This is a genomic window from Pandoraea sp. XY-2, assembly GCF_004193915.1.
GTDB classification, from domain to species: domain Bacteria; phylum Pseudomonadota; class Gammaproteobacteria; order Burkholderiales; family Burkholderiaceae; genus Pandoraea; species Pandoraea cepalis.
Genome location: NZ_CP030849.1, coordinates 4,779,781 through 4,837,451, shown reverse-complemented (window position 1 = coordinate 4,837,451; position 57,671 = coordinate 4,779,781). Strand labels below are relative to the sequence as shown.

General features: G+C 62.3%; 45 protein-coding genes, 1 tRNA gene and 3 pseudogenes (2 of these 49 only partly in view). 44 read left to right on the top strand and 5 right to left on the bottom strand.

Annotation, left to right across the window (positions count from 1 at the left end; all coding sequences use genetic code 11):
• The 20 genes from DRB87_RS21975 to wecC form a co-directional block, all read left to right on the top strand.
• Positions 1–711: the 3' portion of a ShlB/FhaC/HecB family hemolysin secretion/activation protein gene (locus DRB87_RS21975; protein ID WP_130027515.1), read on the top strand. 1,053 nt of this gene lie to the left of the window's left edge; 711 of the gene's 1,764 nt are visible here — the last part of the coding sequence; its start codon lies beyond the left edge, outside the window; the stop codon is at positions 709–711.
• A 392-nt stretch (positions 712–1,103) separates the two neighbouring features.
• On the top strand, positions 1,104–1,451 hold the full coding sequence (locus tag DRB87_RS21970) for a metalloregulator ArsR/SmtB family transcription factor (protein ID WP_130027514.1): 348 nt from the start codon (positions 1,104–1,106) through the stop codon (positions 1,449–1,451).
• 157 nt (positions 1,452–1,608) lie between these two features.
• A complete protein-coding gene (gene soxC / locus DRB87_RS21965; protein ID WP_130027513.1) occupies positions 1,609–2,976 on the top strand; it encodes a sulfite dehydrogenase in 1,368 nt (455 codons plus the stop codon).
• A complete protein-coding gene (locus DRB87_RS21960) occupies positions 2,960–4,195 on the top strand; it encodes a c-type cytochrome (RefSeq protein WP_130027512.1) in 1,236 nt (411 codons plus the stop codon). Before soxC ends, DRB87_RS21960 begins: the two co-directional genes overlap by 17 nt.
• An 85-nt stretch (positions 4,196–4,280) precedes the next feature.
• Positions 4,281–4,610, top strand: coding sequence for a c-type cytochrome (locus DRB87_RS21955; protein ID WP_017233577.1), 330 nt, complete (start codon positions 4,281–4,283; stop codon positions 4,608–4,610).
• Between the two features lie 136 nt (positions 4,611–4,746).
• Positions 4,747–5,214 carry a thiosulfate oxidation carrier protein SoxY gene (gene soxY / locus DRB87_RS21950; RefSeq protein WP_130027511.1) on the top strand — a complete coding sequence of 156 codons (468 nt, stop codon included), beginning with the start codon at positions 4,747–4,749 and terminating at the stop codon, positions 5,212–5,214.
• A gap of 31 nt (positions 5,215–5,245) precedes the next feature.
• Complete coding sequence (gene soxZ, locus DRB87_RS21945) at positions 5,246–5,557, top strand: thiosulfate oxidation carrier complex protein SoxZ (protein ID WP_017233575.1); 312 nt, start codon at positions 5,246–5,248, stop codon at positions 5,555–5,557.
• Positions 5,558–5,812: 255 nt separating this feature from the next.
• Positions 5,813–6,598: a sulfur oxidation c-type cytochrome SoxA gene (soxA, locus tag DRB87_RS21940; RefSeq protein WP_370364043.1), complete on the top strand. Its 786-nt coding sequence runs from the start codon at positions 5,813–5,815 to the stop codon at positions 6,596–6,598.
• A 19-nt stretch (positions 6,599–6,617) separates the two neighbouring features.
• On the top strand, positions 6,618–7,268 hold the full coding sequence (gene soxX, locus DRB87_RS21935) for a sulfur oxidation c-type cytochrome SoxX (protein ID WP_130027510.1): 651 nt from the start codon (positions 6,618–6,620) through the stop codon (positions 7,266–7,268).
• 359 nt (positions 7,269–7,627) lie between these two features.
• Positions 7,628–8,074: a TlpA disulfide reductase family protein gene (locus DRB87_RS21930; RefSeq protein ID WP_165385459.1), complete on the top strand. Its 447-nt coding sequence runs from the start codon at positions 7,628–7,630 to the stop codon at positions 8,072–8,074.
• A gap of 441 nt (positions 8,075–8,515) precedes the next feature.
• On the top strand, positions 8,516–10,225 hold the full coding sequence (soxB, locus tag DRB87_RS21925; protein WP_130027509.1) for a thiosulfohydrolase SoxB: 1,710 nt from the start codon (positions 8,516–8,518) through the stop codon (positions 10,223–10,225).
• A gap of 124 nt (positions 10,226–10,349) precedes the next feature.
• A tRNA-Ala gene (locus DRB87_RS21920) sits at positions 10,350–10,425 on the top strand.
• A 300-nt stretch (positions 10,426–10,725) separates the two neighbouring features.
• On the top strand, positions 10,726–11,997 hold the full coding sequence (locus tag DRB87_RS21915; RefSeq protein WP_130027508.1) for an oligosaccharide flippase family protein: 1,272 nt from the start codon (positions 10,726–10,728) through the stop codon (positions 11,995–11,997).
• Positions 11,997–13,382 (top strand): O-antigen polymerase, encoded by a 1,386-nt coding sequence (locus DRB87_RS21910; protein ID WP_130027507.1) that lies wholly within the window; start codon positions 11,997–11,999, stop codon positions 13,380–13,382. The genes DRB87_RS21915 and DRB87_RS21910 overlap by 1 nt, the downstream gene beginning before the upstream one ends.
• On the top strand, positions 13,379–14,203 hold the full coding sequence (locus DRB87_RS21905; protein WP_130027506.1) for a glycosyltransferase family 2 protein: 825 nt from the start codon (positions 13,379–13,381) through the stop codon (positions 14,201–14,203). Before DRB87_RS21910 ends, DRB87_RS21905 begins: the two co-directional genes overlap by 4 nt.
• A gap of 88 nt (positions 14,204–14,291) precedes the next feature.
• On the top strand, positions 14,292–15,392 hold the full coding sequence (locus DRB87_RS21900; protein ID WP_240756106.1) for an N-acetyl sugar amidotransferase: 1,101 nt from the start codon (positions 14,292–14,294) through the stop codon (positions 15,390–15,392).
• Complete coding sequence (gene hisH, locus DRB87_RS21895) at positions 15,389–16,003, top strand: imidazole glycerol phosphate synthase subunit HisH (RefSeq protein WP_130027504.1); 615 nt, start codon at positions 15,389–15,391, stop codon at positions 16,001–16,003. Before DRB87_RS21900 ends, hisH begins: the two co-directional genes overlap by 4 nt.
• Positions 16,004–16,005: 2 nt before the next feature.
• Positions 16,006–16,758, top strand: coding sequence for an AglZ/HisF2 family acetamidino modification protein (locus DRB87_RS21890; protein ID WP_130027503.1), 753 nt, complete (start codon positions 16,006–16,008; stop codon positions 16,756–16,758).
• A gap of 168 nt (positions 16,759–16,926) precedes the next feature.
• A complete protein-coding gene (gene wecB, locus DRB87_RS21885) occupies positions 16,927–18,069 on the top strand; it encodes a non-hydrolyzing UDP-N-acetylglucosamine 2-epimerase (protein WP_130027502.1) in 1,143 nt (380 codons plus the stop codon).
• Between the two features lie 2 nt (positions 18,070–18,071).
• Positions 18,072–19,292: a UDP-N-acetyl-D-mannosamine dehydrogenase gene (wecC, locus tag DRB87_RS21880; protein ID WP_206100044.1), complete on the top strand. Its 1,221-nt coding sequence runs from the start codon at positions 18,072–18,074 to the stop codon at positions 19,290–19,292.
• A 275-nt stretch (positions 19,293–19,567) separates the two neighbouring features.
• Here the strand turns inward: wecC and DRB87_RS21875 are convergent, their stop codons facing one another.
• Positions 19,568–20,788: an acyltransferase gene (locus DRB87_RS21875; protein WP_130027501.1), complete on the bottom strand. Its 1,221-nt coding sequence runs from the start codon at positions 20,786–20,788 to the stop codon at positions 19,568–19,570.
• A 546-nt stretch (positions 20,789–21,334) separates the two neighbouring features.
• On the opposite strand from DRB87_RS21875, the gene DRB87_RS21870 reads away from it, so the two are divergent.
• From DRB87_RS21870 to DRB87_RS21840, 7 genes are read left to right on the top strand one after another with little or no spacing between them, the layout of a single operon-like run.
• The gene (locus tag DRB87_RS21870) at positions 21,335–23,473 is read left to right on the top strand and encodes a bi-domain-containing oxidoreductase (protein ID WP_130027500.1); all 2,139 of its coding nucleotides are present in this window, start codon (positions 21,335–21,337) and stop codon (positions 23,471–23,473) included.
• Between the two features lie 3 nt (positions 23,474–23,476).
• Positions 23,477–25,393, top strand: coding sequence for a heparinase II/III-family protein (locus tag DRB87_RS21865; protein WP_130027499.1), 1,917 nt, complete (start codon positions 23,477–23,479; stop codon positions 25,391–25,393).
• 1 nt (position 25,394) lies between these two features.
• Positions 25,395–26,618 carry a glycosyltransferase family 4 protein gene (locus DRB87_RS21860; protein ID WP_130027498.1) on the top strand — a complete coding sequence of 408 codons (1,224 nt, stop codon included), beginning with the start codon at positions 25,395–25,397 and terminating at the stop codon, positions 26,616–26,618.
• Entirely contained in the window at positions 26,611–27,213 is a 603-nt protein-coding gene (locus DRB87_RS21855; RefSeq protein WP_130027497.1) for a sugar transferase, read from the top strand. Before DRB87_RS21860 ends, DRB87_RS21855 begins: the two co-directional genes overlap by 8 nt.
• Complete coding sequence (locus DRB87_RS21850) at positions 27,210–27,839, top strand: acetyltransferase (protein ID WP_130027496.1); 630 nt, start codon at positions 27,210–27,212, stop codon at positions 27,837–27,839. The genes DRB87_RS21855 and DRB87_RS21850 overlap by 4 nt, the downstream gene beginning before the upstream one ends.
• Before the next feature lie 4 nt (positions 27,840–27,843).
• Complete coding sequence (locus DRB87_RS21845) at positions 27,844–29,022, top strand: DegT/DnrJ/EryC1/StrS aminotransferase family protein (RefSeq protein WP_130027495.1); 1,179 nt, start codon at positions 27,844–27,846, stop codon at positions 29,020–29,022.
• A 2-nt stretch (positions 29,023–29,024) separates the two neighbouring features.
• Entirely contained in the window at positions 29,025–30,956 is a 1,932-nt protein-coding gene (locus DRB87_RS21840) for a nucleoside-diphosphate sugar epimerase/dehydratase (protein WP_130027494.1), read from the top strand.
• 93 nt (positions 30,957–31,049) lie between these two features.
• On the opposite strand, the gene DRB87_RS21835 is transcribed toward DRB87_RS21840, so the two are convergent.
• Positions 31,050–32,999 carry an acyltransferase family protein gene (locus DRB87_RS21835; protein WP_165385387.1) on the bottom strand — a complete coding sequence of 650 codons (1,950 nt, stop codon included), beginning with the start codon at positions 32,997–32,999 and terminating at the stop codon, positions 31,050–31,052.
• A gap of 494 nt (positions 33,000–33,493) precedes the next feature.
• Here DRB87_RS21835 and DRB87_RS21830 point away from each other — a divergent pair.
• From DRB87_RS21830 to DRB87_RS21810, 5 genes and pseudogenes are all read left to right on the top strand, one after another.
• Positions 33,494–34,615: pseudogene (locus DRB87_RS21830) on the top strand (c-type cytochrome); the annotation flags it as partial.
• An 805-nt stretch (positions 34,616–35,420) separates the two neighbouring features.
• Positions 35,421–37,259 (top strand): cytochrome c oxidase subunit I, encoded by a 1,839-nt coding sequence (gene ctaD, locus DRB87_RS21825; RefSeq protein WP_130027492.1) that lies wholly within the window; start codon positions 35,421–35,423, stop codon positions 37,257–37,259.
• The gene (locus tag DRB87_RS21820) at positions 37,256–37,777 is read left to right on the top strand and encodes a cytochrome oxidase subunit III (RefSeq protein WP_130027491.1); all 522 of its coding nucleotides are present in this window, start codon (positions 37,256–37,258) and stop codon (positions 37,775–37,777) included. Before ctaD ends, DRB87_RS21820 begins: the two co-directional genes overlap by 4 nt.
• A 135-nt stretch (positions 37,778–37,912) precedes the next feature.
• On the top strand, positions 37,913–38,605 hold the full coding sequence (locus DRB87_RS21815) for a heme-copper oxidase subunit III family protein (RefSeq protein WP_130027490.1): 693 nt from the start codon (positions 37,913–37,915) through the stop codon (positions 38,603–38,605).
• 8 nt (positions 38,606–38,613) lie between these two features.
• On the top strand, positions 38,614–38,979 hold the full coding sequence (locus DRB87_RS21810) for a cytochrome C oxidase subunit IV family protein (protein WP_130027489.1): 366 nt from the start codon (positions 38,614–38,616) through the stop codon (positions 38,977–38,979).
• 27 nt (positions 38,980–39,006) lie between these two features.
• Here DRB87_RS21810 and DRB87_RS21805 read toward each other — a convergent pair whose 3' ends face one another.
• Positions 39,007–39,939 (bottom strand): LysR family transcriptional regulator, encoded by a 933-nt coding sequence (locus DRB87_RS21805; protein WP_130027488.1) that lies wholly within the window; start codon positions 39,937–39,939, stop codon positions 39,007–39,009.
• Between the two features lie 277 nt (positions 39,940–40,216).
• On the opposite strand from DRB87_RS21805, the gene DRB87_RS21800 reads away from it, so the two are divergent.
• The 10 genes and pseudogenes from DRB87_RS21800 (at position 40,217) to DRB87_RS21755 (ending at position 51,486) form a co-directional block, all read left to right on the top strand.
• Positions 40,217–40,990 (top strand): putative hydro-lyase, encoded by a 774-nt coding sequence (locus DRB87_RS21800; RefSeq protein WP_130028012.1) that lies wholly within the window; start codon positions 40,217–40,219, stop codon positions 40,988–40,990.
• A gap of 267 nt (positions 40,991–41,257) precedes the next feature.
• A complete protein-coding gene (locus DRB87_RS21795) occupies positions 41,258–42,589 on the top strand; it encodes an MFS transporter (RefSeq protein ID WP_130027487.1) in 1,332 nt (443 codons plus the stop codon).
• Between the two features lie 277 nt (positions 42,590–42,866).
• Positions 42,867–46,465 (top strand): annotated as a pseudogene (locus tag DRB87_RS21790) (hydantoinase B/oxoprolinase family protein).
• Positions 46,466–46,619: 154 nt separating this feature from the next.
• Positions 46,620–47,021 carry a hypothetical protein gene (locus DRB87_RS21785; RefSeq protein ID WP_130027486.1) on the top strand — a complete coding sequence of 134 codons (402 nt, stop codon included), beginning with the start codon at positions 46,620–46,622 and terminating at the stop codon, positions 47,019–47,021.
• Positions 47,022–47,034: 13 nt separating this feature from the next.
• Positions 47,035–47,559: a hypothetical protein gene (locus DRB87_RS21780; RefSeq protein WP_130027485.1), complete on the top strand. Its 525-nt coding sequence runs from the start codon at positions 47,035–47,037 to the stop codon at positions 47,557–47,559.
• A 94-nt stretch (positions 47,560–47,653) separates the two neighbouring features.
• A complete protein-coding gene (locus tag DRB87_RS21775) occupies positions 47,654–48,280 on the top strand; it encodes a hypothetical protein (protein WP_130027484.1) in 627 nt (208 codons plus the stop codon).
• Positions 48,277–48,792: a tetratricopeptide repeat protein gene (locus DRB87_RS21770; RefSeq protein ID WP_130027483.1), complete on the top strand. Its 516-nt coding sequence runs from the start codon at positions 48,277–48,279 to the stop codon at positions 48,790–48,792. The genes DRB87_RS21775 and DRB87_RS21770 overlap by 4 nt, the downstream gene beginning before the upstream one ends.
• Positions 48,789–50,318, top strand: a complete 1,530-nt coding sequence (gene sctE, locus DRB87_RS21765; protein ID WP_130027482.1) for a type III secretion system translocon subunit SctE — start codon at positions 48,789–48,791, stop codon at positions 50,316–50,318. The genes DRB87_RS21770 and sctE overlap by 4 nt, the downstream gene beginning before the upstream one ends.
• 60 nt (positions 50,319–50,378) lie before the next feature.
• Positions 50,379–51,053 (top strand): hypothetical protein, encoded by a 675-nt coding sequence (locus DRB87_RS21760; RefSeq protein WP_130027481.1) that lies wholly within the window; start codon positions 50,379–50,381, stop codon positions 51,051–51,053.
• Positions 51,054–51,057: 4 nt separating this feature from the next.
• On the top strand, positions 51,058–51,486 hold the full coding sequence (locus DRB87_RS21755) for a hypothetical protein (RefSeq protein ID WP_017233535.1): 429 nt from the start codon (positions 51,058–51,060) through the stop codon (positions 51,484–51,486).
• A 6-nt stretch (positions 51,487–51,492) separates the two neighbouring features.
• Here DRB87_RS21755 and DRB87_RS21750 read toward each other — a convergent pair whose 3' ends face one another.
• Positions 51,493–52,968, bottom strand: a complete 1,476-nt coding sequence (locus DRB87_RS21750; protein ID WP_130027480.1) for an SLC13 family permease — start codon at positions 52,966–52,968, stop codon at positions 51,493–51,495.
• A gap of 239 nt (positions 52,969–53,207) precedes the next feature.
• Between DRB87_RS21750 and DRB87_RS21745 the strand changes: the two genes are divergently transcribed.
• A complete protein-coding gene (locus tag DRB87_RS21745) occupies positions 53,208–53,537 on the top strand; it encodes a GIY-YIG nuclease family protein (protein WP_240756105.1) in 330 nt (109 codons plus the stop codon).
• Here the strand turns inward: DRB87_RS21745 and DRB87_RS21740 are convergent.
• The gene (locus DRB87_RS21740) at positions 53,509–54,663 is read right to left on the bottom strand and encodes a serine hydrolase (RefSeq protein WP_130027479.1); all 1,155 of its coding nucleotides are present in this window, start codon (positions 54,661–54,663) and stop codon (positions 53,509–53,511) included. The genes DRB87_RS21745 and DRB87_RS21740 overlap by 29 nt on opposite strands.
• A 530-nt stretch (positions 54,664–55,193) precedes the next feature.
• On the opposite strand from DRB87_RS21740, the pseudogene mprF reads away from it, so the two are divergent.
• A pseudogene (gene mprF, locus DRB87_RS21735) lies at positions 55,194–57,671 on the top strand (bifunctional lysylphosphatidylglycerol flippase/synthetase MprF) (it continues 245 nt past the right edge of the window).

Here is a 57,671-nt window from a genome sequence, read left to right as displayed (position 1 = left end):
ACGGTCAGCGGCGGCATGTACGGCGTGAATTCGCGCGATCGCTACGAAGTGCCGAATTCGCCGAACAACATCAATTCACAGACCAACGTGCGGGCCGCGCAGGTCCAGCTCTCGTACAACGAGGTCACAGAGAAGCAGACCCGCAGCGCCACGCTCGGTGTGTTCAAGGGCTTTACCGGGATGGGGGCGAGTCAGTCGTACACGACGCAGCCGGCGGGCGTCGCGCAAATACTCGGTCCCTACGATCTCGGCTTCTGGCGCTTCACGCTCGACGCCAAGCAGGGGCTCGTGCTGCCGTGGGAGTTTGGTGTTGTCGTCGCTGCGGGCGCGCAATACAGCGCCAACACGCTGCCGACGTCCGAGCAGGCGACGTTCGGCGGTCAGCGCTTCGGCCTCGGCTATCCGGCGGGTGAAGTCGCCGGAGACAGGGGCTGGGGGGCGTCGATCGAACTCAACCGGATGTTCCGCACCGACTTCCGCTTCCTCAAGACGATTCAGCCGTACCTGATGCTCGATACGGCGCGCGTCTATCTGAGTTCGGGACAGTTGTTCCACAACCAGCTTGCCTCCGTCGGCCTGGGCGTCCGGGTTTCCGACAGCAAGTACTACTCGCTCGACCTGTCGGTCGCCAAGCCGATGGCCGACGCACCGACCAACTCGCCGAGCCGTCCGCTGCGGTTCAATGCGAACTGGTCATATCAATTCGAGTGAGACGGGATGGCGATTCGTCGCCGTTGCGCCATCGCCCGCGGACGACGTCCGCAAAATGTGGTGCCCTGGCACGCTGTCTCCCGCCACTTTCTTATCGGGTTTTTCCCTGATGCTCCAATCCGCCGGGTCGTCGCGCATGCGGCTGTACCTGGCGGTACGTTCGGCGTTGCGTGTCGCGCAAACGCATACGAGGTGGGGCGCTATATCCATGGATATATACGGCAACGCGTCTGATCGGCGCCAAATGCAGGTCCTCCGCGACGAGGCAACGGTCTCCAACGTGCTGCAGTGCAGCTTGCGTCCGATGCTTATTGTTTTGATTATCCGTATATGCGTCATTAGGCATATACGAAACTCCTTGTGCCAGCATACGAACTCAAAGACTGACCGTCATGGAAGAACTCGATCGCGTATTCGAAAAGGTGTCGCACTACTTCAGCCTGCTCTCCGAGCCGACCCGGTTACGGATTCTGCATGCGCTGTGCGGTGGCGAGCGCTCGGTGAGCGAGGTGGTGACGCAGGTGGGCTCGTCGCAGACGAACGTATCGCGGCATCTCGGGGCGATGTATCAGGCGGGCGTGTTGGCGCGCCGTCGCGATGGGAATCAGGTGTATTACACGATCGCGGATACCGGGGTGGTCGAGATCTGCCGCGCAGTGTGCGTGCAGGTCGCCGGCCGACTCGAGGAGGAGGCGCTGCCGGAGCGTGCCGTCGATGGCTTTATGCCACGCGTGAACTGACGCATGCCGCAGGCGCTTGTGGGGGCGTAGCACCGCAGTATGGCAACACCCGTAGGTCAGCGCGGCAATCAGACCGCGCGAATATTGTGAAACGCAAGCGGTAATCCGCCCGTGTCCTCGCGACGCGGGCGGACGCCACAAAACGCGAGGAGACAGGGTGAGCAAGACCAGCGATAGCACATCGCGAGCCGGCCGTTTGCGCCGGGCTCCGGAGAACTTCGTCGACAGCACGCTCGCCGACGACATCGCTCGCGACGGGTTGAGTCCCACCCGACGCAGCTTTCTGCAGCGCAGCTTCCTGGCTGCCGGTGCCGCGCTCGCTGGCGGCACGGCCTTTGCCGCCGACGCGCCCAAGGCTGCCGGGGATCCGATGATTCTCGAACCGCGTCCGTGGGCCACATCGCTGGGCCAGCCGGTCGCGGCGCGTCCGTACGGCATGCCGTCGAAATTCGAGGCGAACCTACAGCGCCGGCAGTCGCCAGGGCTGACGCAGACCGCGCAGGCATCGGTGGCATTCACGCCGCTGCAGGGCCTGTTCGGCATCATCACGCCCAGTGGGCTGCACTTCGAGCGCCATCATCAGGGCTGGCAGGAGATCGATCCAACGCAGCATCGTCTGATGGTGCATGGCCTCGTGCGCGAAGCGAAGGTGTACACGATGGACGACATCATGCGCCTGCCGTCCGTGTCGCGCATGCACTTCATCGAATGCGGTGCGAACACCGGCATGGAATGGGGCAATGCGGCCGTGCCGACCGTCCAGTACACGCACGGCATGCTGTCTTGCTGCGAGTTCACGGGGGTGCCGCTGTCGGTGCTGCTCGACGAGGTGGGCGCCGATACCAAGCGCGGCCAATACGTGCTCGCCGAAGGCGGCGACGGTTCCGGTATGACCCGCACGATCTCGATGGAGGCGGCACTCTCCGACGTGCTCGTCGCCTGGGGCATGAACGGCGAAATGCTGCGTCCGGAAAACGGCTATCCGCTGCGGCTGGTCGTGCCGGGCGTGCAGGGTGTGTCGTGGGTGAAATGGCTGCGTCGCATCAAGATTGGTGACGCGCCATGGAATACCAAGGATGAAACGAGCCATTACGTCGACTTGATGCCGGACGGCCAGCATCGCCAGTACACATCGATCCAGGAGTGCAAGTCGGTCATCACGTCGCCCTCCGGTGGACAGGCGCTGCTCGATCGCGGCTATTTCAACGTGACCGGACTTGCGTGGTCGGGCCGGGGCCGCATCAAACGGGTCGACGTGTCGACCGATGGCGGCAAGACCTGGCGCGTGGCACGGCTCGAATCGCCCGTGCTGCCGAAGTGCCTCACGCGCTTCAATTTCGACTGGCAATGGGACGGCTCGCCGGCGCTCCTGCAAAGCCGGGCCATGGACGAGACGGGCTTCGTGCAACCGCGCTATCGGCAACTGCGCGAAGTGCGCGGCACGAAGTCGATCTATCACAACAACGCGATCCAGACGTGGCAAGTGGCGGCGAACGGGGAGGTGACCAATGTCCACGTCGATTGAACGCAAGTTGCAGCGCCCCTTGCGCCGGCGCGCGCAGTCGGTGGTGCTGGCCGGACTGTGGGTGGCCGCATTGACGCTCGCGGGTTTAACGGTCGCGGCCTGGTTCTCGGCCCCGGCGCAGGCGGCGTCGGCCAACGCGTCCGGCAGTGCGAAGACGGCGGCGTCGGCGCCGGGCCAGACGCCCATCAAGGCACCGGCCGGGATCGGGCGCGACGCCACGCCGGCCGAATTGAGCGCGTGGGACATCGATGTGCGTCCTGACTTCAAGGGTTTGCCCAAGGGGCAGGGATCTGTCGCGGACGGCCAAAAGGTGTACGACGCCCGCTGTGCGTCGTGTCACGGTACGTTCGGCGAGAGCAACGAGGTGTTCAACCCGCTGGTGGGTGGCACCACGGCCGATGACATCAAAACGGGGCACGTGGCGTCGCTGCGCGCGAACAATCAGCCGGTGCGCACCACCTTCATGAAGGTCGATACGATCTCGACGATCTGGGATTACATCCGTCGCGCCATGCCGTGGAACGCGCCGCGCTCGCTCAAGCCCGACGAGGTGTACGCGGTCACCGCCTATCTCCTGAATCTCGCGGAGATCGTGCCGTCGGACTTCGTGCTGTCGGACAAGACCATTGGCGACGTGCAGAAACTGATGCCCAATCGCAACGGGATGACGCGTGCGCACGGCATGTGGCGCGTGGGCGACAAACCGGATACTCATAACAAGGCCTGTATGCAGGATTGTCCCGAGGCTGGTATCGTGACGTCCGCACTCCCTGCGTACGCCCGCGACGCACATGGGGATCTGGCCGCGCAAAACCGGATCATCGGTCCGGTGCGCGGTGTCGATACGAAGCTGCCGCCGCTGTCGGGCACTGCCGCGCAAAACGCGTCGGTGCGCAAGACGGCGGCCCTCGCCACGCTCGGCATGGCGAGTTCGGACGCGCCGGCCCACTCCGCCGCTGTGACGTCATCGGCAGCAACGCTTGCGGACAAGAATGGTTGTCTGGCGTGTCACGGCGTGACCGACAAGAAGATCGGACCCGCCTTCTCGGAGGTCGCCACCAAGTACCATGGGCAGCCGGATGCGGCTGAAAAACTGGTGGCGAAGATACGTGCCGGCGGCGCCGGCAATTGGGGCAGCATGCCAATGCCGCCGCAATCGCAGGTCGCCGAAGCCGATATCCGTACGATGGTCGACTGGATTCTCCGTGGTGCACATTGAGCGGGCAGGAGGTTCGACGGACGCACCGAGGGGCTCTCGGGCCGCCGCAGGACCTCCGTCCCCTACACAAATCGAAGGAGATACGATGAAAAAGATGCTGATCGCCGCGGCCATGCTGGCCGGCACCTCGCTGGCCCATGCCGGTGTCGATGTCGCAGCGGCGACCAAGCTCGCGGGTGCCAACGCTTGTATGGGTTGCCACGCCGTCGACAAGAAGCTGGTGGGCCCGGCCTATCAGGAAGTGGCCGCCAAGTACAAGGGTGACAAGGACGCGGTGGCCAAGCTGGTCAAGAAGGTGAAGGGCGGTGGTTCGGGTGTCTGGGGTCCGATCCCGATGCCGGCGCACCCGAACCTGTCGGATGCCGACGCCAAGATCCTCGTTGAGTGGGTTCTGGCCGGCGCCCCGGCGAAGTAACACCGGGGCAGGGGGCTCGCCGGCGGGCTACTCGGCAGGATCGGGTGGCGGGTCAGGTGAGCGAACGGCGGCCGGTGCGTGGCGGATCGATGGTCCGCCACGCACCGGCGGCCCTCAGAGAAGGAAACACACAGAGATGAACCAACAGCGACGCGACATGCTGCGGTTTTCCGCGGTAATGGGACTGGCGGTAGCCGCCGGGCTGATCAAGCCCGAAGAGGCGCGCGCGGCAGAGGCGCATTGGAACAAGGCGGCGTTCTCGACCCGGAGCGTGGCCGACACGGTCAAGGCCCTGGGCGGCACGGGCACCAGCCCGAGCGATCTGGTCGTGCTGACCGCGCCTGACATCGCCGAGAACGGTGCGGTGGTGCCGGTGGCGGTGGCGAGCAAGGCGCCGAATACGCAGATGATCGCGATCTTGATCGAGAAGAATCCGAATACGCTTGCGGCGTCGTTCGATATTCCCGACGGTACCGAGCCGGCGGTGACCACGCGCGTGAAGATGGGCCAGACCTCGAAGGTCTATGCGCTCGTCAAGGCGGACAACAAGTACCTCGTGGCCGAGAAGGAAATCAAGGTCACGCTGGGCGGCTGCGGCGGTTAAGCGACGCATCGTAGAACAGAGGAGCCACAACATGGGTAATCCGATGCGCATTCGCGCAACCGAGGCCGGCGGTGTCGTCGAGGTCAAGGTGCTGATGAGTCACATCATGGAAACCGGCCAGCGCAAGGACGCTTCCGGTAATATCGTCCCGGCACACTTCATCCAGAACGTCACGGTGACTTGCAACGGGAAGACGGTACTGTCGGCCGAATGGGGTCCGGCGGTGTCGAAAGATCCGTTCATGGCGTTCAAGTTCAAGGGCGCCAAGAAGGGCGACAAGGTCACGGTCATGTGGGTCGACAACAAGGGCGATTCGCGGACCGACGAGACGGCCATCGCCTGACGGGCGGACGTCGGCAGACGTGCGGCGGCGAGTCATAGGCGCTGCCACGCGGATCCGGCCGGGTGGGACGGCGTGACGAGAAATCCGCGCCGTGCAGTGTGCAAGCACGAGCGCTCTCGGGAGATTCCCCGTTGCGCGGACCAACCCCACGAAGAGGAGATCGAGATGAACGAGGCGCAACATAGCGCACGGGCGAGCCAACGAATGAGCACGGCAGGAGACGCAGCGTGGCTGCGACGGACTGTGCTTGGCGGCATGCTCGTCATCGCGGGCGTCAGTGCCCCCGCATTCGCTGCAGAAAGCTCGACGGCGGACGCCATCGCGCAATACCGCGAGATGCTCGCCGACGGCAATCCGGCGGAACTCGTCGAAATGCGAGGCGAGGAACTCTGGAAAACGCCACGCGGCCCGAACAACGTGTCGATGGCGCAGTGCGACCTGGGTCTTGGTGCGGGTGTCGTCAAGAACGCCTACGCGCAACTACCGCGCTACTTCCCCGACACGAAGCGCGTACTCGATGCCGAGTCACGCATCGTCGAGTGCATGGTGCATCTGCAGGGCTTCAAGCGCGCGGACGTCATCAAGCAGCCGTTCTCCAAGGAAGGGCAGGACCCGACCGACCTCGAAGCGCTCACCGCCTATGTGGCGGGTCAGTCACGTGGCGCGCTCATTCACGTGTCGCAGGCGCGCAAGGAGGAGAAGGAAGCCTACGCGCGCGGTCAGAAGATCTTCTATTACCGTTCCGGTCCGTACGATTTCTCGTGCGCGTCGTGTCACGGGGCGGATGACAAGCGTATCCGGCTTCAGGATCTGCCGAATCTGACCAAGCCTGCGGCGGCGCGACAGGCGTTTGCGACGTGGCCGGGCTATCGCGTCTCGCAAGGCGCGCTGCGCACGATGCAGTGGCGGATGAACGACTGTTTCCGCCAGCAGCGCATGCCGGTGCTGAATTACGGCTCGCAGGCGTCCATTGACCTGATTACCTTTCTCGGCGTGATGGCCAATGGCGGCAAGATGGACGCCCCTGGCCTGAAGCGCTGACCGATTGCGAGGCACACCCATGAAATCATTCGCATTGCGCGCGACGGGCGTCGCGCTGGCAGCGGCCGGGGCACTCGTCGTCGGCACGGCCTTTGCGCAGGACGAGAGTCCGAAGCTGGTGAGCGGCACGACCGATGCGGCCGTTGTGCAGGAGTTGCGCGATTCGTTCCGCGCCTCGGGCATCGCGCAGCTTGACCGCATCGATCAGAGCGAGTTGCAGAAGCTGTGCACGCAGTACGCGACCAAGCCGATGCCGGCGAAGGTGGCCGAGCGTCTGCAAAAAGCCGAGATGACGAAGGTCAAGGCACCGGCCGACGGCCAATATCTCGGCGACTGGAAGGAAGGCGAGAAGGTTGCCCAGAACGGCCGTGGCCTGCAGTTCACCGACAAGGCCGATACCGTCAATGGCGGCAACTGCTACGCGTGCCACCAGTTGACCAAGAGCGAAATCTCGTTCGGCAACATCGGACCGTCGCTGTATCACTACGGCAAGCTGCGGGGTGACTCGACCGAAGTGGTCAAGTACACATGGGCGAAGGTCTATGACTCGCATAGCTACACGGCCTGCTCGAACATGCCGCGATTTGGCGCAGCGGGCATCCTGACGGAGAAGCAATTGAAGGACGTCATGGCGCTTCTGCTCGACCCCGCGTCTCCCGTCAACCAGTAAGCCACCGCCGTTCCGGCTCGCGGCCCGAGATCGTTGCGATCGACGGCCGCCGCCGGCTTCCGGAGTGCCGCATGACATCCCTGGAATATTCGAATCAAACCGCTGATCGTCGCCGACCGTCGCGATGGTCTTGCTCGCGTGCGGGGTGGCGAAGCGGGTGTTTGCTTGCGTCTGGCGTGGGCTCGCCAGTTGCGCGAATGCGCTTGTGGCAAGTGGCTGTTCACATGATGCTGAGTGGAATGGACGCCGTATTTAATGCCTGTACGGGGCGTGGATCGCGCCGTGCTGCGCGACGACGCGACATTGGCGTGCTCGGGCGTTTGGACGCAACGATTGGCACGGTGTTCGTCGTGGGAGCGATGGCTCTTGGCACACCGGCGCACGCGCTTGAGGTCGGCGACACGGTCACGCTGCCGTCGCTCACGTTGCTCGATGGCAAGACGCTGCCGGCGAGCGCGTTCAAGGACCGTACGGTCATCGTCGAGTACTGGGCATCGTGGTGCCCGTTCTGTGCGCAGCAGAATCCGCATGTGCAGAAGCTGTACGAGGCCACCCGCGGCAAGCCGATCCAGATCGTCACGTTATCGATCGACAAGAAGCCGCAGGAAGCCATCGACTATCTCAAGACGCATGGCTATACGTTTCCGGCGGGTATGGAAACGGACGCCTGGCGGGCGGTGCTGGGTAAGCGTCGCGGGTTGCCGGAGCTGTATGTGATCGGCCGCAACGGCAAAGTGCTGCGCAAGGAGGTGGGCGAGATGTTTGGCGAGGACGTGGCGGCGCTGGCGGATTACGCGGGAAAGTGACCAGATGACCAAGTGACACGGTGACCACGTGACAAGGTGACAAGGTGACAAGGTGACAAGGTGACAAGGTGACAAGGTGACAAGGTGCCAGGGTGCCAGGGTGCCAGGGTGCCGGGGTGCCAGGGTGCCAGGGTGCCCAAGGTGCCCAAGGTGCCCAAGGTGCCCAAGTGCCCCGGTGGTTGGGTGATTGGGTAACCCGGTTACACGAGGACTCAGGGTTTGAATCAGTGATTTGGCGACTCGGTGAATCGATAACTCGGTGGTCGGGGGCTCGGTGAGTCGGCGGGACGAGACGGAAGATGATCGTTACCGAATCGTCCCGGGCCGCTTACCGCGGCATCGCGTCGATGGTTTGCTGGCGCGGTACGCGCTGGCGGGTATGGCTACATTGGCTAACGATAAAGCAGGCGCGCCGCACGACGTGTGCGTTACGGAGACGAAATGAATCGACGCGAGTTCATGCAGGTGTTGGCTGTGGCGGCAGCCGGCGGAATGGCACTTTCGCATCACGAGACGGCGGCCGCCGCAGGGGCGTCGTCGTTCTATGATCTGCCGAAGTTCGGCAATGTGCATCTGCTGCACTTTACCGACTGCCATGCGCAGTTGTTGCCGATGTATTTCCGCGAGCCGAGCGTCAATCTGGGGATTGGCGACCAGGCGAACAAGCCGCCGCATCTGGTGGGCGAGGCGTTTTTGAAGGCGTACGGCCTGCGTCCCGGCACACCCGACGCGTATGCGTTCACGTATCTCGACTTCGCGGCGGCGGCGCGCACGTACGGCAAGGTGGGCGGGTTCGCGCATCTTGCGACGCTGGTCAAGCGCATGAAGGCGTCGCGTCCTGGCGCGCTGCTGCTGGACGGCGGCGATACGTGGCAAGGTTCTGCCACATCGATGTGGACGAAGGGCCAGGACATGGTCGACGCCACGCTGGCGCTTGGCGTCGACGTGATGACGGCGCACTGGGAATTCACGTATGGTGCTGACCGTGTGAAGTCGGTGGTCGAGGAGCAGCTCAAGGGCAAGATCGACTTCGTCGCGCAGAACGTGCAGACGAACGATTTTGGGGATCCGGTTTTCGCCCCGTACACGATCAAGACGATGAACGGGGTGCCGGTGGCGATCATCGGGCAGGCGTTCCCGTACACACCGATTGCGAACCCACGTTACTTCGTGCCGGACTGGACGTTTGGCATTCAGGAGGAGCGTCTGCAGTCGATGGTCGACGAGGTGCGCGGCAAGGGCGCGCAGGTTGTGGTCTTGTTGTCGCACAACGGGATGGACGTGGATCTGAAGCTGGCGTCGCGGGTGCGGGGTATCGATGCAATTCTGGGCGGTCATACGCACGACGGGGTGCCGAAGCCTGTCATCGTGGAAAACGCTGGCGGCAAGACGCTTGTGACGAATGCCGGGTCGAACGGCAAGTTCCTGGCAGTGCTGGACTTCGATGTGAAGGGCGGCAAGCCGGTGGACTTCCGTTACAAACTGTTGCCAATTTTTGCCAATCTGCTTCCGGCCGACGCGCCGATGCAGGCGCTGATCGAACGCGTGCGTGCGCCGTTCGCGGCGAAGCTGGCGGAACCGCTGGCGGTGACGGAGGGCGTGTTGTATCGGCGGGGGAACTTCAACGGGACCTTCGATCAACTGCTGCTCGATGCGGTGATGGCGGAGAAGGATGCCGAGATTGGCTTCTCGCCGGGTTTCCGTTGGGGGACTTCGCTGCTTCCGGGGCAAACGATCACGATGGAGCAGTTGCTCGATCAGACGGCGATCACTTACCCGTACACGACACTCACTCCGATGACTGGCGAGACGATCAAGACGGTGCTCGAGGATGTAGCCGACAACCTGTTCAACCCCGATCCGTACTACCAGCAGGGCGGGGACATGGTGCGCGTGGGCGGCATGGACTACACGATCGACCCGACGGCCCCGATGGGGCAGCGGATTATGGAAATGCGTCTGAACGGGAAACTGATCGAGGCGGGGAAGACGTACAAGGTGGCCGGCTGGGCGCCGGTGGCGGAGGGGGCCCAGGGCGAACCGGTGTGGGATGTGGTGGCGCGGCATCTGCGCGCGCAGAAGACGGTGGTGGCGAAAGCGCCGAAAGTCCCGTCCATCAAGGGGATGAAGGGGAATTTTGGGGCGGCTTGAGGGAGAAGGGTACTGCTGCAGAAGCGCGTATCCCGATGAAAATGCGGAAAATTTGCCAATTCCCGAGCAATTTGCTCGGTTCCTCGCCGCCCCGAGAAAAGTCGCTATAATTGTGGCTTCGTGTGGGGCGGTAGCTCAGCTGGGAGAGCGTCGCGTTCGCAATGCGAAGGTCGGGAGTTCGATCCTCCTCCGCTCCACCAATCTTCTTCATCCTTCCATCACCGCGTTCTGCGGATTTTTTGCGGGTGCATTTTGGGAAGATGTTGGGATGTGATGAGCTAAATCTAATATTCAGATTTCACTTCGGTTGGTGAGGCGCTCGTCCCGCAATACCTGGTGGAATAGGGCATCCAAAAGAACATTAATCATAAGATTCCTTTGTGATGGTGGCATTTTCGGCACATTTTGGGTTGTGGTGGTGTGCTAATATGCGTCGACTCACAAGCGGCCGGATGGAGCGGTTCCGAGGCAAGGTTCCGTGCCCGCAAGACTGAAAGAAAATGTTCAAGCATGCCAAAAACCTGATGGCCTTGGCGGCGATTCAGGGATCGAATGCCGCACTTCCGTTGTTGGTCTTCCCATTTGCTCTTGGGGTTCTCGGCGCCAAGCACTACGCTGATCTGGTGTTTACGGAGGCGATCTCCGTCATCACGATTGCCGTGGTGCTATATAGCTTTGAGATTGATGGCGTTGCGCAGGTTGCTGGGCTGAAGCACGAAAACGATTCCGAGCGCATTTCCCGCGTTTTCAGCCGCATTTTCATCATGCGGCTGATTTTGTTCGCCGTCATCGCGCCGTTGTTCGTGTCCGGTCTGGCGTTATACCGTCACGAACTGCTGGTTTCCGCGCTTTGGTGGATGCTGGTGCCTCTCAGCTATGCGCTTGCGCCGACCTGGCTGTATCAGGGGTTGCAGATGAACCTGCCGCCTGCGATCCTCACGTTCTCCACGCGAGCCGTCGCCGTTGGGCTCATCTTCTGGCTACTCAAAACGCCTGACGACTATCTTCTGGTGCCTAAGGTGATGGGCGGCATGTATCTGGTCGGTGCGGTGTTAATGGTCGCGTTTGCCGTGTTCGGTCTGGGCATACGGCTGGTTCCCGTTTCGTATTCGGAGATGCGTGACATGCTTGTGTCCGGAAAGGAGATCTTCGTCGGGAATGTGGGCGTGGCGTTGTACAGGGACTCAAATGTCCTGCTGCTTGGGCTGCTCGGGTACCAGGGGGCGGCGCTTGCGGCGTATTCGCTCGCCGAAAAACTGGTGAAAGCCGTGCAAGCCGGGGTTCGACCGCTGAATCAATTGTTTTTCCCGCGCGCCGTGCTCGTATCCCGCGCGGCGCAAGCGCCGGACCCCGCCACGTGGCGGCGACTATTCGCGCTGACATGGCCTCAGGGCGTTGCCTTGATCGGAGGATGGTGTGCGCTCAGCTTCGTGTTGCCGCTGCTGAGTGACCATGTCCCGGCCCTGCGCAACATCAAAGACGGGCGTACCGTCGTCCTGTTTATCTCGATCATGAGCTTTGCCACGCTATTTGGCGTCGCAAACTTCATGTTCGGCAGTGCCGGGCTGAATATCCTCGGCCAGCGCAAATATTTGCTGCATGCCATTCTGACGGCCGGTTGTACTAGCGTCGTCACTACGCTGGTGCTGGGGCATTTCTATGGCGCCATCGGCGCAGCCGTGAGCTTGACACTCTCGGAGGGTATGTTGTTCTTGCTGATCGTGGGCCGGTATTTCGGGTTGCAAATTCGAAAGCAAAAAGCGCATTCGTAATGGAGAAGTTCGTCGCAGTCGTCTTCAGTTTGATGATTTTGCTGCAGGCATGGGGCTTGGGCGTGTATGCTGGCTCGTGGATCGTGCCGGGTACGATTTTTGGACTGTTCTGGTTCCTGTATACGTTTGTGCCGCTTGTCGGGCTCTGGAACGTGCCTGTCGACGCCACCGCCATTCTCTATATCCTCGTCTGCTGCATCGCTTTCTCGCTGAGTGCCGTGCCGTTCCAATGGCGCAGTGCCTTTCGCATCAAGGCCGTTATCGGGCGGTCGTTCGACTACGGTAGCCCGTTCATCCGGACCTGCTTTTATGCCGGCAGCACCCTGACGATCTTCTGTCTGATCGTGGACCTGTTCATTCAGGGCGTGACGGTATCGGCAGTGCTCTCCAACCCATTGGAAGTCGCTCAGCAGATGATGGTCCGACGTTACCTCGGGCAGGTGACGCCGAACATTTTCGGACAGCTCAGTTTCGTGCTTCAGTATCCGAGCGCCATTTTGGGCGGCTTCGTCTTCTCGTCGATGAGCTTGGGCGGCAGGAAGCGGCTTGTCCTGCTGTTGACCTTTCTCCCGTCGATCATGGCCATGTTACTGCAAGGAGCCAAAGGCGCGCTATTCCTCGTGCTGGTGTTGTTCTGGGGCGCACACCTGATCTACAAAGTGAACGAAGGTCAGCTCAAAGTGTTCACCTGGCGCGACGTGCGCCGCTCGGTGCCGTATGCCGGTGTCGTTGTTGTCTTTGTCACGATTTCGTTTCTTTCCCGCATTCTTGATGCGTCAGGAACGCCTGACGGCGCGCAGCAGCAGATCGTCCGGCTATTCGCCTCATACGCCGCAGCGCATATCTATGCGTTCTCCGACTGGTTCTCGGAACTGCTCGGCGGCAGCCAAGCGTTGTTTTATTCGGATGGCCTGGGACGCTATGGATTCTATACGTTCACTGCGCTGGCGAAGCTGTTCGGTAACGATACGAAAGTTCCCGATGGAGTGTATGAGGAGTACTTCAAATACGGAGATATGTTTCAGACGAACATCTACACGATGTTCCGTGGTCTGATCGATGACTTTGGGCTGGGCGGATCGGTGCTCGCTATGTTCGCGGCAGGCATTGTCATTCATTTCGCGTATTACCTGTTTTTGCGAATGCGGCGGCCAGCGCTGTCGACTTCGATCTTTATTCACTCGATTGGGTTCTTCTACACGTCCTTCATCATCAGTTTGTTTATCTGGAACAGCATTTACGCCAGCCTGATGCTGACGGCTGCCGTGCTATGGGTAAACGGATGGTTTTTCAGCCGAAGGTCTGAGCGGCAGGGCCCGCAGATCGGTACGCGCGACGGGGTGAAACGTGCGACGGCGATAGGTTATCGAGAAGGTGATAAATGAAATTAGGGTATGTCTGCACAAACTACAATAACAGTGCATTTACACGAACGGCGGTTGAAACTCTCCTGAAGATAGCCGGGCACGAGTTTCACATTGTGGTCGTGGATAACGCGTCGGATAGCCAGAATGTTGGGCTCTTGCGCGATATCCAACGCGATTTTCCTGACGTAGACGTCATCTACAGTCAGGAAAACATGGGCTACTTCAAAGGACTCAACGCGGGTATTGCGCGAGTGCGCGAACTCAGCCCGGGCTTGGGGTGGATGGCCATCGGGAATAACGATCTGGAATTCCCCGCCGAATTTGCCGATCGCCTCGAGCGCAACGCCGAGCGTCTCGGCAAGCATCTGGTCATCTCGCCGGACGTGCTCACCCTGAATGGCGAGCACCAAAATCCGCATGTCATCTCGACCATTAGTCCTGTTAGGGAGCTGTTTTACGATCTGTATTACAGCAACTACTACCTTGGCATGGCGATTCTGAAGGCTGCGTCAATGTTGCCATCGCTGTCGGATCGGCACGACGAACGAGAGTGGCAAACGGCTCGCCCCATCTATCAAGGGCATGGTTCCTGCTATATTCTTACGCCTGCGTTTTTTGAGCGTTTCTCCGAACTGTGGGCGCCGACATTCATGATGTCGGAAGAATATTTTCTCAGTAAGCAATTAAGCGACGTTGGCGAGCAGGTCTATTACGACCCGTGTGTGCAGGTAGTTCACCATTGGCATGCGTCGCTGGCCAAGCTGCCGGGACGTCGCCGTTGGGAAATGGCTCGTGATGCACACCGCGAATACCGAAAATATGTGAAAGTGCTTCGCTGAATGATAGCGCTGGGCAGAAAGAATATTTACTAATTCGATTAGTCAAGGTTGATCTATGCGGCAGTATCAGGTTTGTACGAATTGCGTGATGGACACGACAGACTCGCTGATCGCGTTTGACGAGAACGGCGTGTGCGATCACTGCCGGGGCTTCAAGGCGGACGTATTGCCGCATTGGCACCCGAACGACGCAGGTAAGGCGATGTTCGCCAAAATGGTGGAAGAGGTGAAAGCGGCCGGCAAGGGCAAGCCGTTCGATTGCATCATGGGTATGAGCGGCGGTCTGGATAGCTCGTATTTGTTGCATCTGGCCGTAAGCGAATTCGGTCTGCGTCCGCTAGTGTTCCACGTCGATGGCGGCTGGAATACGGATATCGCCGTGAACAACATTCAGGTGATCGTCGACAAGCTCGGCCTGGATCTTTACACGGAAGTGATCAACTGGGAGGAAATGAAGGACTTCCAGTTGGCATTCTTCAAGGCTGGCGTTCCGCACCTGGACATTCCGCAGGATCACGCCTTCATCGCAACACTCTATCACTTCGCGAACAAACACAATATCAAGCACATTCTGAATGGCGGTAATTACGCGACGGAATGTGTGCGCAATCCGAAGGAGTGGCTGTATTACGGCACGGATATGGCGCAGCTCAACGATATTCACCGCAAGTTCGGAGCGCGCGAGCTAAAGACGTATCCGTTCAGCAGCATTCTTTTCCATAAGGTATATCTGCGCTATATCAAGGGCGTGCAGGTACTCAAGCCGCTGAACTACCTGCCGTACACAAAGGAACTCGCCTCGACCACGCTGGCGCAGACGTACGGCTGGCGTCCGTATCCCCAAAAGCACTTCGAATCGCGTTTCACGCGTTTCTACGAAGGCTATTGGCTGCCGACCCGTTTCGGCTACGATACGCGCAAGGTACAGTATTCGAGCTTGATCCTGACCGGGCAGATGACCCGCGAGGAGGCGCTCGAAAAGCTGAAGAAACCGGCCTACGATTCGGCCACGATCGATGAAGACTTCGAGTACATCGCGACGAAGCTCGGTATCAGCGTCGACGAACTGCGTCGTTATCACGAGATGCCGAAGAAGACCTATAAGGACTACAAGAATCAGGAGTGGATGTTCGACCTGGGCGCCAAGGTGCTCAAGGCCATCGGCGTCGACCGGGCGGTGAAGCGATGATTGCCATCATCGATTACGGCTCGGGCAACGTGGGTGCGATTGCCAACATTTACAAACAGTTGAAGATTCCCCATGTAATCACGGGCGATCTGGAGCAACTGGCGCAAGCCGAGCGTTACATTCTGCCGGGCGTGGGGCATTTCGATACCACGATGGGCTACCTGCACGAGTCGGGCATGGTCGACATGCTCAACGAACAGGTGCTCGTGAAGGGCAAGAAGGTGTTGGGCATCTGCGTCGGCATGCAGATCCTTGCGGACTCCAGCGAAGAGGGTACGCGTTCGGGCCTGGGGTGGATTCCCGGGCGTGTGCGCAAGATCGACGCGTCGACGCTTCCGGCTGCGCCGCGCCTGCCCCACATGGGCTGGAACTCGCTCAAGCCGCGCCGCGAGCATCCGATTTTCGAGGGAATCGACTTCGACCGTGGTTTTTACTTCCTGCACAGCTACTGGTTTGGCGCGGCAAATGAGGAAGATGTACTGGGCACGGTGGACTATGGCCGCGAACTGACCTGCTCGGTCACCCGCAACAACGTTTTCGGGATGCAGTTTCACCCGGAAAAGAGCCATGCGAACGGTGTCGCCATCTTTCGCAATTTCGCAGGACTGTAAACATGCTGCGCTCCCGAATCATCCCGTGCCTTTTGATGCATGACGGCGGTCTCGTCAAAACGCGGCAGTTCAAAGATCCCAAGTACGTCGGCGACCCGCTCAATGCCGTCAAGATCTTCAACGAGAAGGAAGTCGATGAATTGATGTTCGTCGACATCGACGCGACAGCACAAGGCCGTGAGCCGAACCTCAATCTGCTGCGCAGTCTCGCAGTCGAGTCGCGCATGCCGCTGTGCTATGGCGGTGGCGTGACGAATGCGAAGCAGGCGGCCAAGATCGTCGCTCTCGGCTTCGAGAAGGTGTCGATCAGCGCGGCGGCGCTGGCGCGCCCGGCGCTGATCCGTGAAGTCGCCGAAGCTGTGGGTGGCCAAAGCGTGGTCATCACCCTCGACGTGCGCAAGAACAAGATGTTCTCCGGCTACACGGTGTTCACGCGTAACGGGAAAGAGAAACATAAAGTCAACGTGCTCGAATTCTGTCAGCAGGCTGCCGAGTACGGTGCCGGGGAAATCGTCATCAACGCGATCGATCGCGACGGTGAGATGGAAGGCTATGACTTACCGCTCGCTGAGAGCGTGCGCGCCGCGACCAGCTTGCCCATGACGATGCTGGGCGGCGCAGGTAATACGCAGCACATGCAGGAGCTGATCGACAAGGTGGGAATCGTGGGCGCCGCCGCCGGCAGCATGTTCGTATTCAAGGGGCCGTACCGCGCGGTGTTGATCAACTATGCGAAGCCCGCGCGACTGGCTTGACCGTCTTTGCCCGCAGTGCATATCCCCTGCACGCCGGGCAAGCCGCACGCCGGCGACGTCCTGGGTCAGCCATCCGCAGGCGGCCCCATCATATGAAAGAACACTATGTCCCCGGAGCCGGCGATTCAGCGTCGGAACCCGGGACATTGGAAATACCGGAGTGACTCCATGTCCGCCAAGAAGATCATGCTCGTGTTCGGTACGCGACCGGAGGCCATCAAGATGGCCCCGCTGTACCACGCACTCAAGGCGCAGCCCGACGCGTTCGAGACGACTGTCTGTGTGACCGCACAGCATCGGCAAATGCTGGATCAGGTGCTCAAGGTGTTCGGTATCACGCCCGACATCGATCTGAACGTCATGCGCGACGGGCAGGATCTGTACGACGTGACCTCGTCGGTGCTGCTGGGCATGCGTGCTGTGCTGCGCGAACATAAGCCCGACGTGTTGCTGGTCCATGGCGATACCACAACGACCGTGGCCTCCGCGATTGCCGGATTCTATGGCGGTGTGCCGGTCGGGCACGTAGAAGCCGGATTGCGCACCGGCGATATCTCCGCGCCGTTCCCGGAAGAATTCAATCGTCAGACGGTCGGCCGAGTGGCCCGCTGGCATTTTGCGCCGACTCGCACGAGTGAGGCGAATCTGCTCGCAGAGAAAGTCGATCCCGCCCAAATCGCGGTTACCGGCAACACCGTCATCGACGCCTTGCTCTGGGTGCTGGGCCGTATCGACGCCGACCCGCAACGTCGCGACGCACTGAAAGCCGATCTGGACAGTCAGTTGCCGTTCGACTGGGCGCGCGAGCGCTTCGTGCTGATCACAGGGCATCGGCGCGAGAATTTCGGCACGGGCTTCCTGCAAATTTGTGAGGCACTGAAGGATCTCGCCGGCCAGTATCCGAGCGTGCGCTTCGTCTATCCGGTGCACCTGAACCCGAATGTGCGCGCACCGGTGAATAATATTCTGGAAGACCTTGCCAACGTGCATCTTATCGAGCCGCTCGACTACGAGCCGTTCGTGTATCTGCTCAAGCACAGCGCCGTCGTGTTGACCGACAGCGGCGGTATTCAGGAAGAAGCGCCGAGTCTGGGTAAGCCCGTGCTGGTGATGCGAGACGTGACTGAACGCCCGGAGGCGGTCGAAGCCGGCACGGTCAGGCTCGTTGGCGCGAATCGGGACTCGATCATCTCCAACATGCGCGAGCTGCTCGACAACGAAGCGATCTATGCCGCAATGGCCCGGGCACACAACCCATATGGCGACGGCAAGGCCTGCGAACGAATCATCGAAATTCTGAGGACTATCTAAAAATGGTGAAAAAGACGGTTTGCGTCGTTGGCCTGGGTTACATCGGACTGCCGACGGCGGCGCTTCTCGCGAGCAACGGTTACGAAGTCGTGGGTGTGGACATCAACGCCCACGCGGTGGAAACGATCAATCGCGGCGAGATTCACATCGTCGAGCCGGATCTCGATACCTACGTTCGCGCGGCGGTGACGGCCGGTCGCCTGAAAGCCTTCACGTCGCCGCAACCGGCCGACGTCTACATGATCTGCGTGCCTACGCCGTTCCGTGAAGGGGAAGGCATTCCGCAGCCGAACATCGATTATGTGCTGAGTGCGACGCGCAGCATCGCACCCTTGCTCAAGGCAGGCGACGTGGTGATTCTCGAGTCGACCTCGCCGGTCGGTACGACACAGGCCATGGCGGATACGCTGCGCGAAGCGGGCGTCGACGTGAGCGGCATTCACATGGCGTACTGCCCCGAGCGTGTGTTGCCGGGCAAGATCATGACCGAGCTGGTCGAAAACGACCGCGTCGTCGGTGGATTGGAGCCGCAGGCGACCAAGGTGGTGGGCGACTTCTACCGTGCGTTCGTGCGTGGCGCGGTGCTCGACACCGACGCCAAGACGGCCGAAATGTGCAAGCTCACGGAGAACAGCTTCCGCGACGTGAACATCGCGTTTGCGAACGAGTTGTCGTTGGTGTGTGCTAAGGAGCGCATCAACGTCTGGCAGCTTATTGCACTGGCGAATCGTCACCCGCGCGTGAACATTCTCCAGCCAGGTGTTGGCGTAGGCGGTCACTGCATAGCAGTCGATCCCTGGTTCATCGTAGCTCGTAACCCCGAGGAAACGCGAATCATTCGTTCGGCACGCGAAGTGAATAACTTCAAGACGATATGGGCCATCGATCAAATCAAAATTGCCGTAGCTGACGCTTCTGCACGTCTCGGCAGTAAACCGAAGATTGCACTGCTTGGATTGGCATTCAAGCCCGACATCGACGATCTGCGCGAGTCACCGGCTGTTCACGTAGCGACGGCCCTTCAAGCGCAAAACTATGACGTGGTTGCCGTCGAGCCGAACATCGAATCGCATGATCAGTTCGCATTGAAGTCACTTGAAGACGCGCTAGACCAGGCCGACGTCTTCGCCGTGCTGGTCAAGCACCGTCAGTTTATGACCAAGGATGTCAACGCATCGCTCGCAAAGGCCGGTGCCCTGGACTTTTGCGGTATTTTTGCCTGACGGCAGTCGCTGCTGCGGTGCTTTGTGCGAAAAGCAAAAGCGCCGCATGGATGGCAACTGGTCGACATCACCTCGGTTTTCATCGGCCACGTCCACAAGCTGATTTTGATCGATCTCGGGGCGGCGTGTTTCTGCGGCGCTCGGTTTGAACGCGAAACAGACGGGGCGTAGGACGACAGCGTTTCCGTCATTACACCTAAGGAAATGCCCGCGATTTGTCGATCTCCACGGAGACGCATGGCCGAATTACGGTGCTCGCTATCCAGTCAGCGAAATCATTTCCGCGGTTCGGCACATTCAAGGCCATTGAGCCTTTGCGGCAACGACTTAGAGAACCGCTTTCCAAAACGGATGCACGGTCTTTCTATGAAATGAAACGCGGCAGCGGCAAGGCAGACCAAGGTGAGCGTGATTGCGAGTACGGTGACCCAGAATTGGATGGGGCCTTTCGTGGTGAAGATGCCGAGGATCCGAGGGGTGAGGAAAACCGTGATCACAAGACCTTGCAGGAGGTAAATCCCATAGCTGATGATGCCCAGCCTAATGGCACACATCGACTTCAGCAATCCGAAAAGGCTTGTCCCGCTGGAGACAAGAATAAAGAATGCCCCAAGGGATGCAATAGAGGCCCAATCATATGCCGACGAGTTGTGTAGCAACGTATGGGCGAGCAGAAAAATCGCCACGACGGATTTCAGTGCGCTGTCACCAACCATTTTGGGAAAGCGCCTCGTCAAGCTCGCTGCAAGCATGCCGACGACAAACATCGTGACGAGGTAGCGCGTGACGGGGGCCGGATGATCAAGATGGATGAACGCGTCGGGCAGAATGAGAATAACCCACATGCAGACCGGCACAAATGCTAATAACGAGCGCTTGGCCGCGGCGATTGCCAGGAAAGGAAGGGAGAAGTAGAACATCCACTCAAAATACAGCGTCCACGTGACACTTGCTGTAATCGTATTCGTGTACGCATAACCATTTACCATCGGACGCGCTGCGACAAGAGCGGGTAAAAGCCATTGCAGTAGTTGACTCAATAACTCGGCTAGCGGGACTGCCAACTGAAAGTTGGTCTTCCAGCTCACGATAAGCAGCATGGACGCAATGGTTACCCAGTAAAGGGGCGCGATGCGAAAGATTCGATTGCAATAGAGGGATAACCAGTCGACGCGCCCTTCTTGGTCAAGAATTTTTCCCCAGAAGAGAAACGCCGTAATCATAAAAAACATGGCTACGCCCGCTTCCCCGATGATCGAGTAGTACGAAGATGGCGGAAGCTTCCATTCGCCAGTCTGATGGAAGCCATAACTGATAACGCTATGGTGGATCACCACAGCGAGCGCAAGAAAACCTCGCAAGCCATCAACCGTCACGTAGCGCTGGCCCGCTCTTGACGAAGAATCGTCAAGAAAGCGCCAGAGCGATTTGGGGCGGACTAAGGCTAGGCAGGCGGCGACGATTACAGCGCTGGGCCAGATCGAATACAGGTCCATGTGGTCGGCTAGGGAAAAGCGCAGATTATGCCACTACATACTACGTCGGACGCAAAGTTCCTTGTGCAACGAAGGCCTGCCCGGCAGTGTTTCCCGATAATCCTCAATGAGCCAAATATCGGAAGCTCGGAAGGGGCACGAAATGGCCCGTGAGGGTAGAATTCGGCCATGCTATTGGTTTGTAGCCAAGTTTATGTTTTTTGTTCGAAACTCCAACTGCTCAACGGAACGGCAATCGCAATTGGTTCTTATGGCGTGGGCCGAATGCATATATACGGGAGGCGTTGGTTATCCCGTACATCGCGACGATTGCCTAACGCGAGCCGCTGCTATTTACGGACGATGGCAACGTGCTGGATAGGCCGGCCATCAAAAATACGTTAGTCAGGCGGGGTGCATGAGCGGAAGCACGAACCGTCCGCTCATGGCTTGTAATGCCTCTTGACTTCGGGCTCGTGGATGCCGCGCAGCCCGCGCTATGATCATGTGCGCGACTCGATCTCGTCAGCGATGAAACGATTTGAAGCATATTAGATATTTCAACCCATGAAGCAGATTCTTCAGAACATGAGCAACGGCGAAACCACCATCGTGGAAGCGCCGGCACCCAAAGCCCAGCCGGGAACGTTGATCATTCGTTCGACGCACAGCCTGATCTCTGCGGGAACGGAGCGAATGCTGGTCGACTTCGGCAAGGCATCGATGTTCGACAAAGCGCGCCAGCAACCCGAGAAGGTCAAGATGGTGCTCGACAAAGTGCGCACCGAAGGTCTCCTGACGACCATCGATGCGGTCAAGAGCAAGCTCGATCAGCCGCTGCCGCTCGGCTACTGCAACGCCGGCGTCGTGCTCGAAGTGGGCGCAGGCGTGGAAGGTTTCGCCGTGGGCGATCGTGTGATCTCGAACGGTCCGCATGCCGATCTGGTGCGCGTGCCGAAGCACTTGTGCGCGAAAATTCCCGATGGCGTGGACAACGAGTCGGCCGCGTTCACGGTGCTCGCCTCCATTGGCCTGCAGGGGATTCGGCTGGCGGCGCCGACGCTCGGCGAGAGTGTGGTCGTGGTGGGGTTGGGTCTGATTGGCCTGGCAACCGCACAGCTGCTGCTGGCAAATGGCTGCCGCGTGCTGGGTATCGACTTCGATGAAAGCAAGCTGGCACTCGCCCGTCGCTACGGTATCCAGACGTGCAATCCTGCACTGGGTCAGGATCCGGTGGCCGTGGCCGCTGCATTCTCGCTCGGTAATGGTGTCGATGCTGTCATCGTGACGGCGTCGACCAAGTCGAGCGATCCGATCAGTCAGGCCGCACGCATGTGCCGCAAGCGTGGCCGCATCGTGTTGGTCGGTGTGACCGGCCTCGAATTGAATCGCTCGGAGTTCTACGAGAAGGAACTGTCGTTTCAGGTGTCGTGCTCCTACGGCCCGGGTCGTTACGATCCCGACTACGAGCAGGGCGGCAACGACTACCCGCTCGGCTTTGTGCGCTGGACCGAGCAACGCAACTTCGATGCCGTGCTTGCCATGATGGCTGCCGGGCGTCTGGATGTCGGCTCGCTCATCTCGCACCGTTATGCGTTCGATCAGGCCATTGACGCCTATCGAACCCTTAGCGAAGACAAGTCCGCACTTGGCATCGTGCTGCAATACCCCGAGGTGGCCGAGACCGATCTGCGTGTGAAGAAGGTGGCGCTCAAGCCGTCGGCCGGCGCCAACGTCGTGGCGGCGGGAGGCAAGGCGGTGCTCGGTGTCGTCGGTGCCGGCAACTACGCGTCGCGTGTGCTGCTGCCAGCCTTCAAGAAGGCCGGCGCACAATTTGGCACGATCGTGACGAGCGGTGGCGTCTCCGGCGTACATCACGGCAAGAAATTAGGTTTCGACAGCGCGTCGACCGAACTTTCCGACGTGATGACGGCGCCCGATGTGAATACGGTCGTCATCGCTACGCGTCACGACACCCACGCAAAATTCGTTGCTGATGCGCTACGTGGCGGTAAGCACGTGTTCGTCGAGAAGCCGTTGGCGCTTACGCTTGAACAACTCGAAGGCGTCGATGCAGCCTATACGGCGGCGCAGGCCGCAGGCAACGCCAGGCTTCTGATGGTTGGTTTCAACCGCCGTTTCTCCCCGCTCGTCGTGACGATGAAGAAGGCGCTCGATGCGATTCGACAGCCCAAGGTATTCGTCTATACCGTCAATGCAGGCGCGATTCCTACCAATCACTGGACGCAGGACATGGCGGTGGGCGGCGGACGCATCATCGGCGAAGCATGCCACTTTATCGATTTGCTGCGTCACCTCGCGGGCGCACCGATCGTGGATGCATCGATTCGTTGCATCGGTGGTGAGGGCGATGTCGTGAGCGACAAGGCCAGCATTACCCTGACGTTCGCCGACGGCTCGCTCGGCACGATTCATTATCTTGCCAATGGCGGCAAAGCGTTCCCGAAGGAGCGACTCGAAGTCTTTGCGGGCGACGGCGTGATGCAACTCGACAACTATCGCGCGCTGCGCGGTTTCGATGCGTCGATCAAGAACGTGAAGCTGTGGCGTCAGGACAAGGGGCAGGATGCTTGCGCTGCGGCCTTCCTCAACGCCGTAGAGAAAGGCCAGCCGTCGCCGATTTCGTACGACGAATTGCTAGAAGTGGCACGCGTGACCATTCAGCTCGGACAGGCGGCCGGCTGACCGATGATCGGGCGACGCCTCTCCCAAGCACGCACATTGCTGCGACTCGGTGCACCGAACATTGCCCGGGTCGCATGGTATCGCCTGCTCGGACGCATCGGACACTACCGTCGTGTCATGCCGGGCGGTGGTCGGCCGCGCGGGCCGTTCTTCTCTTTCGTCGCGATGGGCGAGGTCAACACAGCGAGCAAGAGCGAGTCGGTGCCAACGGCGGGCAGGGACATCATCGTCGCGCGTGCGCAAGCGATTCTTGATGGTCGGCTTATCGCCTACGGCAACGAGACCCGGGAGACCGGATTCCCGCCCGACTGGCACTGGAACCCTGCCACTGGCAAGGGTGCGGCCGATCAGCGCGAAACGCATTGGTCCGACATCGACGAGTTTCGGTTGCAGGCCGGCGACATCAAGGACATTTGGGAAGCCTCGCGTTTCGATGGCCTTGTCACCCTCACGCAAGCGTGGCTGCTGACGCGCGACTCACGCTTTTCGGAGGCCGTCGAGAAATGGTTATCCGACTGGTGTGAAAATAACCCAGTGAATCAGGGGGTGAATTGGAAGTGCGCGCAGGAGACCGGTATTCGCCTCATGCATGTAATCGTCGTGGCCGACTTGCTGCGGCGCTACGCCAATGTGATGCCCGCTGCCGGTTACTGGGACTTCGTCAACACCCACGCGGCGCGCATTGCCCCGACGATGCTGTATGCCGTCGCGCAGGAGAACAACCACGCGACCTCGGAAGCGGCGGCGCTCTACATGGCAGCGCTGGAGGTGCGTCAGGGGACTGGCGTCGCCCCGGCCATTCGTCAGGCAGCCGACCACTGGTATCGCCTGGGCCGCCACTGGTTGGCCGGGAGGGCACAGCGTCTGATTCTGCCCGACGGAAGCTTTTCACAGCACTCGGTCAATTACCACCGTCTCATGCTCGATACGCTGACGCTGGCGCAGTGGTGGAGCATTCGTTCCAACGATCGTGATCTGGGGGCCATGTGGCACTCGCGTTTGCGAGCCGCGACCCGCTGGTTGCATGCCATGACGGACCCGATCAGCGGTGGCGCGCCGAATCTCGGCGCGAACGACGGCGCTCGGCTGGTCGATCTGGATGGCAACGCCTATCGCGACTTTCGTCCGAGCGTGCAGATGGCGACGATCGTATTTGCGGGCAAGTGTGCATATGCCGGCATTGATGCCAACGCTTGCAACGGGACGATGTACTGGCTAGGCATGCCGATACCTTCGGCCCTCGAATCCGTACCGTCGCGGGTTGTCTTCCCCGAGGGCGGGTATGCATGGCTGTCGTTCGGTGAGCCGGCCGATGGCGGCCGCGTAATGTTGCGGTATCCGACTTATCGTTTCCGGCCGTCGCATGCCGATGGCCTACACGTCGATGTTTGGTGGCGCGGGCGTAACGTGCTGCGCGATGGCGGTACCTATGCCTACAACACCGACGCCGCGACGCTTAACTACTTCTCGGGTACCGCGTCCCACAATACGATTCAGTTCGGCCAGCGCAATCAGATGCCGCGTCTGAGCCGCTTTCTTTACGGCGATTGGCTGCGCTGCGAGACCCAAAGCACAGACCTTGCGGGCGGGCAGCTCAGCGCGTCTTATCGCAATCGGCAAGGCGACCGGCACCAGCGGGACGTGCGGTGCGGACAATCGACGGAGATCGTCGTGACCGACGTGTACGAGAGCGGCGAATCCGAAGTCACATTGCGCTGGCGGCTTGCCCCGGGCGCATGGCGACTTGAGGGCGATGTCTGTACCGACGGCGTGACGTCGATCCGCGTCGAAGGCTCGTCTCAGCTCGCACTCGCTTGCGGTCAGGAATCGCTGCACTATGCTGAACGGACCGAATTGCCGGTCCTCGAAGCTCGGGGGCCGGGCAGCGGTCGCTTCGTGACGACCCTTCTCATGAACTAGTATGAAGATTCTGTACTTTCATCAACATTTCTCGACGCGTGCCGGCGCTGCCGGCACGCGTTCTTACGAAATGGCGCAGCGCCTGATCGCGCGCGGCCATGACGTGACGATGGTTTGTGGCAGCTACGGCGCGGGGCGCACGGGGTTGGACGGGCCATATGTGAACGGGGTCCGCCAAGGCGATGTCGACGGCATTCATGTCGTCGAATTCGAACTGCCGTATTCGAACAAGGACGGTTTCGCCAAACGTATCGGAACGTTCCTGAAATTTGCTGTGCGTAGTACGTGGCTGGGGCTGTCGCGCGACTACGACGTGTTGTTCGCGACGACTACACCGCTGACCGCAGGTATTCCCGGTATTTTCGCGCGAGTGTTGCGCGGGAAGCGTTTCGTCTTCGAAGTCCGCGATCTTTGGCCGGAGTTACCCAAGGCCATGGGCGTGATCCGCAACCCAGTGATTTTGAGCATGATGTCGGTGCTCGAATGGATGTCGTATCGGACCGCGCATGCATGCATCGGCCTGTCGCCGGGCATCGTGGAGGGCATTAGGAAATGCGGTGTGCCCGTTGAGCGCATCACGATGATTCCGAACGGTTGCGATCTTGAAGTATTCGATGGGGCGAATACGCAGGCGTGGCGTCCGGAAGGGGTAGCGCAAGATGACCTGATGGCCGTTTTTACCGGCACGCACGGCGCGGCCAACGGGCTGAACGCCGTGCTGGATGCCGCAGCAGTGCTCAAGACGCGCGGTGTCACGGGCATCAAGCTCGTGTTCGTGGGGGACGGGAAGGAAAAACCGGCACTTGTGGAGCGTGCGAAGCGCGAAGGTCTAACGAATTGCGTGTTTCATGCGCCAGTGCCGAAAACGCAATTGGCCGGATTGATCGCGAGTGCAGACGTTGGCATCCAGAGTCTGGCCAATGTTCCCGCGTTCTATTTCGGAACATCGCCCAACAAGTTCTTCGACTATATTTCATCTGGACTGCCGGTCCTCAACAACTATCCAGGCTGGCTGGCGGAAATGATCGAAGAAAGTGGCTGTGGCGTGGCCGTGCCGCCATCGGACCCGGAAGCTTTCGCCGACCACCTGGTGAGAATGGCATCGGACCGGCAGGCGCTGGCGGAAATGGGCAAACGGGGCCGCGAGCTTGCTGCGGCCCGTTTCGATCGGCGGGTGCTCGCCGATCGGTTTGTCGACTGGATGGAGAAGGCCGCACGTGTTTAAGCGTCTCATCGATATCGTCGGGGCTAGCGTCGGCCTGCTGCTGTTGAGCCCGGTCATCGCGATCGTATGGATCATGATTTCCAGGCGTCTCGGCTCGCCTGCTATCTTTCGTCAGGTGCGCCCCGGCCGTGACGGCAAGCCGTTCGAAATGATCAAGTTCAGAACCATGACGGATGCGCGTAATGCGGCCGGCGAATTATTGCCGGACAGCGCGCGCATGACACCGTTTGGACAGTTTCTGCGATCGTCGAGTCTCGACGAACTTCCGGAGCTCTGGAATGTGCTCAAAGGGGATATGAGCCTTGTCGGCCCGCGGCCGCTGCTCATGGAATACCTGCCGTTGTACTCGCCCGTGCAGGCGCGACGCCACGAAGTGCGTCCCGGCGTGACGGGCTGGGCGCAGGTCAACGGCCGCAATGCCATTACTTGGGGCGAGAAGTTCCGCCTCGATGTCTGGTACGTCGACCATCAGTCGTTCTGGCTGGATCTGAAGATCATCTACCTGACGCTGCGCAAAGTCGTCGCGCGCGAAGGCGTGTCGCAAGACGGGCATGTGACGATCGAAAAGTTCACCGGAAGCGGAGACAGCCGATGAAGCGGCTTATCGTGCTGGGTGCCGGTGGTCACGGGGCGGTGGTGGCGGATATTGCCAGCATTGTCTGGCCTGCGGCGCAGATCGCCTTTCTCGACGATCGTCACCCCGGTCTGACATCTGTCTGGGACTGGCCGGTTCTCGGTCCGCTGAGTACGCTCGAGACACACGTCGACGCCGATACGGCGTTTCTCGTAGGCATCGGCAACAATACGGTGCGAGGGCAGTGGATCGGGAAGATTCATTCGCTGGGTGGCGTCGTGCAGACACTGATTCATCCGAGCGCCGTCGTCAGCGTCAGGTCGAGTCTCGGAGCAGGTACCGTCGTACTGGCCAACGCCGTCGTACAGATCGGCGCACGCATTGGTAAGGGCGGCATCATCAATACGGCGGCCGTCGTTGAGCATGACTGCGTGGTGGGCGATGCCGTCCACATTTGTCCTCAGGTCGCACTGGCCGGTAACGTGACGGTGGGAGATCGCTCGACGCTCGGCGTGGGATCGTCGGTGCGGCAGGGGATCGTAATCGGCCGTGACGTCGTGCTGGGCGCGGCGAGTGCCGTTGTACAGAACATTCCAGACGATACGCTCGCCTATGGCGTGCCGGCGAAAATAAAATTGGAGAACTGACGTTGTGTTGAATACGAATCTGAGTCCGTGGCCGAGCTTCACCGAGGAAGAAATCGACGCAGTTGCCGCGGTGCTGCGCTCCAACAAGGTCAATTACTGGACCGGCGACGAAAGCCGTCAGTTCGAGCGCGAGTTCGCGGAGTATCTCGGCGCCAAATACGCCATCGCTCTCGGCAATGGAACGCTGGCGATCGATCTCGCGTTGAAAGTGCTCGGGATCGGAAAGGGTGATGAGGTGATCGTGACGTCGCGCACCTTTCTTGCGTCGGCCAGCTCCATCGTGAATGCGGGCGCCGTGCCGGTATTTGCCGATGTCGAGCGCGATTCGCAGAATATCTCCGCGAGAACCATCGAACAGGTGCTTTCGCCGCGTACCAAGGCCATCATGTGCGTGCACCTTGCGGGTTGGCCGTGCGATATGGACCCGATCATGGATCTGGCGAATCGCCACGGTCTTTACGTCATCGAGGATTGCGCGCAGGCACACGGCGCGCGCTACAAGGGCCGCCATGTCGGCACCATCGGCCATATCGGCGCGTGGTCTTTCTGTCAGGACAAGATCATGACGACCGGCGGTGAAGGCGGCATGCTCACCACCGACAACGAAGCGTGGTGGCGCGATGCATGGGCATTCAAGGATCACGGCAAGTCGTGGGCGGCTGTCTATGAGAAGCAGCATCCCCCGGGCTTTCGCTGGCTGCATGAATCGTTCGGCACCAACTGGCGCATTACCGAGATGCAATCGGCGCTGGGTCGCATTCAATTGCGGCGGCTCGATGCGTGGAAGGCCCGTCGCCAGGCCATAGCGGCCCGCATAGATGCCGCTTGCGCACCTTTCGCATCGGTTCGCCTGACGCCGCCGCCGGAGAGCGTTGATCACGCACGCTACAAGCACTACGTGTTCGTGCGCCCCGAGCATCTGCGCGACGCGGTTACGCGAGACGATGTGGTCGCATGGATGAACGCCGCCGGCGTGCCCTGCTATCAGGGCTCGTGCTCGGAAGTGTATCTGGAGAAAGCGTTCGACGACACCGGCTGGCGTCCTGCGGAGCGTTTGCCTGTGGCGCGCGAACTCGGCGACACCAGCATGATGTTCCTCGTGCACCCGACGTTGACCGATGCGGAAGTGGAGACGGTGGTAACAAAAATCGGCGAGGTACTGGCTGCCGTCACGCGCGAGTGATCATGTTGAGAAAATTCCAACGCGTCACCTCGCTACCGCGCACCGCCAAGCGCGGGTTGATGCTGCTTGCGGACACCATATTGCTCCCGCTGTCGCTGTGGACGGCGATCGGCCTGCGTCTGGACGACTGGCGCTTTCCGCAACTTCATGCGTGGTGGGTGTATCTGCTTACGGCGGTCGTGGCCATTCCGATCTTCATACGGTTGGGACTGTACCATGCGGTGGTGCGCTTCATCGAAACGCGCGCGCTCATCATGATTGGTGTCGCCGTTACGATTTCCGTCTGGCTGTTTGCCGGATTGTTGGCGTTGCTCTCCCTGCCGTCGGTGCCTCGCGGGGCCTTGCTCATCTACTGGATGATCGCGGTACTGTACATCGGGTCGAGCCGCTTTCTGGCCCGCTTCGCCTTGCGTGGACTGTTCACGGCAGGGCCGCGCGATCGCCGCGCCGTCATTATTTACGGCGCTGGTAGTGCAGGCTGTCAGCTCGCGACGGCATTGCGCGCCAATCCGGAATATCAACCGGTGCTGTTCGTGGACGACAGCAAAGCGTTGCAGAACCTGGAAGTGATGGGGCTTCGCGTTTGCTCGCCGGAAGATTTTCCGTCGCTCATACCCCGATATCGGGTGGGTGTCGTGCTGCTGGCGATGCCGTCGCTGGCGCGCTCGCGCCGCATCGAGATTATCGACACGCTCGAATCGCTGCGTGTCGAGGTGAGATCCGTGCCGGGGATGTCCGATCTGGTGGACGGAACGGTGCAGGCAAGCGACATTCGCGACATCGAAATCGACGAATTGCTGGGGCGCGAATCCATACCGCCGAACAAGGCGCTTCTGGCGGCTAACATCGAACATCGCTGTGTCATGGTCACAGGCGCGGGCGGATCGATCGGCTCGGAGCTATGCCGCCAGATCGTGCAGCAGGCGCCACGGACGCTGATCCTTTATGAGCTCTCGGAGTTTGCGTTGTACACCGTCGAGAGCGAACTGCGTCAGTTGATGCAGCGTACCCGCCACGAGATCGAACTGGTGTCGATTCTCGGCTCCGTGCAAAACATGGCACGCATGCATAAGGTGATGTCGCATTATCGCGTGCAGACCGTCTATCACGCCGCCGCATATAAGCACGTGCCGATCGTGGAATTCAACATGATCGAAGGCGTGCTCAACAACACGTTCGGCACGCGCGCTGCCGCGCAGGCGGCGATTGCCGCTGGCGTCGAAGCTTTCGTGCTCATCTCGACAGACAAGGCCGTGCGTCCGACCAACGTCATGGGGGCGAGCAAGCGCTTCGCCGAACTGGTGTTGCAGGCGTATGCGAGCGACTCTGCGATCAAGACTCGTTTCTGCATGGTGCGGTTCGGTAACGTGCTGGGCTCGTCGGGATCTGTCGTACCGCTGTTTCGCCGACAGATCGAGAGCGGTGGCCCGGTGACGGTGACGCATCCGGACATCACGCGTTACTTCATGACGATTCCCGAAGCCGCTCAGCTTGTGATCCAGGCGGGGGCGATGGGGGGCAGCGGGGAAGTGTTCGTGCTCGACATGGGGGAGCCGGTCCGTATCGTGGATCTTGCGCGCCGCATGATTCACCTGAGTGGCTATTCCGTGCGCGACGAGCAGAATCCCGAAGGTGACGTCGAGATTCGGTTCTCGGGGCTGCGTCCGGGGGAGAAACTATACGAAGAACTGCTCATTGGCGACGATGTCACTGGCACCCAGCACCCGCGGATCATGATGGCGAACGAGCAGTATCTCGATCGCGCAGGCGTTGACGTGCTGCTCTCCCGGATGGAGACCGCTTGTGAGAACGGCGACCACGAACGTGTGATTGCGACACTGCGCGCGTGCGTCTCGGGGTTTCGGCCGGAGTCGGAGATTCGCGATCATCTTTACGGATCGATGCAAGAGGCGTCGCGCTATCCGATCCAGTGAGCGGCAGCGTGCCTGGCAGGAAAAAAGAGACACGAATGTGTCTCTTTTTTTGCGCTGTCGGACATCCCTAACGTCCCGGATTGTCGATGTCCGTCAGTGACCGACCGGGCCCAGATAAGGTTCGATCAGCGTGAGCAGGCGTTCTGCGCCCTTCACACTGAAGTGATCCTCGTCGAAATACATTGCCTTCTCCTCGATGATGGCATGACAGCGTTGCGAGTCGCAAAATAGGGGCACCGGATCGAGGTAGGTCAGATCTGCCCCCCAGGGCAGTGCCTTCATACGAGTTTCGACGTAGCGATTGCGAGTATCGACCCACGCGCGCGGAATGCCGGTATCGAACTTCTCCCCGGCACGGAACGGGCTAGCCACAGAAACGTGCAGTATCGGTTTGGAGAGTTCCGGCTCCGGGCCCACGACGTACACGTGCTTACCGGATTTACGCAGCTCGTCGACGATAGTGGTGAAGTTTTTCCAGATCAGGTCGCGTGCATCGGCGGCGTCCAGAGTGCCGATCTTCGGCGCGACATCCGGCATTTTCGGATACCCCGGCAAGTGGTAGCCGAACAGATAGAGGTTGTAGCGAAACGATACGAGTACGTTCTTGATCGTTTTCGATTCGACGAGTTGTCTGAGCGCCTCGCGTTGCCATGCCGTACATCCCGGCGTGGGGCTGTCGTACAGAATGGCCGGACCGCAACTGCTGAAGCTCAGATGCAGCACCCCCTGATGTCGAGGCTTCAGAAGCTCCGCGAGGGCGTAGGCTGGCTCCACCACATGGCTATCCCCGATGGCCGCCCACGTCACGGGTTCGGTGAAGTAGGTGCAGGCGTCTTTGGGCGCGCGATAGAACGTCCCTGTCGTGTGGCACGCGTCGCGCATCGGGCTCGGTACTGCGGTGGCGACGAGCACTTGCCGTTCGGCGTCCAGCCGCGACGGGAATCCATGAGTGAGTGCCGCTACGGCGCCCAGACCTGCCAGACATACCGCACCCATCGAACACACCAGTGTGAGCGCGCCGATACCGATGTGTTGGCGGGAGCGGAACGGTCGCTCGATATAGCGCCGCGACAAGTCGGCCAACACGAGGACGAGCACGAGTACCAGTGCAAACGCGGGGCCGGTGAGCGACGGACCTTCCGCAATGCGCAGAAAGGCGAAGATCGGTTGATGCCAGAGATACGCGCTGTATGAAATCAGTCCGATGCCGACGAACGGACGGCTCGCGAGCACCGCGCCGACCGGGTTGGCCGACGTGGCGTAGCGAATGATCAGCGCCGAGCCGATCGTCGGCACAAGCGCATAAAGCCCCGGAAAGGGGATGTCGGGACTGAACAGAAAGATCGATACGAGAACCAGCGCCAGACCGGCGCTTGCGCCAAGCGTTGCGGCGCGTCCGGGTAACGACGGCCGATGAATGCCGAGGTAGGCGATCGTGGCGCCCACAACCAGCTCCCACGCACGCCCAAGCGCCGAGTAGAAGTGCCCGTCAGGGAGAAAGCGCCACGCAAATTCGGCATAGGCGAGCGAGGCGATCGCAATCGCCGCGAAGCATTTCACCTGCCGGCGGGGTCCCCATCGCCAAGTGAGCGCAAGCAGCAAGGGAAACACGACATAGAACTGCTCTTCGACGCCGAGGCTCCATGTATGCAGTAGTGGTTTGAGCTCGGTCGCGCGGTCGAAATAATCCGTGGTGAAGCCGAAAAACAGATTGGACGCGAACGCAACGGTCGCGATCATGCTTCTGCCCAGCCCGACCAGCTGATCCGGCGGCATGAGCCACCAGCCCAGCGGCACGCAAACGACCATGACGACATACAGCGCAGGAAGAATACGGCGCGCGCGTCGTTCGTAGAAGTCACGCAGGCAATAGGTGCCGGCGCTGTGTTCTCGCAGCAGGATCGACGTGATGAGATAGCCGCTGATGACGAAAAACACGTCGACGCCGACGTACCCGCCGGGGATCCACGTAAATCCCGCGTGGAACAGAATGACCGATATGACGGCAATGGCACGCAAGCCATCGATCTCGGGACGATACATCAACGTCGTGTGCGTTGGTTTTATGTGTTGAGACGAGCGCATGCGACGAAAGAGAAGCGGGTTCGGTGTCCTTGGGCTTTCGAGTGCGCATTGTAAGGTGCAATGCTGTGGATTCTGCGGAATTCTTGAGATGGGCTTGTCGGGGCAAACCCGCTCCGTGGAGTCCCGATGTCCGATCTGGGGGGGGGAGGCGGTGCGATGGGGGCGTGCGCGGCAGGACGGCGCGTGACTGCTGCGAGCCTGTGGACATCGGTGTCGATCGTAATGTTGCCTTGACACGATGTCCGGACGATCTAGTCTGTTAACGAGCGAGTGCAAGCGAAGCGTGCCGCCTCTCATGATGCACGCTACCGAAGATGCCACTCGGCGAGCCGGCAGACGAGACGATCAACGCACCGCAAAACAGGGAGACTCGGCATGTCGATCTTGACTGCCTATCCGCCAGACGGACGTGCGGGGCGAGTCGGGCCGAAGCGCGAAGGCGAGACGTTGCCATGGCCCTCCCGATCCTACTGATCGTCGTCGTCGCTGCTGCCCTGGCCTTCCACTTCTGGAGCCCGTGGTGGCTGACCCCGCTGGCGTCGAACTGGCGCCAGATGGACGACACCCTCACGATCACGCTGGTGATCACCGGCGTGGCTTTTGTCGCCGTCAACCTTTTCGTCGCTTGGGCGATTTTTCGCTACCGTCATCGCGACGGGCACCGCGCCGCCTACGAACCGCATAACCGGCGTCTCGAAGCCTGGCTCATCGGTATCACGACCATTGGTATAGCCGCGATGCTCGCGCCTGGCCTATTTGTCTATGCCAAGCTAATCAACCCCCCCGCCAATGCCCATGTCGTCGAAGTCGTCGGCCAGCAGTGGCAATGGCGTTTCCGCCTGCCCGGCCCCGACGGACGGCTCGGCAGTTCCGACCCGAGTTATGTCACCGCCGACAACCCGCTCGGTCTGAATCCCAAAGATCCTGCAAATCAGGACAACCGCATCGTCGACGCCCCCGAACTGCATCTGCTCGTGGGCCAGCCGGTGAAATTGCTGCTGCGCGCAAAAGACGTCCTGCATGACTTCTACGTCCCGCCGTTCCGCACGCGCATGAACATGGTGCCGGGCATGGTTACGCAAATGTGGCTCACGCCCACGCGCACCGGGCGCTTCGATATCCTCTGCGCCCAACTTTGCGGCGTCGGCCATGCCAGCATGCGTGGCGTCGTTGTCGTCGACGACAAGCCCACCTACGATGCCTGGGTGGCAACACTCCCCACCTTTGCTGCACTGCAAGCGCAACATGCCGGGGCAGCCACGTCCGATCCTCTCGCGGCCAAAGGCAAATTGCTGGCGCAGGCCAGGGGATGCGCCGCTTGTCATACCGTGGACGGTTCGTCCGGCGTCGGGCCTACCTGGAAAGGTCTGTATGGCTCAACCCAGACGTTTCAGGATGGCAGCTCCGCGCACGTCGACGACGCTTATCTGGCGACCTTCATCCGCAATCCGACCGCTCGCGTGCCCAAGGGCTTCGCGCCGATCATGCCCAAGCTCGATCTCACGGACGACGAGCTAAAGGCGCTCATCGCGTACATCCGGACGCTGGGGGTCGCGCAACCTCCTGAGGCGGCCCCTTCACCGCCGGCAACACCTGCGCCAGCCGCTATCGTGCCCGCGCCTCTCCAACCGGTAGCTTTGGTCGCAGTGGCCCAGCCGGCTCGTGCGCAGTCCGCCCTATCGACGCCAACTGCGGCCAAGAGCACGTCGATAGGGTTCGTCACCGTAGGGCTTCCTGTCGACGCGCTTCGGCGAAATCGCCCTGCCGAAAATGTCGTACCCCTCGCATCCGCATCCGGATCGGTCGCCTCCGCGCAGCCCTATCCCCAGACATCGCAGCCGGTCGTACAACTAGCCCAAGATTCACTGCTTGCACCGAGTCCGCCCGCGCAGTACGCGCCGCTGACGCCATCCGGTCCGTCCAGCTCAAGCTCGCAGCCGCCGTCTCAGCCTGGACGCCGGTCGGGGCAAGCGCCGGGGCTGCCGTTGCAGAACGACCCGAATATGATGTTGCCGCCGCCGGCCATCCCGCCATCACAGCCAGTCAATCCGCCGTCGGGACCCGTGCAGCCGCGCGTGCCGATGATTCGTCCCGCACCTTAAATCGGCCTCACACTTTGTAGACGTTTCGTCGCAGACCCATCACTACGGAGAGATCGGAAAAAGCTCTGCAAAGTCAGCGCCTCGACGCAAGACTGCACAACGCGGGACAGCACGGTACAGCACGGTACAGCACGGGACAACACGGGACAACGCGGGACAGCACGACACAGCACGACGCAACACGACGAACGACATAGCGCGATACGCCACAACACAAAACGAGACAACGCAATACAACACAACTCAAATCAGCGCAGAACCCACAGGGAGACAAGTCATGACCGGCGACTCCGACAGTTCCGACAGCGCAGCGCACGCGGGCGGGTACCACGGCGCCCCGCACAGCTTCTGGACGAAATACGTCTGGAGCCAGGACCACAAGGTCATTGCGGTGCAATACGCGCTCACGGCCATCGCGGTGGGACTCGTCGGTCTCGTGCTCTCGAACCTCATGCGCATGCAACTGGGCTTCCCGGGCAAGTTCTCGTTCATCGACGCCAATCACTACTACCAGTACGTCACCATGCACGGCATGATCATGGTGATCTACCTGCTCACCGCCCTTTTCCTCGGCGGCTTCGGCAACTACATGATCCCGCTGATGGTCGGGGCGCGCGACATGGTCTTCCCGTTCCTGAACATGCTCAGCTACTGGGTCTACCTGCTCGCCGTCATCGTGCTGATGGTGAGCTTCTTCGTGCCCGGTGGCCCGACCGGCGCGGGCTGGACCCTCTACCCCCCGCAAGCCATTCTCCCCGGCACGCCAGGCACCGAATGGGGCATCGTGCTCATGCTCGTCTCGCTGGCCATCTTCATCGTGGCCGCCACCATGGGCGGCCTCAATTACGTCACCACCGTGCTGCAGGCGCGCACCGAAGGCATGACGCTGCTGCGCATGCCGCTCACGGTCTGGGGCATCGTAATGGCAACGGTGCTCGCGCTGCTGGCCTTCCCGGCCCTGTTCGTCTCCGCCGTCATGATGCTGCTCGACAAGACCCTGCACACGAGCTTCTTCATGCCGGCCATCGTGTCGATGGGCCAACCGCTCGACTATCGCGGCGGCAGCCCGCTCCTGTTCCAGCACCTGTTCTGGTTCTTCGGCCACCCCGAGGTGTACATCGTCGCGCTGCCCGCATTCGGCATCGTCTCCGATCTCATCAGCGTGCACGCGCGCAAGAACATCTTCGGCTACCGCATGATGGTCTGGGCGATCCTCGCCATCGGCGTGCTCTCGGTCGTCGTCTGGGCGCACCACATGTTCATCAGCGGCATGAATCCGTATTTCGGATTCTTCTTCGCCACGACCACGCTCATCATTGCCATCCCCACGGCCATCAAGGTCTACAACTGGGTGCTCACGCTGTGGCGCGGCGACATCCATCTGACCGTGCCGATGCTCTTCGCCATCGGCTTTATCAGCACCTTCGTGATCGGCGGGCTCACCGGCCTCTTCCTCGGCAACGTCAGCGTCGACATGCCGCTGTCGAACACCTACTTCGTGGTCGCGCACTTCCACATGGTGATGGGCGTGTCGCCGCTGCTGGTGATCTTCGGCGGCATCTACCACTGGTATCCGCTCATCACCGGCAGACGGATGAACGACCGCCTCGGCCAATGGCATTTCTGGATCACGTTCCTCGGCACCTACGCGATCTTCTTTCCGATGCACTACCTCGGCATCCTCGGCATGCCGCGCCGCTATTACGAGTTCAAGGGCTACAGCTTCATCCCGGAATCGGCGCACACGATGAACGCCTACATCTCGGTCGCAGCGTTCATCGTCGCCGCCGGACAATTGCTGTTCCTGTTCAACCTCGCCTGGAGCGTACGACACGGCAAAGCGGCCGGCGCGAATCCGTGGCGCGCGGCGTCGCTCGAATGGCAGACGCCCGACGTACCGCCCGTGCACGGCAACTGGGGACCGACGCTGCCCGTGGTCTATCGCTGGCCTTACGAATACAGCGTGCCGGGCGACATTGACGACGTCGTGCCGCAGAATCTCGCCCCCGATCCGCGACGCCCCGCCACGCTGGTAGATGGCGACTCGGCGGCGCTGCACCGTCGCGACACGCCGCCGCCTCCACCGCCCAAGTCGCCCAAGGGAGCCGCACCATGAAGCCCGCTCCGTCGTCGTGGCCATCCCCGTCATCAGGGGGGGTGCCCATCGCTCAGCCGCAGCGTCGTGCGGCGTCGCAGGTCGCGCTCTGGTGGCTCATGGGTGTGATCGGCATGCTGTTCGCGCTGATGCTCGCGGCGTATGTGATGCGCATGAGTCTCGGCGACTGGCGTCCGTTGCCGTCGATCAACGCACTGTGGGTCAACACAGGAGTGCTGGCGGCCGCATGCCTCGTGATGCAGTCGTCGGCCTGGCAAGCGCGACGCGGCGAGTTGCGACGTTCACGTCGCGAGTGGGCGCTGGCAGGCGGTCTCGCGCTCGCGTTCGTCATCGGACAGCTTTGGGTGTGGCACGACCTGACGGTGCGTCACTTCGGCGTGACCGGCAATCCCGCCAACAGCTTTTTCTTCTTGCTTACTGGATTGCACGCACTGCATCTGCTCGGGGCGGGATCGCGTGGGCATGCCTGGCGTCGCATCGGCTCACGCATGCCACGCGCGCGCGTCGCCTGTCCTTGACCGCGCAGTACTGGCACTTCCTGTTCGTGCTCTGGATCGTGCTGTTCGCGGTCATCGTCAATCTCACGCCAGAGATCGTGCAGCGACTGTGCGGTACTGCCACCGTCGGTCCGTAATGCGTCGAGGAGTGACATCGTGAATACGTCTTCGCCTGCATCGTCCCCGTCGACGGAGCTGCCTTCCGGATGGCGCGGCGCCGTCACCGATTGGTCGGGAGATCGCGCTGCGTTCCACGTGCCGTGGGGCAAGGCGATGATGTGGATCTTCCTGCTCTCGGACACGTTCGTGTTCAGCAGCTTCCTCATCGGCTACATGACGGTGCGCATCTCGACGACCGCCCCGTGGCCAAGCCCGGCGGAGATCTTCGCACTCAACGTGAACGGCCATCCGGTACCGCTACTGCTCATCGCCATCATGACGTTCACGCTCATTACCAGCAGCGGCACCATGGCGATGGCGGTGAACTACGCCTACCAGCGCGACCGCGACAAGACAGCCGCATGCATCCTCGCAACGGCCTATATGGGCATCGCATTCGTGGGCATGCAGGCATTTGAATGGACCAACCTGATCGTGCATGAAGGCATCCGGCCGTGGGGCAATGCGATGGGCGCTGCGCAGTTCGGCGCGTGCTTCTTCATGATCACGGGCTTTCACGGGCTGCACGTGAGTGCGGGCGTCATCTATCTGCTCACGGTGATGCGCAAGGTACTCAATGGCACACTCGAGCGACGCGGTAACTATCAGCTCGTCGAGATCGCGGGCCTGTACTGGCACTTCGTCGATCTCGTCTGGGTGTTCATCTTTGCGTTGTTCTATCTCTGGTAGGAGGAGCGATGGAATCCTCTGCGACTCCGGTACCCAATGCCACTCACGCCGCGGCGTCCGGCAGCGACCACGGCGGGCAGCAGCATTCGGTCGGTATCTATCTCAAGGTGTGGGGATTGTTGTTCGTGCTCTCGACATTCTCATATCTCGTCGACTACGCCGATCTACACGGCTACCTGCGCTGGGGACTGATCCTCGCGCTGATGGTGGCCAAGGCAAGCCTGATCGTGGCCGTGTTCATGCACATGCGCTGGGAGCGGCTCGCGCTCGTCTACGCAATCCTGATTCCGCCGCTCGCGTTGCTTGTGCTGATGGCGCTCATGGCAGCAGAAGCGGACTACACGTTCCTCACGCGGCTGGCACATTTCCGGTAGATCCAACCGAGCGATCGCCGCAACGCCTCACAACAATTCCACTAACCGCCGGTCGCTCTTGCGGCAGTATTCCGAGCACGCCGTGCGCGCGGCCGTGGCCGCCCCATGCACGAAGAGCGGGGCGTCGGCGCGTCGCGACATCGACACCACGATGGACGGCGGCGCCGGCTGCAACGGCAACTCCGCGACTTCACCGCTCGCAATCAGATCGTCGACGAACAGCCGCGGAATCGCCGCGACACCAAAGCCGTCTCTCACCAACTGCACGATCACGGCAATCGACGGCGACCCCGTAATGCGGGTCTCCGAGAGCGGCACGCCATGCACGCCCGCCAGCTTCGCCACGATGTCCTCCAGCGCCCGGTGCGGCGCCGTGCCGCGCCCGTAGGTCAGGATCGGATGCTGCAGCACCTGCTTCGCAAGCCCGCTGCGCGTGTTCGGAAACATGCCCGTGCGCGCGATCCAGTGCACCGGATAGTTGGCGAGCGCATCGCACACCACGCTGCTGTCGTCGCTGCCCTCCACGCGGATGATGAGATCGAGTTCGTCCGCGATCAAGCGGCGCTGCAACTGCACCGAGACGTCGACCGTCAACTCGACTTCCAGCGAGGGATAGTCGGCCGCCAGGCGTCGCAGATAGTGCGGCAGCCAGCTATGCACGACGGTCTCGATCACGCCGAGACGCAACCGTCCGCGCAAGGTACTTTCGCCCGATGCCGCCGCCTGCAGACGTCGCGCCGCCTCCACCACCGCCTTGGCATAGCCCAGCAGGTATTCGCCGTTGGGTGTGAGACGAAATTCGCGACTGTCGCGATCGACCAGCACGGTTTTCAACTCCTCCTCGAGTGTCTTGAGCCGCTGTGAGATCGCCGCCGGCGTGGCGTGCAGCGCCGCAGCCGTTGCACGGAAGTTGCGCAGCTTGGCCAGCGTGACGAACGTTTCGAGAAATCGCGTGTTCATGGGACTCGGCGGGGACTCAGCGGGGACTCGGCGGGCCGGGAGCGCGCCCAAAATTTGACCTCGGATCGAGGAAGAAAAAAAGCAACGAACCTCGGGAAAACCCGTGACGTTGTTAAGAAATTCTATACGGCAGCGCGTAGAAAAACTCGTTAGCGACAACTTTTTTTTCTTTCTATGCTTCAGCCATCCGATGCCACCGCGGCATCGCCCCTCAAACGCCGGAGCAGTCATGAACCATCCCGCCGTGCTCGACGACCTCGCCTCACAACGCGATGCCATCACGCCCTTCGCATTCCGCCAGGCGGTGCGCAGCGGCCAGTTCCGGAAGCCGACCGCCGGGTACTGCGGCGACTTCGCGCAGGCCAACCTCGCGATCCTGCCGGAGGCCCACGCGCACGATTTCCTGCGCTTTTGCCAAAGTAATCCGAAGGCCTGCCCGCTGCTGGGCGTAGGCGAGCCGGGGCAATGGCATGTGCCGGCGCTGGGCCGCGAGGTGGATATCCGCACGGACGTGCCGGGTTACAACGTCTATCGCAACGGCAAGCTCGCCGAAACGGTCGATCACCTCGCCGAGGTCTGGCAGGACGATTTCGTCGTCTTCGCCATCGGCTGCTCGTTTTCGTTCGAAGGCATGCTGGCACAGGCAGGCATTGGGCTGCGTCACGTGGAAGAGGGACGCAACGTGCCGATGTACCGAACGAACATCGCCAATCAGCGCGCCGGAAAGTTCGGTGGCGAGCTGGTCGTGTCGATGCGTCCGATGAAGGGGGCCGACGCCATTCGCGCTGTGCAGATCACGAGCCGGTTCCCCGGCGTGCACGGCGCGCCGATCCACATCGGCGACCCGGCGGCGCTCGGCATCACGGATTTGAACAAGCCGGAGTTTGGCGACGCCGTCACCATTCGCGACGGCGAGCTGCCTGTCTACTGGGCCTGTGGTGTGACGCCGCAGACCGCAATCATGGAGGCCAGGCTGCCGATCGCCATCGCGCACCGGCCGGGCTACATGCTGATGACGGATATCCCGAACGCGTCGCTCGCCGTTTTCTGATCGCGCGCGACGTACGTTGCACGGCAAACGGGCATTACGGCAATACCGACGACAGCGACGCATGACCTGAAGCACCACGCAGACTTCACGCAGGCATCAAGCATCACCAAAGCATCACCCTAGCACCAAGTACGACAGAAACACCGCGCCATGACGGGAGGCGGCAGGGGAACGATCGCCTGCCGGTGACCGCACACGCCCATCGGAGAGCGCGGCCCGAGGGCACATCACACGGCAAGTCACGACATCACCGGAGCCTTTTTTCTCATGGAAAGCAAAACCCCTCTCGCGCCCCCGGCGGCGGTAGTCTCCGCCGGCACGCCCGATACGTCTGAGCAGGGCGGCAGCCTGTTCGGCTGGTACGGCGACACCACCCCGCGCCAAAAGCGTGCCTTCTGGAGCTGCAAGGTCGGTTACATGCTCGACGGCATGGACACCCAGATGCTGAGCTTCGTCATTCCGACGCTGGTCGCGACGTGGGGCATCAGCCTTGCCGACGCGGGCTTCATCGGCACGCTGACGCTACTCGCGTCGGCGCTCGGCGGCTGGGCGGCCGGCATTCTTTCGGATCGCATCGGTCGTGTGCGCACGCTGCAGCTCACCGTGCTGTGGTTCGCCGTTTTCACCGGTCTGTGCGGCCTCGCACAGACCTACCATCAACTGCTCGCCGCGCGTGCGCTCATGGGCTTCGGTTTCGGCGGCGAATGGACGGCCGGCGCCGTGCTCATCGGTGAAGTGATGCGCGCCCGCGACCGTGGCAAGGCCGTGGGGCTTGTGCAGTCCGGCTGGGCCATCGGCTGGGGCCTGACGGCAATTCTCTATTCGGTGCTCTTCTCGCTGTTTCCCGCCGAAATGGCCTGGCGCGGATTGTTCCTGATCGGCCTGCTGCCCGCGCTGCTTGTGCTTTTCATTCGTCGCTACGTGCAGGAGCCGGAGGTCTATCAGAAGGAGAAGGCCAAGCAGACGTCGGACGACGCGCCCGGCCTGGCCGCTATTTTCAGCCCGGCACTGCTTTCGACGACGATCCGCGCCGCGCTGTTGACCACGGGCGCACAGGGCGGCTACTACGCCATCACGACGTGGCTGCCCACGTACCTGAAAACGGAGCGCCATCTCACGGTGATGGGCACCGGCGGCTACCTCGCCATGATTATCTTCGGCTCGTGGGTCGGCTATCTGGCCAGCTCGTATCTGACGGACCGGCTCGGCCGCAAGCCGAACTTCATTCTGTTCGCCGTGGGCTCGATGGTGATCGCGTTCTCGTACACGTCGCTGCCGCTGACCGATAGCGCCATGTTCTGGCTCGGCTTCCCGCTCGGCTTCTTCGCCTCGGGCATCTTCAGCGGCATGGGCGCGTTCCTGACCGAGTTGTTCCCGACGCGAGTGCGCGGCTCCGGCCAAGGCTTCTGCTACAACGTCGGCCGTGCCGTGGGCGCCCTGTTTCCGTTCCTGATCGGCATGCTCTCGAAGCAATACGGCCTGGGCACGACCATCGGGATCTTCGCCGGCGTGGCCTACGGCGTGCTGATTCTCGCGGCGCTCACGCTTCCCGAAACCCGCGGCCGTGATCTCGATTCGCTCGAGGCGCAAACGCAGTGACACGCGACACCCTGTGCCAATGAAATACCGCGGCAGCCGTCGCTGCCGCGTCCGATGACTTCTCTTTAATTCTCCCGATAACGAGATTTGCGAGTGTGTAGCGCGGCGGGACACGCGCGCCCTGCGCCAACACAGCATGACGACGGTGCCCCGCACCGTCACCCCGTCGATTCACGTTTGACCATTGCTTTGCGAGTGACCCCATGACGAACGCCCTCACGCCCTCCGCCCAAAACCAGGCCCCGCGCACCAGACCGCTTCGCGCTGGCAGTTCTGGATCGACCGCGGCGGCACCTTCACCGACATCGTGGCGCGCCGCCCGGACGGCACGCTCGTCACGCACAAGCTGCTCTCCGAGAACCCCGAACAGTATCGCGATGCCGCCGTGGCTGGCATCCGTCACCTGCTGGACCTCGCGCCGGGCGAGCCGATCACGCCCGAGCGGGTCGAGATGGTGAAGATGGGAACCACCGTGGCCACCAACGCGCTGCTCGAACGCAAGGGCGAGCCGCTCGCGCTCGTGACGACGCAAGGCTTTCGCGACGCGCTGCGCATCGCGTATCAGAATCGGCCGCGCCTGTTCGATCTCGATATCGCATTGCCGGAGGCGCTGTATGCGGAGGTCGTCGAGATCGACGAACGTGTCGGTGCGCATGGTGAAGTCGTGCGCGAACTCGATGCCGAGGCGACGCGTCGCGCGCTGGCAGCGGTCTACGCCAAGGGGATTCGCGCGCTCGCCATCGTACTGATGCACGGCTACCGCTATCAGGCGCACGAAAAGGCGCTGGCGGCGATGGCGCGTGAACTGGGCTTCTCGCAGGTCTCCGTCTCGCACGAAGTCTCGCCGCTCATGAAGCTGGTCTCGCGCGGCGACACGACCGTCGTCGACGCGTATCTGTCGCCGATCCTGCGACGCTACGTCGAGCAGGTCGCGCAGGAAATGCCGGGCGTCAACCTGCAGTTCATGCAGAGTAGTGGCGGCCTCACCCGTGCCGACAACTTCCAGGGCAAGGACGCCATTCTGTCCGGCCCGGCCGGCGGCATCGTCGGGATGGTGCGCGCGTCGAGCGCGGCGGGCTTCGAGCGGGTCATTGGCTTCGACATGGGCGGCACGTCGACCGACGTCTCGCACTATCACGGCGAGTTCGAGCGCGTGTTCGAGACTCAGGTCGCCGGTGTTCGCATGCGCGCGCCGATGATGAGCATCCACACGGTGGCCGCCGGCGGCGGGTCGGTGCTGTCGTTCGACGGCACGCGTCTGCGCGTGGGACCCGATTCGGCCGGTGCCAATCCGGGGCCGGCGGCCTACAGGCGCGGCGGCCCGCTCACGGTGACCGACTGCAACGTCATGCTCGGCAAGATCCAGCCCGCGCATTTCCCGAAGGTGTTCGGCCCGAACGCCAACGAGCCGCTCGACCGCGATGTCGTGGTGGCGAAGTTCACCGCAATGGCCGCGGAGATCGAGCAGGCGACCGGCCGTCGCCAGACGCCCGAAGCGCTCGCCGAAGGCTTCCTCGAAATCGCCATCGGCAGCATGGCCAACGCGATCAAGAAGATCTCGGTGCAACGCGGCCACGACGTGAGCCGCTATGTGCTGACGACGTTTGGCGGGGCGGGCGGCCAACATGCCTGCGGTGTGGCCGATGCCCTCGGCATGACGAAGGTCTTCGCGCATCCGCTCGCCGGGGTGCTCTCGGCCTACGGCATGGGCCTCGCGGATCAGACGGCGATGCGTGAGCGCATGATCGAAGCGCCGCTGTCGAACGACGGACTGGCGGCGCTGGAAGACGCGCTTGGCGCGCTCGCCGACGACGCCGTGAACGTCCTGCTGTCCCAGGGCGTGCCACCGTCGCGCATCGACACGGTGCGTCGCGTTCACGTGCGTTACGCGGGCACCGATTCGGCGCTGGCGGTGCCGTTCGGTAACGTCGCACAAATGCGCGCGGCCTTCGAAGCCGCCTATCGTCAGCGCTATTCGTTCCTGATGGACGGCGCTGCGTTGATCGTCGAGGTGGCGTCGGTAGAAGCCATCGGTCGCTCGGATGCGCCCGTCGACATCGCTTCGCTCGATGCCCGCACGTCTGGCGCACCGCAGGCGGTCGATCGCGTGAAGCTCTACGCCGGTGGCGCATGGCACGAGGCGGCGCTGTTTGCCCGCGATACGCTGCTCGCGGGAGACATCATCGACGGGCCCGCCATCGTTGCCGAGAAGAGCGGCACGACGGTGATCGAGCCCGGCTGGCAAGCGCAGATGAGCGCGCAGGGCAACCTCGTGCTGGCGCGCGTGGTGCCGCGCGCCACGCAACGCGATGCCGCTGACCGGGACACGCAAGCCGATCCGGTGCGTCTGGAGATCTTCAACAATCTCTTCATGTCGATTGCCGAACAGATGGGGCTGCGTCTGCAGAACACGGCGTATTCGGTGAACATCAAGGAGCGTCTGGATTTCTCGTGTGCGTTGTTCGACCGCGACGGCAACCTCATCGCCAACGCGCCGCACATGCCGGTGCACCTGGGCTCGATGGGCGAGAGCATCAAGACAGTGATCGAGCGCAATCGCGGCAAGATGCGCGACGGCGATGTCTTCATGCTCAACGACCCGTATCACGGGGTACGCATTTGCCGGACGTCACGGTCATCACGCCGGTGTTCGTGGGCGAGGAAGGTGCCGCGAACGCCGAGCCGCTCTTCTACGTCGGCTCGCGGGGCCATCACGCGGATATCGGCGGGATCACGCCGGGATCGATGCCGCCGGATTCGACGCACGTCGAGGAGGAGGGCGTGCTCATCGACAACTGGCAACTGGTCGCGGCGGGCGAACTGCGTGATCGCGAGACGCGCGGGCTGTTGGCCGGTGCGCGCTACCCGGCACGCAATATCGACCAGAACATGGCCGATCTGCGGGCGCAGGTCGCGGCGAACCAGAAAGGCGTCGATGAACTGCGTCGCATGGTGAGCGAGTTCGGGCGCGACGTGGTGCTCGCCTATATGGGGCACGTGCAGGACAACGCCGAAGCCGCCGTGCGCCGCGTGATCGGCGCGTTGGCCGACGGGCACTATCGCTACGCACTGGATAACGGTGCGGTGATCGAGGTGGCAATTCGCGTCGATCACGCCACGCAAGGCGCGACCATCGACTTCACCGGGACGTCGGCGCAGTTGCCGAACAACTTCAATGCGCCGCGGGCCGTGTGCATGGCCGCCGTGCTGTACGTCTTCCGCACGTTGGTCGACGACGACATTCCGCTCAATGCGGGCTGCCTGAAGCCCCTGACGGTGATCGTGCCGCAGGGCTCGATGCTCAACCCCGTGTACCCGGCGGCGGTGGTGTCCGGCAACGTGGAGACGTCGTCCGCCATCACCAACGCGCTCTACGGCGCGCTCGGGCGTGTGGCGTCGAGCCAGGGCACGATGAACAACTTCACGTTCGGCAACGAGACGTATCAGTACTACGAGACCATTGCCGGCGGTAGCGGTGCGGGCGAGGGCTTCCATGGCGCCGACGCGGTACAGACGCACATGACCAACTCGCGACTGACGGATCCAGAAGTGCTGGAGTGGCGCTATCCCGTGCGCCTTGAGAGCCATCGGATTCGCCTCGGGTCGGGCGGCGCGGGGCGCTGGCATGGCGGCAACGGGGCCGTGCGACGTATTCGCTTCCTTACCCCGATGACCGCGTCGATTCTCTCCAACAACCGCGTGCATGCGCCGTTCGGGGCGCAAGGCGGGGCGGTGGGGGCGCTGGGTGCGAACTACGTGGAGCGCGTGGATGGCACGCGCGAGACGCTGGCGCACATCGGCCGCACGCAGATGCAGCCGGGCGACATCTTCGTTGTCGAGACGCCGGGAGGGGGGGATTTGGTGTCGCGTAAGTGATTCGTAACGGGTAACGACGCCACGCGGATGGGAAATCGCTGAAGCAGGGCGTGATACCGGAAGGGAATGCTGCCTTTGCAAAGGCAAGCGTCGAGCGTCTTCGTACGATGCGTTATGTCTTCAACGACTGATCGCAACATACGGAGGCGCTCCCATGTCTGATCCGTTGCAACGTTCCACCCTCGCATCCCCCACGTCCGCCGAGCCGGCGCAAGACGCGGCGGACGATCTTCTTGTTCAGTACGAACGCGCATGCGCCGACATGCAGATGGCCGGACGAAAGTTGCACCGGCAGATGCAGGACTACCACGCCGTGCTCGACGAGGTCGCGCGTCTCGAAGCGGCCGGCACCCCCGACGCCCGCGAGAAGCTCAAGCGACTCGAAGCGCTCGTCGCGAGCGAGGCCTTCCAGCGCAACGAGCGAGAGATCCGTCGCATGACGGCGGCCCTTGCGCACACGATTGAGCGGATGCGCGATGACGCGCCCGTACCGCTCGCGCCGGTGTCGGCCGCCCCAGCGAAGCGTGCGCCGGCCGTGCGCCGCGTGTGTGCCTGAGACGGGGTTCGACATGATCGATCGAATCTCCGGCACCGCATCGCGTCCATACCCCGACGTCACATCCACGAGTGGCGCGTCGCCCATCGATTCCTCAAACCCGCTGCTCGCGACGATTGCCGTGGCCAGCGATCGATTGACCGCCTTGCAATCGATGGCCGACGCCTGGCTCCTGTCGGCACAAGCGCGTGTCGGCGTTGCTCGCGAAGCGCGCGATTTCGCAACGTTGGTGGGCGCCATGGCGCAGCGAGCGTCCTCCGGCACGACACCCGAGCGCTTGCCACCCGCGCTGCGAGACTTCGTGATTCGACACGAACTGGTGTCACCGCAGGTCGCCGACGCGCCGTTCGATGCGGCCAATCTGCAAGCACTGGAAGGGCAGCTTCAGTCGCTGGCCATGATCGACAGTGCGTCGAGCACAAGCGAACAGATTCAGCTCAAACGCTTCGTCACCCGCTATGACAACACGCTCACGCTCTACAACGCGGTGATTGCCAAGCTTGGAGAGATCACGAAGCGCATCGTGAACAGCATCTAACCCGTTTCAAAGGGCCGCGCAGGTCCGCCGTCGAACGTCGATATCGACGTTCCTCTGCCAGCCCCGATTTCACTGACTTCAGGACTCAAGCCTCATGACGATCATCCAGTACGCCTCTTCCCGCCTCCTGCCCCCGCAAACCGGACTCACGCGCGACATCAATGTCGGCGGCGTCACGAAGTCGCTCGATTTCCACGGAACGCTCGCGCAATACGCCATGTTGATGATGGAGATGAACAACGGCGAGGCGCAGCACATGATCCAGGAGATGCAGCGACGCCAGAAAGAAGGACAGGAGGCGCGCGAGGTAGCGAACCTGATCGAATCACTGATCAACGATATCGGCTCGGACACATCGAAGAAGAAACTCGTCGGTGACGGCATTCGAGCGTTCTTCGACAAGCACAACATCCAGATCACCGTGAACGGCGACGGGTCGAAGAAAACGATGATGGAGTGGGAGTCGCGTACGAAGCGCGTCGGCGAGCCCGGCTACACCACGCCGACGGGGAGCAGCGCGCAGTACAACGCGTCCGATCTGCGCACGCTGAAGGCTGCGGCCGAGGGCTTCACCGAACAGGCGTCCGACAGCCGCACCGTCGACCAGATCAAGATCAACAAGAAGCTGCAGGAGTACAACGGCGCCTCGACGTTGGTGAACACGATCTACAGTTCGCAGGGCTCGCAGCTCAACCAGATCAACGGATCGATGCGCACATGACCGCGACCACGTCCCCCGATACCGCGCTGCCGGATCTCCGCGCAGACGAAGCGCCAGCCATCCTTTCACGCTTCTTCGAAAGCGGGGGCGCGCTTCGGATGCTGGCCGATCTCGACGAGGCAGACCTCGCGCGTGTGCGCGCCCACGCATGCCAGCGGTTCGCCCAAGGACAGATCGCCGCGGCGCAACGGGTGTACTTCGTACTCGCCACGCTCGACCAATGGTCGTTCGACGATTGGTATGGTCTTGGACTGTGCTACCAGCGACTCGGGCAGCACGAACAGGCGCTGCCGTGCTTCGCGAAGGCCGGCCTGATCCATGCGTCGGACCCGCGCCCACCGTACCTCGCCGGGATGAGTTACGTGCATACCGGCAACCGGGAGTTCGCGCGCAAATCGTTTGACGCAACGCTACGCATCTGCGGACACCTGCCTCACCACGACAAGCTTGCCCGCTCGGCACGGGCGCGACGCGATGCGCTGAATGCCACTTCGGATCCTAAATCAACATGACCGCCATTTATTCCCCACGAGCCGCTTACGCACCCGCCTGGACCGGCAACGTCGGCCGCGCGCCCGCGACTGACGCCACTGCCGCTGTCGCGGACAACGGTATTGAGTCACCGGACGCCAATCGTCAACGGCGCGAACGCCTGGACTGGCTGCGCACCGAAGACTTCGCGCCGGACCCGTCGACCGGCGTCGACTGGCAAGACGCCGACGACGCGTTCTCCCGCCTGCTGAATCGTCTCTTTGCCGTGGGCAGCGGACTGGCGGCGAACGCGCTGGGGGCGTCCAGCGCCGACGGCGCTTCGAACGCCTCAACGCTCTCTGCGCTCGAGAACGTCGATCCGTCCACGCTGGCGATGATGGCGTCGATGATCGCGATGGACGCGCTGGGCGACACCGCGAAGTCCACGCAGCGGGCGCTGACGTTGATGGGCGAGCGTCAGGAAAAGCTGCGTCAGGAGGACATCAAGAAGTATCGCGAGCAGATGGACGCGAAGACCGAGGATGCCAACAAGGCCCGCAAGGGGGGCATCTTCGGTGTGGTGTTCGACTGGCTCATCGCAGCGGTCGACGTGGTGGTCGGCGCGGTCAAGGTCGTGACGGGTGTGCTCACCATGAACCCGTTGATGATCGCGGGTGGGGTGGCCGATGTCGGCGCGGGCATTGCCGGGCTCGGCATGGCGTTCCACAGGACGATGGCGCTGGTCGATCCGAAGAACGCCGCCTATCACGAGAACGAGGCGACCAAGTGGGGACACGCGCAATTGGCGTTCCAGATGCTCGGCATGGTCATCGGCTTCGGTACGTCGATCAGGGGCTTCATTGCCAAGCGCGCGACGACCAAAGCCGCGAGTCGTGTGTTCAAGGCAGGCGCGGGGGAGGCGCTGGAGCAGGCGGTCAAATCGGGCGACAAGACAGCCGTCGCAGCGATCAAGTCTCGCGTTGTCTCCGAGATTGGCTTCGTCGTCGGCAACGAGGTCGGCAAGCGCGTGGGCAAGTCGCTGCTGCAAAGCGGCACGCAGAGCGGGCGCCGACTGGCGAAGGCCGGCTTCAATCGCATGGCCGAGCAGTTCACGCAGCAGATGGTCGAGCAGATGGCCTCGCGCGCTTTCAACAAAGTCGCAAAGAACGCCGCGAAGCAAGTCGCCAAGGGCAAGGCGATGACATCGAAGGAACTGACCAAGGCCTTCACGTCGAGCATGAATATGCAGGGCTACTTTGCCATTGCGCGGGGTTCGTGGTCGCTCTCCATGGCTGCTCGAGGCGTGTTCAAGGGCGCCAGCGCGCTCGGTCAGGGCATTGTCGGTGTACAGCGCGCAAAGCTGCAACTTGAAGCCCGCGATCTCGCCGTCGACATGATGTGGTTGCAGTTGTTGATGCAAATGAATGGCGACGACAAGAAGCGGGCTGCCAAGCGCATGGAAACGCTCGTGGGTCAGCAGAGCGACATCGCGGTGTCCACCGGCGAGCAAGTGCAGAAAACGGGCGAGATGCGTATTCGTATCGCGGCCTCGTTGTCCCGGGCGTGAACCCGCGCGGACCTTTCGGACGCGGCGTTGCGCCGCGTTGTCTACCTACGGAGTGATGACATGACTTATGCATTGAGTTCGACGTTGGCGAATCCGCGTCAGGCCGGGATCGCCGCATCCGACGCCCAGCAACGCGCGGCGACCGACGACGAGGGCACGCGCGTGCTGCCGCGCATTCGCGAGCAGGTCGACGGACTTCAATCCGCGCAGGCGCTCATCGCCCTGTTTCTCGCCATGCGGGTAGCCGAGCGCAACACCGACCAGTCGTATCGTACGCGTCACGACGCGATGGTCTTCGAGCGCGGCCAGACCGCGCGCACCGAGAAGTACAACGCCAACAACTCGCATTACCGCGCCGGGTTGTATTCGGCCATCGGCGGCATCGTCTCCGGTGCCTTTTCGTTGGTCGGCGGTGTGGGATCGGGCGCGGCAGGGTTTGGGGGCGATTTGGGCAAGTTGAGAGTGGTCGGCACGGCGGTCGGCGAAACGACCAAGGGCGTCAGCCAGTTCGTGAAGTCGCCGTTCGATGTCGTGTCCAACGACGATTCGCTTGCCGGACGCGATAAGGATGTGCTCGGCGAGTTCGAGATGTCGCTCACCGAGGAGACGCGTCGCACCAACGATCGGCTGCGTCAGCGCATTGACGCGACCAGCGCGGACATCCGTGAAGTGTCGCGTGCGATGTACGGCATGATCGGCCAGCAAGTCACGAAGATGTACGACACCATCCGATAAGCCCATGACCGTTTGCGAGCGCGCCGTTGCGGCATTCTTCAGAGCCCACCGTTTTACGGCGCGCGTCGAAATCTGCGAACGCACGCACGTCGAACTGGGACAGCGCGTCGAGAACGGCGAGCTGTCCCTTTGTCATCGTCTCGACCGCGTGCCTGCCGGTGTCGTGCTGACGATCACCGACTTCCGCCTCGACGCCGAAGCGAAGGCAAGCGAGCATGCCGTGAGGCGCTTCTGCCAACTGATCCGGACATTGTTGCGCACGGTGCCCCATGTCGGCTACGTGCGCGGCATGATCCTGCCCGGCGTGAGCGACACGCGCGTTCGAGCCACACGTCTACGTCTCGGTGCGATTCTCGAACGCGAGGGGGCGTTCTGGCGTGAGGAAGATGGCGATCGATGGCTGGTCTTCTGTCGGGAACCCAGCCGTCGATAGGGGCATTCAAGGCAACATGCCGAGCAGGTGCCACCAGAGGTAGTCGAGCGGGAAGAGGAAGACGAGCGTAATGACCGTCATGACCACGGTCAACCGCGTGCCATCGCGCATGCCGACGCCGCCCAGATGCATCGCAATCATCATCGGCGGGCTCTGATAGGGCAGGAGGACGGTGGAGAACACCGGCACTTGCAACATCAGCACAGTGTAGAGCGGCAGGCCGCTCGCGCTCGCGAGCTGTCCCGCGAGCGGGGTGAGCACCGCCGGCAGGCCGGGAAGCGTGGCCACCAGTCCGATGGCCGCGCCGATGGCGATGAGCCATGCGGCATTGATCGCGGGGGTGCCCGGTGTCATGCTCACCGCATCCAGGCATAGCCGTGCGAGCTTCTCGCCCAGCCCTGAATCCGCGACGACCGCGCCCACACCGAGAAAGCCCGCGACGTAAATAAGCGGCGTGATGTGCATCTGCTCGGTGAAGGTCTTCGGCGTGATGATGTGAATCGCTGGGAGCAGGCAGAGGATGGCCGCGGCAACGGAAATCCATGCGGGCGAGATGCCGTGCCAGGCATCGGTCGCGAATCCGGCGAGCGCCAGCGCCAGCAATACCGAGAGGCGTCGGGCGTCGTTCGACAGCGGAGGCGCGGCGCCTTGGGTCACCTGGGTGAGGGGGCCGTCGTCGGGGAACAGGCGGCAGATCACCCACACCAGAATGGCGGCCTTGAGCGCACCGAGGACAGGGAAGTGCAGCAGCAGGTAGGGCGCGTAGTGCAGCTTTACGCCGTAGAACGAGTCCGCCGCGCCCATGAGCACACTGTTCGGAATGTTGGCGGGCAGGATCGTCGTGGGCGGCATGTAGCTCGCGGCGGCGACCATCATCACCAGACCGGTGCGCCCGCGCCGACCCTCGGTGAGGCCGATGCGATCGGCGAGCGCGAGCACGATGGGGATCAGCAGCAGAATGCGTCCCGTCGTCGAGGGCATGACAAACGCCAGGCCTACGCAGGCGACCATCACCGACGCCACATAACGCGCATACGTTGGGCGCTTGAGGGCGAACAACGTCGCGGCCAGCCGCGCGCCGAGGCCTGTCGTGCGCACCGCGATACCGGTCACCGCACCCCCAAAGACGAGCCACCACGCAGCCGAATGAAACCCCGCGAAAATCACTTCCGGCTTTGCGACATGCAGCAGGACGGCGAGCAGGAAGAACGTCAGCGTCGTGATCGGTTCCGGGAACAGGCCGAAGGCCCACGCTCCGATGGTGAACAGCACGAGCACGGCGGCCTGCGCGGCGGTGGGCGACAGGCCAAGGGCGGAACTGCCATGGCTGGCGCCCCACAAGGCGGCAGCGAACATCCCGTAAAGGACGTAACCGCCGAGGGTGCGCACCCGTGAGCGCAGGCGTTCGCGGCGCAATGCGTCGGCCGCCGAGGGGCGGTGACGGCGGGGATCAGGGGTGTCCGGCGAGGCGGATTCGGTCATGGCGCTTGTCGTTGTGGTGTTGGGCCAGGCAGGCGTGTTACGCGGTCCGGCGGCGATGAGGGGGCGCGCTTGCATCGCCGTGGGCATATCGTATGCTAGCGACTTCGACAGCGTCACCCGATCAGGACAAAATTCGTCGCGAACATGCCACGCTCTGTACCCGCGCCTGCCCAGTGCCCCAACGTCTTTGCCATACCGCGCGGATCGCACGACTTCCGCTATGAATCGTGGGCGACGCGATGATGGCCGTCGCGCCGAAGCCCTGGTTCGTCTATCTGCTGGAGTGCGCGGGCGGACGCATCTACACCGGCATCACCGTCGACGTAGAAGCGCGCTATGCGGCGCACGTCGCGGGCAAGGGCGCACGCTTCACGCGCGCTTATCCGCCGTCGCGCATCCTGCTCTCGCTCACCTTTGCCGATCGCTCAGCCGCCTCGCGGGCCGAGTACCGCGTCAAGCAACTGAGCGCGTCGCAGAAGCGCGCGCTCATTGCCGGCACGTTCCTTTGCGATCTCGGCGATGTTCGCGCCGCCGCCGGCTTCAAGGCACCAGGCGTGCCTGACGAATGATCCGGCGCACGTCGCGCTGGATCGCACCGAACTGGCCGCGCGACGGAATTGGCGACACCACGAGCGCCCAACTGTCGCCGGGTACAGTCTTCTCCACCACGGTGTAGTAGGTCGACTGGGTGCGGAAGAAGTCGGCGATGCCGTCGTGACTGATGCGATAGTTTCGCTCGCCCGCGCCGGGTACCATGAATACGCCAAGCGTGTAGTAAACGTCGCGATCCGCGCTGACCGGGCCGGAGCGCTTGTCGAGCAACAATGTGCGCAGCGTCTTCTCCGTGAGCAGGCTCGGCCGGCGGATGTCGAACACGCGCCAGACCTTGAGCAGTGCGCTCGTCGACATCTGCCACCCGGCGAACGGCGCCAGCAGACGCCAGTTGTCGGGCAGGGTGGCGCCGGTAATGCCAAGCGGCGCGAAGATGTGCGTTTCGCAGAAGTCCTTGTAATCGTCGCCGGAAACCGCTTCGATCACCATGCCGAGCAAGAGATACGACACGTTCGAGTAGACGAAATCGGACTTGCCTGTCGAGTGCCCGGCGTCGCCGGCGTCGAGATAGTTGAAGAAATCCGCGCTGCCGCCCACACGCCGGATCGCCAGTCCGCTGAACAGGCCGTTCACGGGATCGTTGTAGCCGTTCGTGGCGAGCCCCGCGCGATGCGCGAGCAGGCGTCGCACGGTCAGCTCGCGCAACGACGGGTCGAGCGGCTTGCCGTGCTGTTTCGAATACGTGTCGAGCAGATCGCCGAGTGTTGCGTCGAGCGAGAGTTTGCCCTGCTGCACGAGCAGCGCGATGCCGATGGCCGTGACCGACTTCGACAGACTGGCGACGGGCAGCAACTGTTCGACGCTGACGCCCGGTGTGGCCGCTTCGAGCCCCACGCCGGCATCCGATTCCGTGCGCAGCCAGACATGAGACAGGTTGTAGCGCTCCTTGAGCTGCGCCACGCCCTGCGTGAGCGTCGCCTGACCGATGGGCACCGCCGGTCGGATCGGTTTGGCCGAGCCGGACGACGGCAGCGCCACGACGACCGGACTCGTGGTCGCGGCAAGCGGCGACGACGCCGCTGACGACGCGGGCGTAGCCGCCGACGCGGTCTGGGCGAGCGCAGGGCCCGCGGTCATTAACATGGCAGTGCCCAGCAAGGCACTCAGGACACCGACGACAGCGCGGCGCACGCAGGCACCCCGTCGCCCCGTCGCGAGCGCGACGACAGGCTCGTTGCGCCGCGATACTCGCGGCAATGTCAGACGTGCCCCTGCCGGACGGCTGTGCCGTTCGACGTACATTTTCTATTCCCCCCGCGCACGATGCTTCGAACCACAAATCGACTCTCTTCGGAGCCAGAAAGGTTCGGGGTGCGCACGTGTCGCTTTGCGGCGCTCTTCGATATCGAAGTTTAGGAAAAACTTCGTTCAAACAACCAGTAAAAACGCTGAATTCTACATTAAATTGCATTTATGGAGATCAAATACCCATAGCGGCGCGCAATCGCGCGGTGGCAATGTTGGGCGGCGGGGGCAGCGCCCGAGCCGTTATCGACGAGACCTGTCACGCATCGCGGTGTAAGCTATCGCCCTGACAGGCTCTGACTCGCCCACAGGCCATGGGAGCGGCGTCCCGTAGGTGACGTCGTGCCGGCTGAAGGATCGACCGATACATGACTGAACCCTCCCGCGCGCGCCCGAGCCGGCCCGCCGATGCACCTTCCTCCGTGGCGCTGCCGATGGACGCCGCCGCGGCGTCCGCCGGTGGCGGGGCCGCGGGCGGCCCGCCCGAGCCGCCGTCCGCCGACGAAGCCGCCTGGTTTGCGTTGCCCGCGCCCCTGCGCTGGCTCCGGCGCGTGCCGTGGACCGCGGCCCGGCCGTGGCTGATCGCGGCCGGCGTCGTTCTGCTCGGCCTCTTCGTCTTCGACGCGTTGCATCACATGCTGCGCCACGTGCATTACGACGACATCGTTGCCGAGATACACAACACCCCCGTGACGCGTCTGGCGCTTGCTATGCTGGCAACCCTGGCGAGTTACGCGGCCCTCACCGGTTACGACATCTCAGGGCTTGGCTTCGCCGGGGCGAAGGTCAAGCGCTCAACGGTCGTGCTCACCTCGTTCATCGCCTACGCGCTGGGAAACTCCGTCGGTCTGGGGGTGCTCACCGGCGGCACCGTGCGAATGCGGATGTACGCCGCCGCGGGGGTCGATGCATCGAAGGTGGCGCAGGCGGTAGCGTTCAACGCCGGCGCGTTCGGTCTCGGCATGACCGTGTTCGGTTCGCTCGGCATGTTGTGGGGCGCCTCGCGCGTCTCGGCGCTGGTGCCGATTCCGGCGTGGGTGTTGCAGATGCTCGCCTTGCTGCTGCTGGCCGGCGCCGCCGCGTTCCTCGTGCTGTGCGCGCGCAAGCGCACGGTGCGCTTGCTGAACCGCTGGCCGATCCCGCTGCCGCCGCTGCGGGTCGCGGTGCGCCAGTTGCTGATCTCGGCCGCCGATCTGGGCATGGCGGCCGCCGCCTTGTGGTGTTTGCTGCCGGCCAACGTGGTGGACCTACCGACCTTCGTCGTCTTCTATGCCATTGCCATGGCGCTTGGCGTACTCAGCCACGTGCCGGGCGGCGTGGGGGTGTTCGAAGCGGTGATTCTGCTCGCGACCAACGGACACGCGCCGATCAGTCAGGTGGCGGGAGCGCTGGTGCTCTATCGCGGTATCTACTATCTGCTGCCGCTGATGCTTGCCGCATGCCTGCTCGCCGGATTCGAGTTGCGCCAAGGCCCGGCGGCGCCGATCGGTCGTGCGGCCGTGCGGCTCTTCCCCGGCCTGTTGGCGGCGCTCACGCTCGTTGCCGGGGTCATGTTGCTGATCTCCGGCGTGACGCCCGCCACACGCGACGCCGAAGACTTCCTTCGCCACCACGTGCCGCTGTTCCTCGTGGAAGTGTCGCACTTGCTCGGCAGTGTGGCGGGGCTGGCCATGCTGTTCCTCGCGCGAGGTCTGCTGCACCGGCTCGATGCCGCCTGGTGGGGCTCGCTCGGCCTGACGATCATCGCTGCCGTCCTCGCGATTCCCAAGGGCATTGCAGTGTCGGAGTGCTTCGTATTGGCCATGCTGGCGACGTTGCTGCTCGTCTCGCGCGAACAGTTCGACCGGCGCTCGTCGCTTTTCACGCAGACGTTCGAGCCGGGCTGGATCATTGCCGTGCTCTCGGTGCTCGGGGCCTGTACCTGGCTGATGTTCATGGCGTACCGGCGCGTCGAATACGCAAATCAGCTCTGGTGGCAGTTCACGTTCGACGGCGACGCCCCGCGTTCCATGCGCGCGTTGATGGTCGTGGCCGTGATCGGACTCGGGCTGTCCTTGTGGCAATTGCTGCGTCAGTCCGCCGGCGCGATCGTGCCCGCGAGCGAGGAGGAACTGGCGCGCGCGCGCGCCGTCATCCGCAAGCAACCGGCCGCCGACGCCTGTCTGGCGCTGATGGGCGACAAGAGCTTCCTGTTCTCGCCGTCGGGCAACGCTTTCATCATGTACGCAAAGCATCGCCGTTCGTGGGTGTCGCTCTCGGATCCGGTGGGCGACCAGAAGGAGTGGCCCGAACTGATTTGGCGCTTCATCGAGCTGGCCGATGCGCATGGCGGACGCGCGGCGTTCTACAAGACCCGCCCGCAGGCGCTGCCGCTCTATATCGACGCGGGACTGCGGGCCTTCAAGCTCGGCGAGGAAGCGTTCGTCTCGCTGCCCGAGTTCGGGCTGCAAGGCGCGCGTCGTGCCAATCTGCGGCATGGGGTGGCGCGCGGTGAACGCGAAGGGTTGACGCTGGAGATCGTGGCGGCGGAAGACGTCGCGCCGCATCTCGCGGAAATGCGGCGCGTATCGGAGGCGTGGCTTGCGCGCCAACATACGCGCGAGAAGGGATTCTCGTTGGGCGCGTTCACTGACGCGTACGTGGCGCGCCAACCCGTGGCGCTTGTGCGCCGCGAGGCGCGTCTCGTCGCGTTTGCCACGTTGATGTGCCCCGACATCCAGCGCATCGAAGCGAGCATCGATCTGATGCGCCAGGTGCCGGACGCTCCCCCGGCACGATGGACTTCCTGTTCGCGAAGCTGATGCTGCACTTCAAATCGCAGGGCTATCAGCGCTTCGGCCTGGGGA

Bases quoted from the DNA above. Each gene is read 5' to 3' on its own strand.
- DRB87_RS21835 (WP_165385387.1), bottom strand. From the start codon at position 32,999: ATGTATCGTCCCGAGATCGATGGCTTGCGTGCCATTGCCGTCATATCG.
- soxX (WP_130027510.1), top strand. From the start codon at position 6,618: ATGAAATCATTCGCATTGCGCGCGACGGGCGTCGCGCTGGCAGCGGCC.
- DRB87_RS21780 (WP_130027485.1), top strand. From the start codon at position 47,035: ATGATCGATCGAATCTCCGGCACCGCATCGCGTCCATACCCCGACGTC.
- DRB87_RS21795 (WP_130027487.1), top strand. From the start codon at position 41,258: ATGGAAAGCAAAACCCCTCTCGCGCCCCCGGCGGCGGTAGTCTCCGCC.
- DRB87_RS21820 (WP_130027491.1), top strand. From the start codon at position 37,256: ATGAAGCCCGCTCCGTCGTCGTGGCCATCCCCGTCATCAGGGGGGGTG.
- DRB87_RS21955 (WP_017233577.1), top strand. From the start codon at position 4,281: ATGAAAAAGATGCTGATCGCCGCGGCCATGCTGGCCGGCACCTCGCTG.
- DRB87_RS21840 (WP_130027494.1), top strand. From the start codon at position 29,025: ATGTTGAGAAAATTCCAACGCGTCACCTCGCTACCGCGCACCGCCAAG.
- DRB87_RS21850 (WP_130027496.1), top strand. From the start codon at position 27,210: ATGAAGCGGCTTATCGTGCTGGGTGCCGGTGGTCACGGGGCGGTGGTG.
- soxA (WP_370364043.1), top strand. From the start codon at position 5,813: ATGCTCGTCATCGCGGGCGTCAGTGCCCCCGCATTCGCTGCAGAAAGC.
- DRB87_RS21865 (WP_130027499.1), top strand. From the start codon at position 23,477: ATGATCGGGCGACGCCTCTCCCAAGCACGCACATTGCTGCGACTCGGT.
- wecC (WP_206100044.1), top strand. From the start codon at position 18,072: ATGGTGAAAAAGACGGTTTGCGTCGTTGGCCTGGGTTACATCGGACTG.
- DRB87_RS21805 (WP_130027488.1), bottom strand. From the start codon at position 39,939: ATGAACACGCGATTTCTCGAAACGTTCGTCACGCTGGCCAAGCTGCGC.
- DRB87_RS21870 (WP_130027500.1), top strand. From the start codon at position 21,335: ATGAAGCAGATTCTTCAGAACATGAGCAACGGCGAAACCACCATCGTG.
- soxY (WP_130027511.1), top strand. From the start codon at position 4,747: ATGAACCAACAGCGACGCGACATGCTGCGGTTTTCCGCGGTAATGGGA.
- DRB87_RS21860 (WP_130027498.1), top strand. From the start codon at position 25,395: ATGAAGATTCTGTACTTTCATCAACATTTCTCGACGCGTGCCGGCGCT.
- DRB87_RS21740 (WP_130027479.1), bottom strand. From the start codon at position 54,663: ATGTTAATGACCGCGGGCCCTGCGCTCGCCCAGACCGCGTCGGCGGCT.
- DRB87_RS21760 (WP_130027481.1), top strand. From the start codon at position 50,379: ATGACTTATGCATTGAGTTCGACGTTGGCGAATCCGCGTCAGGCCGGG.
- wecB (WP_130027502.1), top strand. From the start codon at position 16,927: ATGTCCGCCAAGAAGATCATGCTCGTGTTCGGTACGCGACCGGAGGCC.
- DRB87_RS21900 (WP_240756106.1), top strand. From the start codon at position 14,292: ATGGACACGACAGACTCGCTGATCGCGTTTGACGAGAACGGCGTGTGC.
- DRB87_RS21755 (WP_017233535.1), top strand. From the start codon at position 51,058: ATGACCGTTTGCGAGCGCGCCGTTGCGGCATTCTTCAGAGCCCACCGT.
- DRB87_RS21750 (WP_130027480.1), bottom strand. From the start codon at position 52,968: ATGACCGAATCCGCCTCGCCGGACACCCCTGATCCCCGCCGTCACCGC.
- hisH (WP_130027504.1), top strand. From the start codon at position 15,389: ATGATTGCCATCATCGATTACGGCTCGGGCAACGTGGGTGCGATTGCC.
- DRB87_RS21775 (WP_130027484.1), top strand. From the start codon at position 47,654: ATGACGATCATCCAGTACGCCTCTTCCCGCCTCCTGCCCCCGCAAACC.
- DRB87_RS21970 (WP_130027514.1), top strand. From the start codon at position 1,104: ATGGAAGAACTCGATCGCGTATTCGAAAAGGTGTCGCACTACTTCAGC.
- sctE (WP_130027482.1), top strand. From the start codon at position 48,789: ATGACCGCCATTTATTCCCCACGAGCCGCTTACGCACCCGCCTGGACC.
- DRB87_RS21960 (WP_130027512.1), top strand. From the start codon at position 2,960: ATGTCCACGTCGATTGAACGCAAGTTGCAGCGCCCCTTGCGCCGGCGC.
- DRB87_RS21915 (WP_130027508.1), top strand. From the start codon at position 10,726: ATGTTCAAGCATGCCAAAAACCTGATGGCCTTGGCGGCGATTCAGGGA.
- soxZ (WP_017233575.1), top strand. From the start codon at position 5,246: ATGGGTAATCCGATGCGCATTCGCGCAACCGAGGCCGGCGGTGTCGTC.
- DRB87_RS21875 (WP_130027501.1), bottom strand. From the start codon at position 20,788: ATGGACCTGTATTCGATCTGGCCCAGCGCTGTAATCGTCGCCGCCTGC.
- soxB (WP_130027509.1), top strand. From the start codon at position 8,516: ATGAATCGACGCGAGTTCATGCAGGTGTTGGCTGTGGCGGCAGCCGGC.
- DRB87_RS21910 (WP_130027507.1), top strand. From the start codon at position 11,997: ATGGAGAAGTTCGTCGCAGTCGTCTTCAGTTTGATGATTTTGCTGCAG.
- DRB87_RS21930 (WP_165385459.1), top strand. From the start codon at position 7,628: ATGGCTCTTGGCACACCGGCGCACGCGCTTGAGGTCGGCGACACGGTC.
- ctaD (WP_130027492.1), top strand. From the start codon at position 35,421: ATGACCGGCGACTCCGACAGTTCCGACAGCGCAGCGCACGCGGGCGGG.
- DRB87_RS21785 (WP_130027486.1), top strand. From the start codon at position 46,620: ATGTCTGATCCGTTGCAACGTTCCACCCTCGCATCCCCCACGTCCGCC.
- DRB87_RS21770 (WP_130027483.1), top strand. From the start codon at position 48,277: ATGACCGCGACCACGTCCCCCGATACCGCGCTGCCGGATCTCCGCGCA.
- DRB87_RS21745 (WP_240756105.1), top strand. From the start codon at position 53,208: ATGATGGCCGTCGCGCCGAAGCCCTGGTTCGTCTATCTGCTGGAGTGC.
- DRB87_RS21810 (WP_130027489.1), top strand. From the start codon at position 38,614: ATGGAATCCTCTGCGACTCCGGTACCCAATGCCACTCACGCCGCGGCG.
- DRB87_RS21905 (WP_130027506.1), top strand. From the start codon at position 13,379: ATGAAATTAGGGTATGTCTGCACAAACTACAATAACAGTGCATTTACA.
- DRB87_RS21890 (WP_130027503.1), top strand. From the start codon at position 16,006: ATGCTGCGCTCCCGAATCATCCCGTGCCTTTTGATGCATGACGGCGGT.